Origin of the sequence: Sedimentitalea xiamensis (genome assembly GCF_030164465.1) — a bacterium.
Lineage (GTDB): Bacteria > Pseudomonadota > Alphaproteobacteria > Rhodobacterales > Rhodobacteraceae > Sedimentitalea > Sedimentitalea xiamensis.
Window position 1 is genome coordinate 1 of the sequence record NZ_JASNJE010000032.1, and the last position, 53352, is coordinate 53352.

43 protein-coding genes and 1 tRNA gene are annotated in these 53352 nt (G+C 64.1%); 36 read left to right on the forward strand and 8 right to left on the reverse strand.

The features are described from left to right. Positions 1–118: 118 nt before the first annotated feature. From QO034_RS19095 to QO034_RS19105, 3 genes are all read right to left on the reverse strand, one after another. Positions 119–2122: a capsular polysaccharide biosynthesis protein gene (locus QO034_RS19095; protein WP_284487134.1), complete on the reverse strand. Its 2004-nt coding sequence runs from the start codon at positions 2120–2122 to the stop codon at positions 119–121. 2 nt (positions 2123–2124) lie between these two features. Continuing rightward, the gene (locus QO034_RS19100) at positions 2125–3255 is read right to left on the reverse strand and encodes a polysaccharide biosynthesis/export family protein (RefSeq protein WP_456115097.1); all 1131 of its coding nucleotides are present in this window, start codon (positions 3253–3255) and stop codon (positions 2125–2127) included. Positions 3256–3346: 91 nt separating this feature from the next. Then, positions 3347–4642, reverse strand: coding sequence for a capsule biosynthesis protein (locus QO034_RS19105; RefSeq protein ID WP_284487135.1), 1296 nt, complete (start codon positions 4640–4642; stop codon positions 3347–3349). A gap of 158 nt (positions 4643–4800) precedes the next feature. Here QO034_RS19105 and QO034_RS19110 point away from each other — a divergent pair, with 158 nt between their 5' ends. From QO034_RS19110 to QO034_RS19210, 21 genes are all read left to right on the forward strand, one after another. Then, positions 4801–5388 carry a riboflavin synthase gene (locus QO034_RS19110; protein WP_284487136.1) on the forward strand — a complete coding sequence of 196 codons (588 nt, stop codon included), beginning with the start codon at positions 4801–4803 and terminating at the stop codon, positions 5386–5388. A 202-nt stretch (positions 5389–5590) separates the two neighbouring features. Further along, positions 5591–6712: a 3,4-dihydroxy-2-butanone-4-phosphate synthase gene (ribB, locus tag QO034_RS19115; RefSeq protein WP_284487137.1), complete on the forward strand. Its 1122-nt coding sequence runs from the start codon at positions 5591–5593 to the stop codon at positions 6710–6712. A 4-nt stretch (positions 6713–6716) separates the two neighbouring features. Further along, positions 6717–7268, forward strand: a complete 552-nt coding sequence (locus QO034_RS19120; RefSeq protein ID WP_284487138.1) for a 6,7-dimethyl-8-ribityllumazine synthase — start codon at positions 6717–6719, stop codon at positions 7266–7268. Further along, positions 7265–7747, forward strand: coding sequence for a transcription antitermination factor NusB (gene nusB / locus QO034_RS19125; RefSeq protein ID WP_284487139.1), 483 nt, complete (start codon positions 7265–7267; stop codon positions 7745–7747). The genes QO034_RS19120 and nusB overlap by 4 nt, the downstream gene beginning before the upstream one ends. Positions 7748–7847: 100 nt before the next feature. Continuing rightward, a complete protein-coding gene (locus QO034_RS19130; RefSeq protein WP_284487140.1) occupies positions 7848–8177 on the forward strand; it encodes a hypothetical protein in 330 nt (109 codons plus the stop codon). A gap of 319 nt (positions 8178–8496) precedes the next feature. After that, positions 8497–8949, forward strand: a complete 453-nt coding sequence (locus QO034_RS19135) for an MmcB family DNA repair protein (protein WP_284487141.1) — start codon at positions 8497–8499, stop codon at positions 8947–8949. Positions 8950–9143: 194 nt separating this feature from the next. Then, positions 9144–10919, forward strand: coding sequence for a DUF4153 domain-containing protein (locus QO034_RS19140; RefSeq protein WP_284487142.1), 1776 nt, complete (start codon positions 9144–9146; stop codon positions 10917–10919). Positions 10920–11017: 98 nt separating this feature from the next. After that, complete coding sequence (locus tag QO034_RS19145) at positions 11018–11605, forward strand: heme NO-binding domain-containing protein (protein WP_284487143.1); 588 nt, start codon at positions 11018–11020, stop codon at positions 11603–11605. Beyond that, positions 11602–12678 carry a GGDEF domain-containing protein gene (locus tag QO034_RS19150; RefSeq protein ID WP_284487144.1) on the forward strand — a complete coding sequence of 359 codons (1077 nt, stop codon included), beginning with the start codon at positions 11602–11604 and terminating at the stop codon, positions 12676–12678. The genes QO034_RS19145 and QO034_RS19150 overlap by 4 nt, the downstream gene beginning before the upstream one ends. A gap of 472 nt (positions 12679–13150) precedes the next feature. After that, the gene (locus QO034_RS19155) at positions 13151–13837 is read left to right on the forward strand and encodes a hypothetical protein (RefSeq protein WP_284487145.1); all 687 of its coding nucleotides are present in this window, start codon (positions 13151–13153) and stop codon (positions 13835–13837) included. A gap of 5 nt (positions 13838–13842) precedes the next feature. Continuing rightward, positions 13843–15555, forward strand: a complete 1713-nt coding sequence (locus QO034_RS19160) for a trypsin-like peptidase domain-containing protein (RefSeq protein ID WP_284487146.1) — start codon at positions 13843–13845, stop codon at positions 15553–15555. A 9-nt stretch (positions 15556–15564) separates the two neighbouring features. Continuing rightward, a complete protein-coding gene (locus QO034_RS19165) occupies positions 15565–16851 on the forward strand; it encodes a hypothetical protein (RefSeq protein ID WP_284487147.1) in 1287 nt (428 codons plus the stop codon). A 5-nt stretch (positions 16852–16856) separates the two neighbouring features. After that, entirely contained in the window at positions 16857–19937 is a 3081-nt protein-coding gene (locus QO034_RS19170) for a virulence factor SrfB (protein ID WP_284487148.1), read from the forward strand. A 14-nt stretch (positions 19938–19951) separates the two neighbouring features. Beyond that, positions 19952–22597, forward strand: a complete 2646-nt coding sequence (locus QO034_RS19175; protein ID WP_284487149.1) for a virulence factor SrfC family protein — start codon at positions 19952–19954, stop codon at positions 22595–22597. Beyond that, positions 22594–23601 (forward strand): hypothetical protein, encoded by a 1008-nt coding sequence (locus QO034_RS19180; RefSeq protein ID WP_284487150.1) that lies wholly within the window; start codon positions 22594–22596, stop codon positions 23599–23601. Before QO034_RS19175 ends, QO034_RS19180 begins: the two co-directional genes overlap by 4 nt. Positions 23602–23635: 34 nt before the next feature. Beyond that, positions 23636–25540, forward strand: a complete 1905-nt coding sequence (locus QO034_RS19185) for a vWA domain-containing protein (RefSeq protein WP_284487151.1) — start codon at positions 23636–23638, stop codon at positions 25538–25540. A gap of 6 nt (positions 25541–25546) precedes the next feature. Next, a complete protein-coding gene (locus QO034_RS19190) occupies positions 25547–26272 on the forward strand; it encodes an ABC transporter ATP-binding protein (RefSeq protein WP_284487152.1) in 726 nt (241 codons plus the stop codon). Then, a complete protein-coding gene (locus tag QO034_RS19195) occupies positions 26266–27462 on the forward strand; it encodes an ABC transporter permease family protein (RefSeq protein WP_284487153.1) in 1197 nt (398 codons plus the stop codon). The genes QO034_RS19190 and QO034_RS19195 overlap by 7 nt, the downstream gene beginning before the upstream one ends. Next, the gene (locus QO034_RS19200; protein ID WP_284487154.1) at positions 27459–29039 is read left to right on the forward strand and encodes a formylglycine-generating enzyme family protein; all 1581 of its coding nucleotides are present in this window, start codon (positions 27459–27461) and stop codon (positions 29037–29039) included. The genes QO034_RS19195 and QO034_RS19200 overlap by 4 nt, the downstream gene beginning before the upstream one ends. Before the next feature lie 206 nt (positions 29040–29245). Continuing rightward, positions 29246–30574 (forward strand): peptidoglycan-binding domain-containing protein, encoded by a 1329-nt coding sequence (locus QO034_RS19205; RefSeq protein ID WP_284487155.1) that lies wholly within the window; start codon positions 29246–29248, stop codon positions 30572–30574. A 231-nt stretch (positions 30575–30805) separates the two neighbouring features. Next, entirely contained in the window at positions 30806–31426 is a 621-nt protein-coding gene (locus QO034_RS19210) for a glutathione S-transferase family protein (RefSeq protein ID WP_284487156.1), read from the forward strand. On the opposite strand, the gene QO034_RS19215 is transcribed toward QO034_RS19210, so the two are convergent. From QO034_RS19215 to QO034_RS19235, 5 genes are all read right to left on the reverse strand, one after another. After that, entirely contained in the window at positions 31411–32325 is a 915-nt protein-coding gene (locus QO034_RS19215) for a DMT family transporter (protein ID WP_284487157.1), read from the reverse strand. The two genes, QO034_RS19210 and QO034_RS19215, sit on opposite strands and share 16 nt — an antisense overlap. A gap of 99 nt (positions 32326–32424) precedes the next feature. Continuing rightward, on the reverse strand, positions 32425–32670 hold the full coding sequence (locus QO034_RS19220) for a MoaD/ThiS family protein (RefSeq protein ID WP_284487158.1): 246 nt from the start codon (positions 32668–32670) through the stop codon (positions 32425–32427). Further along, a complete protein-coding gene (locus QO034_RS19225; RefSeq protein ID WP_284487159.1) occupies positions 32663–34912 on the reverse strand; it encodes a xanthine dehydrogenase family protein molybdopterin-binding subunit in 2250 nt (749 codons plus the stop codon). The genes QO034_RS19220 and QO034_RS19225 overlap by 8 nt, the downstream gene beginning before the upstream one ends. Further along, positions 34912–35391, reverse strand: coding sequence for a (2Fe-2S)-binding protein (locus QO034_RS19230; protein ID WP_284487160.1), 480 nt, complete (start codon positions 35389–35391; stop codon positions 34912–34914). Before QO034_RS19230 ends, QO034_RS19225 begins: the two co-directional genes overlap by 1 nt. 5 nt (positions 35392–35396) lie before the next feature. Continuing rightward, entirely contained in the window at positions 35397–36263 is an 867-nt protein-coding gene (locus QO034_RS19235) for an FAD binding domain-containing protein (RefSeq protein WP_284487161.1), read from the reverse strand. 156 nt (positions 36264–36419) lie between these two features. Between QO034_RS19235 and QO034_RS19240 the strand changes: the two genes are divergently transcribed. The 15 genes from QO034_RS19240 to QO034_RS19310 all read left to right on the forward strand — a co-directional run bounded on the left by QO034_RS19240 (position 36420) and on the right by QO034_RS19310 (position 53237). Next, entirely contained in the window at positions 36420–37994 is a 1575-nt protein-coding gene (locus tag QO034_RS19240; protein ID WP_284487162.1) for an acetolactate synthase large subunit, read from the forward strand. Between the two features lie 70 nt (positions 37995–38064). Beyond that, positions 38065–38475 (forward strand): (R)-mandelonitrile lyase, encoded by a 411-nt coding sequence (locus QO034_RS19245; protein ID WP_284487163.1) that lies wholly within the window; start codon positions 38065–38067, stop codon positions 38473–38475. A 327-nt stretch (positions 38476–38802) separates the two neighbouring features. After that, on the forward strand, positions 38803–39762 hold the full coding sequence (locus QO034_RS19250; RefSeq protein WP_284487164.1) for a TAXI family TRAP transporter solute-binding subunit: 960 nt from the start codon (positions 38803–38805) through the stop codon (positions 39760–39762). A gap of 128 nt (positions 39763–39890) precedes the next feature. Beyond that, positions 39891–42647, forward strand: a complete 2757-nt coding sequence (locus QO034_RS19255; protein ID WP_284487165.1) for a TRAP transporter permease — start codon at positions 39891–39893, stop codon at positions 42645–42647. Positions 42648–42660: 13 nt separating this feature from the next. After that, a complete protein-coding gene (locus QO034_RS19260; protein ID WP_284487166.1) occupies positions 42661–43092 on the forward strand; it encodes a universal stress protein in 432 nt (143 codons plus the stop codon). A 68-nt stretch (positions 43093–43160) separates the two neighbouring features. Continuing rightward, positions 43161–44135, forward strand: a complete 975-nt coding sequence (locus QO034_RS19265; RefSeq protein ID WP_284487167.1) for a carbon-nitrogen hydrolase family protein — start codon at positions 43161–43163, stop codon at positions 44133–44135. 61 nt (positions 44136–44196) lie between these two features. Then, entirely contained in the window at positions 44197–46953 is a 2757-nt protein-coding gene (locus QO034_RS19270) for an aminotransferase class I/II-fold pyridoxal phosphate-dependent enzyme (RefSeq protein WP_284487168.1), read from the forward strand. Position 46954: 1 nt separating this feature from the next. Further along, complete coding sequence (locus QO034_RS19275) at positions 46955–48412, forward strand: biotin carboxylase (protein ID WP_284487169.1); 1458 nt, start codon at positions 46955–46957, stop codon at positions 48410–48412. Positions 48413–48421: 9 nt separating this feature from the next. Next, a complete protein-coding gene (locus QO034_RS19280) occupies positions 48422–49393 on the forward strand; it encodes a C45 family autoproteolytic acyltransferase/hydolase (protein ID WP_284487170.1) in 972 nt (323 codons plus the stop codon). A 10-nt stretch (positions 49394–49403) separates the two neighbouring features. After that, a complete protein-coding gene (locus QO034_RS19285) occupies positions 49404–50729 on the forward strand; it encodes an aspartate aminotransferase family protein (RefSeq protein WP_284487171.1) in 1326 nt (441 codons plus the stop codon). Positions 50730–50838: 109 nt separating this feature from the next. Next, positions 50839–50912 (forward strand) — tRNA-Gly (locus tag QO034_RS19290). 94 nt (positions 50913–51006) lie between these two features. Then, positions 51007–51504 (forward strand): hypothetical protein, encoded by a 498-nt coding sequence (locus QO034_RS19295; protein ID WP_284487172.1) that lies wholly within the window; start codon positions 51007–51009, stop codon positions 51502–51504. Next, positions 51449–52174, forward strand: a complete 726-nt coding sequence (locus QO034_RS19300) for a restriction endonuclease subunit S (RefSeq protein WP_284487173.1) — start codon at positions 51449–51451, stop codon at positions 52172–52174. The genes QO034_RS19295 and QO034_RS19300 overlap by 56 nt, the downstream gene beginning before the upstream one ends. Continuing rightward, positions 52171–52578, forward strand: coding sequence for a hypothetical protein (locus QO034_RS19305; protein ID WP_284487174.1), 408 nt, complete (start codon positions 52171–52173; stop codon positions 52576–52578). Before QO034_RS19300 ends, QO034_RS19305 begins: the two co-directional genes overlap by 4 nt. After that, positions 52575–53237: a type I restriction endonuclease gene (locus QO034_RS19310; RefSeq protein ID WP_284487175.1), complete on the forward strand. Its 663-nt coding sequence runs from the start codon at positions 52575–52577 to the stop codon at positions 53235–53237. Before QO034_RS19305 ends, QO034_RS19310 begins: the two co-directional genes overlap by 4 nt. The last annotated feature ends 115 nt before the right edge of the window (positions 53238–53352 follow it).

Sequence of the window (53352 nt, forward strand, 5' to 3'; positions counted from 1 at the left end):
GGGGTTCGATGCGCGCCCATTGCGCGTCTGTCAGGGTTCGTCTGCTCAAGACCGCCTCCGTTTTCGATCTTGAATCAGAAACTTGCCAGCAAGGGAATCCCTTTAATGAAGACGCCGCCTAACGCCAGAGATGCGCCTGTCCGGCGAACAGTCCCTGAAGTTTTGACAAGACGCGGTTGACCGGCCCCCCTTGCGGAAGCCGACCGTCGGCCAACCGCCGGACGATCACCTCGACAGGGCAGATCTGGCCGGTCGTCGGGTCGAAATACCGCGGGTAGTCGATGAGTGCGGCGTGAACCAGTCCGGCGCGTTCCGGGCGGACACCGCTGCGCCGCTCGGGCACCTTGCCGAGGTCGTTGGTCAACCCCCAGCCCGCGTAGAACGGTGTGCCCAGCGTCGTGACAGGCAGGCCCCGCAGCAGGGCTTCGAACCCGAGCAGAGAGGTCAGGGTCCAGACCTCGTCGATGGCGTTCAGAAGCGCGACCGGGTCGGCCTGTATCGCAACCACGTCCGCAAGGTCCGCGTCTATCGCGCCCGGTCTCAGCCCGGCTTCCACGTCCGGGTGCGGCTTGTAGACGATCACCGCGTCCGGATGCGCGGTGCGCGCTGCCCGCAGCAGGGCCAGGTTCGTGCACAGCCTGCCGGCGCCGGACAGGACAGAGGCATCGTCCTCGACCTGTCCGGTCACGAGGATGCGATGGCCCTCCGGAATATCGGGGCAGGCGCCGCCCTGGTTGTATTTGCTCAAACGGGCGGCGATCAGGTCGGCGACAAGGCGTTCGGCGCGATCCCGCTGGTCGTTCCGTAGGGTTTTCCGTTCCGCGATCAGGCGCTCAAGCCGGCTGGGGCGCGACGGGTCGAAATGGATGCCGAGATCGTCCAGAACGAGCGAACAGGGCGGGGTCAGTTCCGCCCCCAGACCACGCGAGCGCAGGAACCCGTCTTCGATCCGCGCGGATGCCCCGGCAGAGTCCGGCCGGCCCGCCCAGGTAATCGTTCGCCGTTTGGATTGGCGGGTTGTTTCCTGCGAAAACAAGACTTTTTCTTGCCGTCCGAACATCTGCTGAATCCTGCGACGTTTCCACAGGCTAATGTCGCGGGCCACCCAGCCGTTGCGGTCCTGCCGGAAGGCGCGGGTCCAGGCTTCGAGATTGTCGAGAACGGTTTCCAACTCGCACAGATGGTCGCGAAACGGGTCATACCATCTGGGATAGAGAAACATTGCGGCGGCGAAGAGCTGGGCGCGGGTCAGGCGGCGTTCCCGCCGTGGCACCGGGGTCTGGTCGTGGCTCAACCGCCAGCCAGCATAGAACGGCTGGCCAAACACCCGTGGCCGGTGGCCGGCCAGTATCGCCTCGAACCCCAGGTGCGATGACACCGTGTAGACCCCGACAGCCCCATCGAGCAGCGTCCAGGGGCTGATGGCGTCCCGCAGCAGACGCACCCGGCCGGTTGCGTCCCGGTCCGAATAGTATCCTTGCCGGAAACCGGCCTCGGTTTCGGGGTGCGTCTTGATCAGAACCCGCGCGCCCGGATGTTCTTCCTGCGCAAAGACGAGCATTTCCCGAAACAGCGCGTCGTTGCCGCCGCTTGCGCGCACCGAGGCATCGTCGCGGGTCTGGTCCACGACCAGAACGTACCCCGGTTCGGGGCCGTCCGCTTCGGGGTCGAAATCGTTGTATTTGCTCAGGTGGGAGTCGCGCAGCCGCGCCATGGCGTCCCGCGCCCGGTTCAGGAGCGCCGTATCGTCCAGCGGCGCTGTCGTCAGGATCCGTTCCAGATCCGACGGGCGGGCGGCGTCATAATGCGCCCCGGACCGGTCAAGAAGCAGTCCGACCGGCGCTTCGCCCGACCGACCCGGACGAATCGACCGCAGAAACGCATCCTCCGCCCGCATCAGTCCGACGGCCCGTTTCCGGGCCAGGGTTTCGCCGCGCCAGGCCGTCGGACTGTTGCCCCAGACACCAACCAGATCGCCGGGTCCGGGCAAGCCGATGCGCAGGTCGTATCCGGAAAGGTCGAGGATGCGGCGCAGGCGCCGGTCGCGCAGGAAACCGCCGTTGCAGACGAACAACCGGGTGCGATCGGGACCGCCTGCGGCGTCGTTGGTCCGTGCGGCCATGCCTATTGCGTCAGCGTGGCGACGTTTGCAAAGGGAGTCAGGCCGCCCGCCACAAGCGATATGGTCTTGGTCCACTGGGAATAGGGCGCTTCGGTCACATAGATGGTGTCGTCGTCCCGGATGACGAAGTCACGCGCCAGGAACAGGCCGTTAGGGTCCTTCAGGTTGAGCATGTAGACCATGCGCTGCGCGCCTTGCAGGTCCGTTCGTCCCAGCACCTGCCCAGCGATTTCTGCGGGTTCGTTGCGGAAGATAAAGACGCCGGTCGGGTCGGACGAGGTCGCAACCAGTCCTCCGACCTGGGCGATGGCTTCCAGCGCGGACAGATCCTGGCTTTCGAACCGCACGCGGGCCTGCTGGCTGGTCGCGCCCAGTGCGGTGAAGGATCGCGAATCCTCTTCCACCAGGATGCGGTCGCCGCCACGCAGCGCGATGTCCAGCTTCGGATTGTCAAAGATATCCTGAAACCAGACCTTGCCGCGCTGGTCGCCCCGGATCACGGTGATCTGGGCGATTTCCGGTTCGATCGTCACGCCCCCGGCATTCGCCAGCATGGCCGACAGTGTCCGGGTCGGCCGTTCGATGGGGTAAACTCCCTGTGCGCCGATCGCGCCGACCAGAGACACCGTGGAACCGTCCCCGGCGACGCGCCGCACCTGAACCTGCGGGTCGGGCGTCTGGTCCTGAAGCTTTTCGGTGATCATCTCGCGCAATTCGTTGGGGGTGCTGCCGGCGGCCCGCAGACGTCCTGCATATGGCACGAAGATGAACCCGGCACTGTCGACCTGAACCTCTTCCAGGATTGTCGAGTTCGCGGTTTCCGCAGCCAGCAGCCCGTCGTCCACGTTTTCCCAGACCGTCAGGCCGAGAACATCGCCCGGACGGATCGTGTCGGAGGTCAGCTGCGGGGCCGTCGCAAAGGAGTCGGCAAACCCGAGCGCGGGAACGACCGCGGTTGCCCGCGTCACCCGGTCGTCCACCGCCACGACGAAGGCGTCCCCGCTTTGCTGGATCGAGCCCGCATGAATCTGGCGTTTGTTCGGCCCGACCTGCGGCAGGGCGCAGGCGGTCAGCAGGCCAAGGCAAACAAAAAGACCGGCGGGCCGCACCCACCGTTTTGAACCGGGTTTCACTGCTCGGTCTCCTCGACCCGACAATTTTTTACACTATTCGGCCAAGGTTAGAAGGCTGCCAAGGAAAATTCCATCGCAGGGCATCGTTCAACTATGGGACGAGTCTTACCTGTTGCCCTGCTGCCGCTGTTTTTTCGGTCAGGGCATCGTAAGGGTCCTGTGCTGCCAGCATGATGTCGACGATACGGCGCAGAAGCTGCCGTCTTCCGCGAACGGAATAATATCCGCCCGGCACCTGGCTCGTCGCAAGCAGGAAACGCCGGTATTTCCTGTAGGCCGCGGCGTCCGGTCGCCTGGGAGACGCGAAGAGTGCGGTCAGGGGCTGATCGGACACGAGTTCCGGTTTGTCATAGACCGAACGCCCGAAGGTCTTGAGCGGCAATCCGCGCCAAAGCGCCTGCTGTCCGGCCGTCGAATTCACGGTGACAACCGAAGTCGCATCGTCCAGCAACCGGGCGAGCTTGCCGCCCCGCACGAAATGCACCCGATCCGGGATGCCGTGGTCGCGGGCGAGGCGGCGAATGTGCCGGCGCAATGGCACGCGTCCGTCCTCCAGCGGATGCGCCTTCAGGACGAGGTGGTGGTGCTGGGGGGCGCCGCGGGCGAAACCGGACACCACCAGAGCCAGGAAATCGGTCATGGTCGAGAACGGCGAATGGTCCTGAAAGCTGCTGTCATGCTCCAGTTGCAGGAGTGCCAGATGATAAGGGAAGCCGCCGCGCCGTATGCGCAGGGTTGCCCGATGCCGGGCCAGGGCATGCATGGGCATGCGCAGGAACCGGTGCAGTTGCAGCCGGAATTCCTGATGGGCGGTGATGCCCCGGTGCGGCTCAAAATGCGGGTAGCGCCGGTTCCGGAACATCACGAACCAATGGTACAACGCCCCGTAGAACATGTGCTCGCGCATGTCGCCCCAATGCCCCGGAGGCAACGTGATCTCAGCATCGGTCGTGGCCAGCGCGGCCCGCATCTGGTCGATGGAGAGGGTCATCAGCCGCGAATTGCCGTTGGAACCGTTTCTTTCGTATGTGATCCAGTAGGGACGAAGATATCCTTCCTCAAAGACATGCACCCGCAGCCCGCGTCGGTTGGCGGCGGCGATTGCCGCCCTGTGACGGGCCCGGCTGTCGCCATAGACGACAAGGTCCGTGATGCCGCGCGTTTCAAGAATGGTGTCTATGGCATCGGGCCAGTCCGTGGCGCTGCCGCGATAGGGAAGATAGCTCTTCCGGTCCCGCCAGAAAGCGCTGTCGCCGGAGTTGAAGCCCACCCGCCAGACCGTCGCCCCGGCAGTGTTCAGCATGCGCCCAAGCAACTGGAAGAATGGCCCGTGCGGTCCTTGCAGGAAAAGGAATACGTGGTCGTCCGCATTGGCCGGTGTCTGCATTCACGTCCCTGGTTGAGAAAGCGGCATTTGCCGGTTCGGGGAAATCCTATTCACGGACTATGATCAACGCGTTCCGGTTTCGCAAGCCGCGAGGTCTTGCAGTCGCGGGTCGTGCTGGTTACGTCATGGATCACAACGCGGAACGGGAAAGGCGCACCATGTTCACCGGAATTGTCACCGATATCGGCGTCGTGCAAAAACTTGAACGGCGTGGCGACCTGAGGGCGCGGATCGCGACGGCCTATGACACGACCGGCATCGATATCGGAGCGTCCATCGCCAGCGACGGCGTCTGCCTTACCGTCGTCGCCCTCGGGGAGGACTGGTACGAGGTCGAGATAAGCGCCGAAACCGTGTCCAGGACCAACCTATCCGGCTGGGAGTCCGGCAAGCGTGTCAACCTCGAACGGGCGTTGCGGGTTGGCGACGAACTGGGAGGGCATATCGTGTCAGGACATGTCGATGGCGTGGCCGAGGTCGTCGGGGTCAGGAACGATGGCGACAGCACCCGGATGACTCTGAAAGCGCCGGCCGGACTGGCGCGGTTCATCGCGCCCAAAGGATCGGTGGCGTTGAACGGCACGTCGCTGACAGTGAACGAAGTCGATGGGCAAACCTTTGGCATCAACGTGATTCCCCATACCAAGGACGTCACGACTTGGGGCGAGGTCGCGGTCGGCGATCGGATCAATCTGGAAATCGATACGCTGGCGCGATATGTCGCGCGTCTTGCCGAAGCCGGCTGACCCCGCGCGGTCCGGGGCGGCTCTGCAGGTGCCCGTCCGGCGCGCCGACCGGGCGCGCAGGCGTTACCGGCTTGCAGAGTTGACTTTTGGCCGCGCGCCCGACGCGGCGTATCGGGCGGACGAGGATGCTGGGGTCTGGCATTCGGATCGGTCCTGCGGTATCTGGCGCGAAGTGCCTGCCAATCTTTGAAAGACCGCCAACATGAGCTTTGCATCCCCCGGACCGGTCGAAACCGACTTGCGCGCCGCGATTTCCCCGGTCGAGGAGATCATCGCCGAGGCAAGGCGCGGACGCATGTTCATTCTGGTCGATCACGAAGACCGCGAGAACGAAGGCGACCTCGTGATCGCGGCGGAATTCGCCGATGCCGCGGCGATCAATTTCATGGCGACGCACGGGCGCGGGCTGATCTGCCTTCCGATGACATCCGAAAGGATCGACAGTCTGGGTCTGCCCATGATGGCGGTCAACAATTCGTCCCGCCACGAAACGCCGTTCACCGTCTCGATCGAAGCGCGGGAAGGCGTATCGACGGGAATTTCGGCGCCGGACCGTGCGCGCACCGTCGCGGTGGCGATCAACGAGCAGAACACCATGGCGCAACTGGCGACACCGGGCCACATATTCCCGCTGCGCGCGCGGGCCGGCGGCGTCCTGGTGCGGGCCGGGCATACCGAGGCCGCTGTGGACATCGCCCGGCTGGCCGGCCTGAAACCCGCAGGGGTGATCTGCGAGATCATGAATCCGGACGGCACGATGGCGCGCCTGCCGGAACTGGTGACTTTCGCCAAGGAACACGGCCTGAAGATCGGAACGATTTCCGACCTCATCGCCTATCGCAGCCTGAACGACAATCTGGTCACGGAGACCGAACGCAAGACGGTCACATCGGAATTCGGCGGCAGATGGGAGATGCGCCTGTTCAAGGACCAGACGCATGAAATCGAACATGTGGTGCTGATCAAGGGCGACATCTCGACTCCCGAACCGGTCCTGACCCGCACCCACGCCCTGCATGAAGCGTCCGACGTCCTCGGCCTCGGGCCGAAACCGACATGGGAACTGCCGCGCGCGATGGAGATCATCGCCGAAGAAGGCCGAGGCGTCGTGTGCCTCTTCCGCGAGGTGCGGCACGCGCTTTATGCCTCCGAAGATGAAGGACCGCGCACGATCAAGCATACGGGTCTTGGCGCGCAGATGCTGTCGAAGCTCGGTTTGCGCGAACTGATCCTGCTGACGGATTCGCCGCAGACGCGCTATCTGGGTCTGGATGCCTACGGCCTGACCATCGCCGGCACACGCCCGATCTTGTCAAAGGACTGACCACATGGCCGGAAACGAAACCCATTACATCCTGCCGCGCCCGGATTTCGACAAGCCGGTGAAGCTGCTGATCGTCGTCGCGCCCTACTACAAGGACATCGCCGACGATCTCGTTGCCGGGGCGAAGGCGGAAATCGAAGCCGTTGGCGGCTCCTGGGACCTGGTGGAAGTTCCCGGCGCGCTGGAAGTTCCGACCGCCATCAGCATCGCCGACCGACAGTCGAATTTCGACGGCTATGTGGCGCTGGGATGCGTGATCCGGGGTGAGACCACGCATTACGAAACGGTCTGCAACGACAGCAGCCGGGCCCTTCAACTCATGGGGCTGCAGGGACTTTGCATCGGCAACGGCATCCTGACTGTCGAAAACCTGGACCAGGCCCTGGTCCGCGCGGACCCGGCCCGGCAGAACAAGGGCGGAGGCGCGGCCGCGGCGGCCTTGCATCTGGTCGCGCTGGCCCGTAAATGGGGCGCCCAGACCAAGGGAGTCGGCTTCAAGCCGCCTTCGGAGTCGATCCTTCTCGCCCGGAAAAATGACGGACCTTCGACCGCATGAGCACGGAAAACGCAGCCCTTTCGGGAAACCAGAAGCGCAAGATGAAATCGGCTGCGCGGCTTTACGCGGTTCAGGCCCTGTTTCAGATGGAACACAGCGGCCAGACCAGCAACCAGGTCGTGACCGAATTCCTGACCCATCGGTTCGGCGAAACCTACGAAGGCGAAGAGATGATCGACGGCGATGTCGCCCTGTTCCGCCAGGTGGTCGAGGATGCGGTGAACCATCAGGCCCGGATCGACCAGACGACCGACCGCGCGCTCGTCGCCAAGTGGCCGATCGCCCGCATCGATCCGACCTTGCGCGGATTGTTCCGGGCCGCGGGCGCGGAACTTGTCAACAGCCCGACGCCGCCGAAGGTCGTGATCGTGGAATACGTCGATATCGCGCGGGCCTTTTTCCCGGACGGGAAGGAACCGAAATTCGTGAATGCGGTTCTCGATCACATGGCGCGCGAGATCAAACCGGAGGCATTCTGAGGCAACGGGGCGCTTTTTTGTGCGATCGGCTTTCTGCCACGCACTTCAAAGTTGGACCGCGCGGCCTCACATGCTAATTTGAGCATATCGGAGGATCGTCATGCCCGAACTGGTCAAACTCTATATCCGCAATGTCGTCGCGGGATTTGTCATCGCTGCCGCATTCGTCGCGGTGCTTCTTTGGTTCAACGTGATGAACCTGTGGTATCTGGTGACGCATTCCGACGCGGGTCTGCTTGCGGTGTTCCTCTTGTGGTTCATGAACGGCATCGTTTTTGCCGGCGTCCAGTTCGCCTGGGTCATCATGTCGATGGCCGAAAAGACTGACGGGGATGACGGCAAGGGCGGCACGCCCGCGGTGCAGGAATTCCTCCCGGTGCCTGTGCGCCCGGACGAACGGAAACGGCGGTTTGGGGTGCGCCGGGGCTGATCTTCAACTGGATGGGATGTGACGGGACCACCAATCAACCGTGTGGTTCTGATTCCCGAGGACCTGTATTTACAGGTGGGCGCCAGGTAAACGGACCAGGATCCATACAGAGCCAGCTCCCTCGGATTTGCTTAAGGCCACCGGAATGCAACCGTTCACAAGCAGGGCAGAACCCGCCACCCTTGCCAGATAAGCCTCTGCGCGACGCCGGGCAAGGGGCAGGCTGGCGATAGCGGGTCAAATTCATCGCTGTCGCGACCCGCTGCCGGCCCGAAATCGGGCATTGCATGATGTTCACGGATTGTTCATGCTTGCGGACATGATCGATCCAGATGTCAGACCGGGACAGATCCTCGCGCGGGGCGTGTGCCGATGCCTGGCGGGGCACGGGTTCGCGCCGGTCGAGGAACTGGTTCCGGCACGGGGGTTGCGCGTCGACGTGATGGGCCTCGGGCCGAAAGGGGAAATCTGGATCGTCGAATGCAAATCGAGCCGGGCGGACTTTCAGTCCGACGGCAAGTGGCAGGGCTACCTGGAATGGTGCGACCGTTACTTCTGGGCGGTTGACCAGGATTTCCCGACAGACATGCTTCCGCCGGACTCGGGGCTCATGATCGCGGATGCCTATGACGCCGAAATCATCCGGATGCCGGCCGAGATCCGTCTGCCCGCAGCCCGCCGAAAGGTCATGGTGCAGAAATTTGCAACCCATGCGGCGCGGCGGCTGCTCGCCCTGCGCGATCCGGGAAGCCTGGCGCTGTTTTCGATCTGACAAGGCGACTTCGCCGATGCGGCGAAAAGCGGACCATTGGCGCAGCCGGACACCGCAACGGTCTGGCGCGCTTGAACCGCGTGAAACCGGATCGATTGAAACGGACCGACGGGATCGGTCGTTCCGCTTCGGCTCTGGCCTGTCGGAATGACGCTCTATAGGGTGATCGCAGTCCGAACCGAGGGGAGATCCGGATGGCACAGGGCACCGATCTTGAGGTCGCGGCGCATCGCGCCGTAATGGTCGTCCTGGGCGGCATGGTCGGCCTCGCGCTCTGGGCGCTGGGTGGACAATCGGACGGTGAGACGCTGTCCCCCGCCATTTACCTGGCCCTTTTCAGCTTCGCGGCCACCTTTGGGTCTATTTCGCTGGCGCTTGCCGGGCCGGTCAGCATCCCGCGCGCCCTGATGGGCGCCCTGTTTCCGGCGATTGGCCTGGCGGCTCTGGTCAGTGTCGCGGGTTTGCGCGAACTGGTGGCGACGGATCTTCTGGACGATCCGGTGATGCTGTCGGTGGCGGCGGTCCTGGTGCTGTTCTTCACGCCGTTCCTGCTGGTCTGGCTGAGCGATCGCACGGCCGGGTTGGCCTATGCGCGCCTGTTCGATGCAGCCTGGACGATGACGGTGCGATATATTCTGGCCTGGGGGTTCGTGGCCGTATTCTGGCTGGTTGCGTTTCTCAGCAACGCCCTGCTGGGCCTTGTGGATGTCACCGTGGTTGACATCCTGCTGCGAACGGACTGGGCCAGGTTCGGGATCAGCGGAGCGGTGCTCGGGCTGGGTCTGGCCGTGATCTACGAACTCCGGGATACGATCTCGCCCTATCCGATGCTGCGATTGCTGCGCCTTCTGGTGCCGGTCATGCTGGTGGTGGTTCTGGTTTTTCTCGTCGCGGTTCCCGTCCGCGGGTTGACACATCTGTTCGGAGAACTGTCCGCCGCCAGCATTCTTTTGGGCGCGGCCGTCGCCGCGATCACCCTGATCAGCACCGCCCTGGACCGCGGCGACGAATCCGCGGTGCGCACCGCCGGCATCCGGGCTGCGACACGCGGGCTGGCGCTCCTGTCGCCGGCGTTGGGCGTTCTGGCGGTCTGGGCGGTCGTTCTGCGAGTGCAGCAATACGGCTGGACGCCGGACAGGATTCTGGCCGTGACGGTCGCGCTGTTCCTTCTGATCTATGGGCTGGGCTACGCCGCCTCTGTCGTGAAGGGGCGTGGATGGATGGCGCGCATCAGGGGCGTCAACGTGGTCATGGCCATCGCGGTCATGGCTGTTTGCGTGGCATGGATGACCCCGATTCTGAACGTCGACCGCCTGTCGGTGAACAGCCAGATTTCACGGTTCGAAACCGGGCGCAGCACTCTGGATCAATTGGCGCTCTGGCAGATGGAACATGGCTGGGGGCGCGCCGGACAGGATGGATTGCAGCGGCTCGAAGCCATGACGCAACGACCCGACCATGACGCGATCGTGGCCCGGATCGTGGCAGTGCGCGGCGAAATCAACCGTTACGGTTTCGAACAGTCGCTGTTGCGGCAGATGGCACCGGAACGGGCGGGCGAATTGTTTTCGATGATGCCGGTGAGACCCGAGGATGCCGGCATTTCGGTCGAAAGACTGCAGTCGGTTCCGATGTATCTGCTGGACTCCTGGCTGAAAGGCTGCACGGAGACGCTGCCGGATGGCCGTGCCGGATGCGTTCTGGTGAAAGGGGCGTTCGTGCCGGCAGTTCCCGTGACCGATCAGGCGATTGTCGTGTTCCTGGATCCGAACGGTTCTGTCCGCGCCAATTATGTGCTTTGGCGAGACGGTGAAGTGATAGTGCGGGGATTGTTCGATCCCGGCTCCGATACGTGGCCTGACCTGACGGCGTCCGACATCGCCGACCTTCTGGATGGCGCATTCGACATCCGGCCAAGCGGAGCGAACGCGCTCTTCCTGAACGGCGCGACCCTTGCGCCGCTGCCGTGACGCGGCCTTGAGCGGCGCAAAACTGTCTCGCATTTGATATGTAGGGCGTTTCTTAAGACCTGGACGCAATCATCGCCCCATCAACCAGGGGGACTGAAATGCACGGTCTGATCAACAAGGCGATCCAGTCGTTTTTCAGCACGACCTACGGAACGGACAGGTGGATTCGCGTAACCGAATCCGCGGGCCTCGGATTTTCCGATTTCGAGGCGATGTTGGTCTATGACGAAGCGGATTCGATCCGGGTTCTGGATGCGATGAGCACGGAATTGGGGCGTCCGCTGGACGAAGTTCTCGAAGACATCGGGACCTTTCTGGTTTCCAATCCGAAAGTCGAATCTCTGCGGCGATTACTGCGGTTCGGGGGGGTGACATATGTGGAGTTTCTCTATTCTCTCGACGACCTGCCGGACCGCGCGCGCCTGGCCGTGTCCGATCTTGATCTGCCGACATTGGAGTTGCGCGAACACACCGCAGGCCAGTTCAGCCTGACCTGCCATCCGGGTCTTCCCGGTTTCGGCAGCGTGATGGTCGGGTTGCTGCGCGCCATGGCCGATGACTACGGCGCGCTCGTGATGTTGAACAAGACGGACCAAGCGGGAGGCCGCGACGTGATCGGCATCACCCTGATCGAAAAGGCGTTCGCGGCGGGACGCAGCTTTGACCTCGGAGCACGCGCTGGATGATCGATCGGAACCAATTGGCCGACGCGCTTCAGGCTCTGTGCCCGATGTTCGTCCTGCTGGATTCCACCGGGCATATCGTCAGGGTGGGTCCGACATTGCAAAAGCTTCGTGCCGGCACGCCCATGGAAGGCCGGCGGTTTCTCCAATTGTTCGAACTCAGCCGTCCTCGCGCGGTCGCGAACATGGCCGGGCTGCTGGCGACCTCGGGCGCCAAACTGCATCTCCAGTTTCGGGACAGACCGCGCACGTCGCTGAAAGGCGTGGTCGTTCCCTTGCCGGACAATGGGGGCGCCATCGTCAACCTGTCCTTCGGGATATCGGTTCTGGACGCGGTCAGGGACTATGCGCTGACCAGCGCGGATTTCTCGGCAACCGATCTCACCATCGAACTCTTGTATCTGGTGGAGGCGAAATCCGCGGCGATGGAAGCATCCCGCAAGCTCAATCTGCGTCTGCAGGGGGCCAAGATCGCCGCCGAGGAACAGGCGTTCACCGACACGCTGACCGGCCTCAAGAACCGGCGGGCCATGGATCACGTGCTGGCCCGCGTGTCCGCCAGCGCCGAACCCTTCGCGATGATGCATCTGGACCTGGATTTCTTCAAGGCCGTCAACGATACGCTCGGGCACGCGGCGGGCGATCACGTATTGCAGCAAGCAGCCCGGATCATGGTCGAGGAAACCAGAGACGACGACATGGTGGCCCGTGTCGGCGGTGATGAATTCGTTCTGATCTTCATGCGCCTGACCGACCGGAAGAAACTCGCCCGCATTGCGCGCCGGCTCATCCGACGCCTGGAAGAGCCGGTTCCTTTCGAAGGCCAGGTCTGCCGGATCTCCGGCAGCATCGGCATCGTTCTGAAGGAAACCGCCACGGTTCACGACCCGGCGGATCTTCTGCAAAAGGCCGATGTCGCGCTCTATGCGTCCAAGCGGGCGGGACGGGCCTGCCACAGGTTCTACAGCCCGGACATGGCCGATTTCATCGAGGACGGACAGGCCACCGCATCCGGGGACGCGTCAGACGATGCGACGAAACCCGTGCCGCCCTTGTCCCGTGGGAACGCGGCTTGACCCGAGGACCTGGGTGCCGCGCTGTTCCATTCCGCAGATCGGAACGGCCTGTCTGAACCGAGCCCTGTCAAGGACGCCGTCTCCCATTTACCGGCGGCGTCCGTCGGGCCAACCGTGCTGCCGGTCTGCGCCGGGCAGGGGGCGGAGCGGTTGAACCGGTGTCGGGCGGCTTGCCCATTCGACCAGGCGCAAACGGGGGTGGTGCCGCCGGCGCCATCATGGAAATCAAGATGCGGCTTCAGCCCGGCCGCCCGGTTGCCGACGGACCGGCGATGCGGCATTCGCGCGGCGCCACCGGCCGCCTGTCGCCGCTGCCGCGAAGTCTTCCCTTGCAGGCCAATCCGGCCGGACTTAGGGTCAAGCTGTTGAAAACGGGGCATTGCTCGATATCTCGCGGCGAAAGGTCCGGGCCGGGCTCGAATACCCCGAGTGTGGCGACACGGGAGACGGGCAACGTGATTGTAAAGGTGCCATGCGCGGATTCGTGATCCTGATGGCCGTGGCGCTGGTTCTCCTGATCGGTGCATCGGCATTTCTGGTCTTGCAGTCCTGCGGCATACGCCTGCCATTTGCCGGGCGGGCTATCAGTTTCTGCGAGCCTGCCGCAGCGATCCGGTTGCGGTCCGACCTTGCGCTGATGGATCAGGCGAATGACGATCTCGCCATTCGGGTCGGCATGCTGGAATCCCGGATAGGCGCTCTGCAATGCGAGGCCGTTCCGCCGGAACCGCCGCCTCCGCCGCCGGCAAAACCGGTCACGCCGAGCGGGCTTGCTCCGGATGCCTTTGACAACGCGGATATTTCCGTGATGGAAGGCTGCTGGGAACTGTCGTCGAACTATTCGGTGCGCGACATCAACACCGGCCGCATCACCCGGTTCCGATACTGGCGCATCTGCTTTGACGCCAACGGAAACGGAACCGAACAGATGCGCTCTACCGACGGCGTGCGCTGCGATGGTACGCTCAAGGGGCGGATGCGCGGCAACGGCACACTGACGATGCGGGAACCCGGAAACCTGCAATGCGACAACGGTTCTTCGATCTTTCGCCGGGATGTGACCTGCAAGCTGGATGCGCGCGGAAACGCGAACTGTGACACTCACCAACCGGAAACCAATGGCCGGGGCGCAGCCACGTTGCGCCGGGCCAGGAGATAGCGGCGATGGCAGACAACTTTCTTGGCAAGATACGTGTGGCGCCCGAAGATTTCGTGGACTCGGGCAGAGGCGCAGTGCTGGAGAGCCATGAGATCCTTCAGGACCTCTTGACCGAAAGGGCCGGACCGGAGGTCGCGGCCCTGTTCGCAGAGCCGTTGATCAGTCGCGGAAACGACGCGGCCCCGCCCACGGTGTCCTGGTATACGGCTCTGCCGGGAGAGCCGCGCCCGTTGTCCGCCGCGTCCAGGGCGGAACGGGAGCGGGCGGAGACCTATCTGGCCGATCATCTGCGCCCGCTTCGGGCGCTGACAGAGCAGGCGGACAGCGCGGCTCTCGCCTTCGGCGCGCTTAGCGTCTATGGGCAGAACGACGTGCTTCTGGTGGGCGACCGTCCGGTCATCGTGAACTGGGGCTTGCTGCCCGGTGGCGGCGGGGCGAGCGTCGCCAGCCGTCCGGCGCATTTCGAAACCACGCTTGGGCGCTACCTGTCGCTGGCGCAGACGGGAAAGCAGGCTCCAGCGGCGGCGGCGCCGCTCGCGGCCGGGCCAGACGCGCCGGCACCGGCCCAACGGGCGGCGCCTGAGCCGCCGATCGCGACCGCGCAGGATCGCCGCGCCGCGGTTTCGCCGCTTGCCTGGGTGCCGCTTCTGGTCCTGCTGTTGCTGGCGGCTGCGGTTCTCGCCTGGTTGCTGACGCCGGGATCGCGTCTGTTACCGCGCGCGGATACGCCTCCGGCGATTTCCGACGCTGCAACCCTCGCCGCCGCCCGCGAACTGAACGACAGCCTGCGCGCCCGTCAGGCGGGCTTGCAAACGGCGCTGCAGGGTGCGGTCTGCCGTCCCGACGGCATTCTGGTCCTGCCCGGCGGCCTGACGCCCGAAGGCCTGACGCCCCCGCCGGTGGGGACCGCCCTACCGAGCGTGGCCAACGCGGCGCCGGACGCGGTTCTGCCCAGCAATCCGGCCCGCGTGCTGGTTCCGGGAGGATCTGAAGGGGCCGGGGAAAGCCTGCTGGACATGATCGAAGCCCGCACGGTTCTTGTGCTTGCGAATCCCGGTGCCGGCAAGGTAACGACCGGATCCGGGCTTGCCATCGGGCCTGGACTTTTTCTGACCAACCAGCACGTGATCGAACCGGCAATGGTCGAAGGCGGGCGAATTCTGGTCGCGGGGGGCAGTTTGACCGCTCCGCAGGTGGCGCGTGTATTGAAGGCGACCGGGCCGTTGCTGGAAACCGGCGCGGATTTCGCGTTGCTGCAGGTCGATGCGGCGGAGGGTCCGGCCTTTCCGGTTCATGTCCCGGCCCAATCGCTCAGGCTCACCAACGTGGTGGCGGCGGGATACCCCGGCGATGTGCTGGCAACCGACGTCAACTACAAGGCGCTGCTATCGGGCGACGGGAGTGCGGTGCCAGGCCTCACGGTCACTGACGGCATCGTCAACACGGAGCAGCAGATGGGTCCGAACACCCGCGCCATCATGCATTCCGCCGCATTGTCCGGCGGCAATTCCGGCGGTCCGCTGGTGGACATGTGCGGGCGTCTGATCGGCGTGAACAGTTTCGTGCGCAAGGGTCGGTTGCAGAACCGTGGCTTTGCCTTGTCGGCGGCCGACATGATGGCCTTTCTCGAAGGGACGCCCGCCGCGCCGACGGTCGAAACCGAAGCCTGCGCGCCGGTGGTGACGCGGGCAGAGGCCGTTCCGGCGGCGCCGGATTAGGGGCGCGGGATGTTCGAAGCCTTCCTCGTCGCGACCTCCACCGAAGGATTGCAACCGCTGGGAACGGCGGCGCAAAGGTCGTTCGAACTGATCACGGGAACGCTTCGCAGCCGGCTTGGCGAGGATCATGCCCGCCTGTTCGCGGAACCCGTCGCGACGGAGCACGGGGACAAGATCGACTGGTATGCGCCGTTTGCCGGACAAGCCATCCGGTTTCCGGATGTGGCGCCGGAACAGCAATCGGTGCTGCGCGACAGGATCGGCGCCATGGTCGCGGCGATCCGGATGGAATCGGACAGGCTCGCCGACAGCGCTGACCCCCAGGACCAGCGCCTGTCCGAAGCCCTGAGCAATGCCGTCGAAATTCCCGACGAGACGATGATCTTCGCGATTCCGGACGATGGCGGCGTGTTGCGGCCGGTGCTGGTGCATTGGGCGTGGCTGCGCGATCGGCGGGATTCCGTTCGCGGAGTCCTGACGGCGATGGTGCCACGACCCGAAAGCCGTGTCTCGCCGGATGTGGCGGCGGGGCCGGCGGCAGAGAGGACCGCCGTGAACTGGACCTGGCTGCTCCTGCCGGGCTGGCTGCTTCTGGCGGCGTTGCTGGCCGCCATCCTGTACCTCTTGATTGCGCCTTGCGACGTCAACCCCGGTCGTTTCGGAACCTGTCCGGGTCCGGATCCGCAGATTTCGGCCGTTCCCGGCGAGATCAAGGTGATAGAGGATGAAATCGCGGCTCTGAAACGGGAAATCGCGCTGCTGGACCGCAACTGCCAGCCGGTCATTCCCATATCGCCCGCGGCGGAAACGCCGCAGCAGGGCGGCGGCCTGCCGATCCTTCCGGAACCGCCGCCGACGCCGGAACCTGCCCCGGACGACAAGACCGAGCGAAGCCCCGAAGACGTGAGCCGCCAGATCGTCGAACGCGGATCCCGGCGCGGCGCGCTGAATTTTGCCCTGTCCTGGGGCACGACGGACGACATCGACCTGTCCGTGACCTGTCCGACAGGGCAGGTCATTTCCTACCTGAACCGCAGCGATTGCGGCGGCGGCTTCGATCTGGACGCCAACGTGGTCCGTGCCCGGGCGATATCGGATCCGGTTGAAAACATCGTGTTCGACGATCCGGTGCCGGGCGTCTACACCGTCCGGGTCAATCTCAAGAGCAACCGAACCACCGGCGAAAAGCCGGTGACGCTGCACGTCCTCAGACAGGATGGGCGCGACCTGACATATTCTGGTAAGGTCGACGACAAGTCCCCCGAGTGGACGTTGAACATAAGCATTTCAAGGTAGGCATCATGCAGAACTCGCAACATCTGGCGCAATTGGTCGACTGGCGGGATGACGTGACGCTGGTCCCGTATTCCGGCACGCAGATTCTCGATTTCGGGTTTCGATTGGACGCGCTGGACCTGAAGAACGCCCGGTTTGTCGAGCGGGTGATCGGCGGCACCGAAAATGCGGACGAATGGGCGCTGGTCCCTCTGACCGGGAATGCCGAACTGGACGCAGCGATCGAAGACGCCGCCCATCCCGACGACGACGAATATTCGGTGCGGCCGGTCGCGGCGCTGGAACCGTTCCTGTCAAAGTGGATGCCGGTGCCGGTTCTGCGCATCAAGACCGACCGCGGCGCCGGGGGCGAGGAGCGGTTCGATCCGGGCCCGTCCAGCTGGGCACGGATACGCACGGTCGAGCTTGAGGAACCGGATCCGGCGACGGGGCACACGCATCGTGTGCAACTCGCGATCGACACCGCGCTGATCGATGCGGACCAAGGGTTCCAATATGTTTCCCCGGACCGCTCCGACGCGGAGAAATCCCGTGATTTCAGGTTCGTTTCCGATCCTGCCCGCATGGATTGGTTCCTGCGCCGGCTGGAACCGGACAGCCATGGCGAAATGCTGGACCTGCAGAAATGGGTGTCCGACTGGCTTGAGGACACGTTCATGGCCTACAAGCGCGCGGAACGTCCGGGGCGGCGGATTTCGAAGGACGACCTGCCGCATCGTTTCGAACATTGGGCGCGCTACCTGGCCTATCTGCGATTGATCGATCACGCCGTGAAAGTGCCGAAACTGCGGTTCGCCAATACGGTCAGTTCCCGTGACAGCGTCGCGCCGGTCGAGGTCGAACTGGTTCTGGACGTGGGGAATTCCCGCACCTGCGGCATACTGATCGAACGGTTTCCAGGCGAGGCCCGGCTGGACCTGGCCAGGTCGTTCCCGCTGGAAGTGCGCGATCTGTCTCGGCCGGAACTGCACTATTCCGGCCTGTTCGAAAGCCGGGTCGAATTTTCGGAACACCGGATGGGCGATGAACGCTACGCCAGCCGGTCCGGACGCCGCAACGCGTTCCTGTGGCCCAGCTTCGTGCGCATCGGACCCGAGGCGTTGCGGCTCGTGGCCTCCGAAGAAGGAACGGAAACCGCGTCCGGCCTGTCGAGCCCGAAACGGTATCTCTGGGACGACAAGCCGGTGCCGCAGGACTGGCGTTTCCACCATCATACCGATCCGAATACGCTTCCCAAGTCGCTGCGCGCGGCCATGCGCCACCTGAACGAAGCCGGGGATGTGATCGAACAGATCGAGGCGGACGAAAAGGCCCGGCTGCGCCCGCGCGGAAAGACATCCAGGTCGCCCGCGATCCGGCCCCGGTTCTCGCGGGCGTCGCTCTTCGGGTTCATGCTGGCGGAAACCATCGCCCACGCCCTGATCCAGGTGAACGCGCCAGCCTCGCGGGCGCGCCGTCCGCAATCGGAACTGCCGCGCCGGCTGGACCGGATCATCCTGACCCTGCCGACGGCGACCACGGCGCAGGAACAGGCGATCATCCGGTCCAAGGCCAAGGGTGCCCTGGCGCTGGTCTGGGCGATGATGGGGTTGAAGGACGGGGAAAGCAGCATTTCGCGGATGCCGGAACTGGTCGTCGAATGGGACGAGGCGAGCGCGACACAACTCGTCTATCTCTATTCCGAACTGACGCAGAAATTCGATGGACGGATCGACCGGTTCCTGACGCTCAAGGGAAAGCCGAGGGCGATGGAGCCGGGCCAACCGCGGACTCCGTCCCTGCGGCTCGCCTGTATCGACATCGGCGGCGGCACCACCGACCTGATGGTGACGACCTATTGGGGCGAAGCGGGGCGGATGCTGCATCCGCGGCAGACCTTCCGCGAAGGGTTCCGGGTGGCGGGCGACGACATGCTGCAACGGATCATCGCGGCGGTGATCCTGCCCGGCCTGCAATCGGCGATCGAAGCGGCGGGCGGGCGGTTCGTCGGTGAAAAGCTGCGCGAACTCTTTGCCGGCGACATTGGCGGCCTGGATCAGCAAAGCGTGCAGAAACGGAGGCAATTCGCGCTGCGAGTCCTGATGCCGCTGTCTGTCGCGATCCTGAAAGCCTGCGAAACCGCCGGCGAGTTCCAGCCGCTCACCCTGCCGGTAAGCGATGTGCTGCCCCTGACGGAAGAACCGGGGGCCGGGACGCCGGTTCCCGATGCTCTGGTCGCCTATATCGAGGACGCGGCCCGCGACCTGGGTGCCGCGGATTTCAGGTTCCGCGACGTGGACCTGACCTTCAGCCGCGAGGATGTGGACGCGATCGCGCGCGAAGTGTTCCAGAAGGCGCTGAGCAACCTTGCGGAGGTGGTTGCGCATCTCGGGGTGGATGTGGTGCTGCTGACCGGCCGCCCGTCGCGGCTGCCCGCGGTGCGCGCCATTCTCGAGGAAATGCTCGTGGTGCCGCCGCATCGGCTGATTTCCATGCACAGCTACAAGACCGGACGCTGGTATCCGTTCCGCGATCCGGTCACGCAGCGCATCGGCGACCCGAAGTCCACCGTCGCCGTCGGCGGGATGCTGATCGCCCTGTCCGAAAGCCGGATCCCCAACTTCAAGGTGCAGACGAGCGCCTTCCGGATGCAGTCCACCGCCCGTTATATCGGCGAGATGGACACATCCGGCCAGATCATGCAGGCCCGCCTGCTGTTCGCGGATGTCGATCTGGACGCGCGCAAGACCGAAAACGACCTGATCGCGGAGATCACGATGTATGCGCCGGTCTACCTAGGCTCGCGCCAGCTTCGGCTGGAGCGCTGGACGACGACGCCGCTCTACCGGCTGGATTTCGCGTCCCAGTCCGCGCAGTCGCGTGCGCCGCTGAAAGTCACTTTCGAGCGGACCGAGTTCGACGGCGACCCGGACCGGGAAACCAGCGAAACCGCGCTGCGCCGCGAAGCCATGCGCGAAGCCTTCGCCGTGACCGAACTCGAAGACCGGGAAGGCACGGCGATGAAACCGGGCGAGGTCGACCTGCGTCTGCATACGCTGGGCTTTCAGGATGAATACTGGATCGATACCGGACTGTTCCGGCTGTGAAGGAGGAGGTCAACATGACGGGTCGGGAACAGGAGAAGTTGACAGAGGACTGCACGGAGTTCGCGGATCTGACACGGCAGGCGCTGGCCTGGATCGAGGATCCGGAGAACGCCGATCTGGTCGGGTCGGAAAGCAAGTCGCTGGTCCAGATGATGCGGCGCGGCGCGCGCCGTGCCCGGCGGCTCGCGCGGGCGGCGCAGTCGCGCATGTCGGTCAGCGTGTTCGGTCCAAGCCAGGCGGGCAAGTCGTTTCTGGTGTCGGTTCTTGCGCGACCGGACTCCGGCCCTCTGATCGCCGGTTTCAACGGACCGGGCGGCACCCTGGACTATATCCGCGAGATCAACCCCGAAGGAGAAGGCGAAAGCACCGGGCTCGTGACCCGGTTCACGATGGAACGGCATCCGACGCCGGACGGCCATCCGGTGCGCCTGACCTTGCTGAGCGAGGCGGATATCATCCGCACGCTGGTCAACAGCTTCTTCATGGATGGCGACCGGTCGGAACCCAGCCCCGAGGCATCCGAGATCGCGGCCCATCTGGACGCGTTCAAATCCCTGTCCGGTCCGGCCAGACCGGGGCTTGATCCCGATGACGTGCACGAGATCGGCGCGTATTTCGAATCCGCCTTCGGACGCGAATCCTATGCGGTCGCCCTGCGTCCTTTCTGGGAGGACGCGGCCGCGATTGCTCCGGGGCTGAGCCTTGCGGACCGTGCCGCGTTCTTCGCGATCCTCTGGGGGCGGCATCCGGCGTTCTGCGATCTCTACGTCCGACTCGCAGAGGCGCTGGACCGGCTGGGCCATCCCGAAGAGGTGTTCGCGGGGCTAGACGCGCTGGTTCCGCGGGGAACCTCGATCATCGACGTAAAGACCCTGAGCGGCGGCGCGGATGGCGCGCCGCTGGCACTGGTCACGGCCGACGGGCGATCGGCGCGGATGGAACGGTCGGTGGTGTGCGCCCTGGCGGCCGAACTGGTTCTGCCCATGAAAGCACTGCCGTCGCCCATGTTCGCGGCGACCGATCTCTTGGATTTCCCCGGCGCGCGAAACAGGTTCGAACAGGATCTTGCCAAATCCCTTGCCGACGGCGGGGACGCGATCCTGCCGGACCTCTTGTTGCGCGGCAAGGTCGCCTATCTGTTCGACCGCTATGTGCAGAACCAGGAAATCACCTCCATGCTGCTTTGCATTCCCGACAGCAACATGGAAACCGTGGACCTGCCAGGTCTGGTACAGAACTGGATCGCGACGACGCACGGCGCGACGCCGGAACAGCGGGCGCGGACCGATTGCGCACTCTTCATGGTCCTGACCAAGTTCGACAAGCATCTGGCGGATTCGGCGGCGCAGGGCGGGGATGAAACCCGGTTCGAACGGCGCATGGCCGCCTCGCTTTTGGAAAAGTTCGGCCGGGGCAGCGACGATTGGGTGAACAACTGGGTGCCGGGGCAGCCGTTCACCAACTGTTTCTGGCTGCGCAACCCGAACTTCTATGTCGAAGGGCTGATGGACTACGGGCCGGACAGGCGCGAAGTTCGAATTCGTCCGGACAAGCAGGCGAGGATGACCGAACTTCGGTTGGGCTGTCTTGCGGCTCCTGCCGTGCAACGGCACTTCGCCGATCCCGGCGCCGCCTGGGACGCCGCGCTTGCGCTGAATGACGGCGGCGTGAGCTACCTGACGTCGGCGCTCGATAAGGTTTGCAAACCCGATAGCAAGCTCAGACAGATCCGGTTGCAACTGGATCAGGCGCGGGCGGAGCTGAAACAGGCGATCAGTCCATTTCACGTTTCCGACGACGTCGAAACCCGCATCGCCGAAAAGCGCGAGGCGGTGACAAGGGTTATCGACGACCTGGAACAGGCGCTGGCGCGGCATCGCTTCGGGGCGGTGCTGTCGTCCCTGATGGTGGATCAGGACGAGATCGAGGGCCGCATTGCCCGCGTGCCCAGTTCAGTCCGGATCACCAGCGCCGTCAGCGCCGCCGGAGGGACAGGCGACGCCTCCGCGCCCGGAGCGCCCGCGTTGCAACGTCCGGGCCGTCCCGCGCGGCCGGACCGCCCTGTCGTGCCTGTCGCTGCGGCGTCGGATATCCGCACCATGACGCTGGAACAGTTCCAGGCGGAAACCGCCATCGAGATCTGGATCGACCGGCTGAAACGGTTCCGTGACGATCCGGCGCGGCGCAGGGCCTATGGCATGGGCGATAGCGCGACCGGGGACCTGGTGACCGAACTGATCCACGCGGCGCGGCGCACGGGGCTGGGGCACAGGACGGCGGCGCAGCTGGAAGAGATCAATTTCGGTCTGAATGTCGAAAAACAGGCCCAGCCCGCGTCGATCGTCGGCGCCGAGGCGATCAACGCGTTCGTATCCACCCTCGGGATGCTCGACATCCCGGCAGGCAAGCGTCCCCATGTGCAGATGCCGGACGGCACGTCGCGCGCGATCTTCGATGCGCCCGCCGCTGCCGATACGGTGGACGATCTGCCCCCGCAACCCCTGGCCATCGCAGAGACGGTCTGGACCGATTGGGTCTTTGCGCTGGACGCGGTGTTCGTCGCCAACGCCAAGGATGGCGAGAACGGCGAAATCAACATCGAACAGAACCTGCGTCTGGGCGACCTGCTGAACGCGCTGTCGGGTCGCGCCGCGGCATGACCCTGACCGTCCATCCCGATCCGCAGGAACGCGCAGGCGGGTATGCGTTTCTTCAACTTCCCGCGGGCAGCCTTCCCGAGGGCGCGACAACGGTGGCGGTCTTTGACGCCTACACCGAACGCTGGTTGGCGTCGTCGGACGCGCCGGGCGCACAGATCGGGATCGGTGACGCCAACTGGCAATCGGAACGGGTGGATTTCGGCCCCTATGACGTGCAACGTGGAAAAGGGGGGGACCGTTTGCGTATCGGCCCGGAAATCGTCAACAAGTTGCAGGAATACGCACCGCTGCGGTTGGTCGTCGGCGACCGGGGATTCGATGTCAGCTGGCCCGACACGGTGCCGCCGCGCGCCGGGGCGGCGGTTCTGGGAGGATTGCAGGCGGTCGCGCGCGAACGGAGACCCGCCGAGAACGAACGGTTTGTCGGCAAGGTCCGGACCGAACCGGTCCCCGACGCGCCGGGTCCTGCGCCGATCCCCGAAGACCTGTCCGGTGACGATACCGGGACCAGGACGGGCAGCCTGATCCTGCCGATCCTGGTCTTGGTGCTGGCGCTTCTCGCCGGTCTTGCCGCTTGGATCTTCTGGCCGGGTGATACGGAGCGGACGGCGGAAAACCCGCCGCAGGAAAACCCTTGCAGCCTGTCTGCGTTGCAGGCGATCGGCGGAGGCTTCGGGAATGCGGAACAGGCGATCCGGTCCTGCGGCGCCGATGTGTCGCCCGACACGGTCTTGCGGCTGGTGGAAGACGCCGCCGCCGGACAGGACGGCGCAGCGCTCCTTCTGTTCGGCAAGCTTTATGACAAAGAGATCCTGCACGATCCCATTGAAACCGGGATCGGCTTGCGGTTTGATGACGATCCGGCACAGGCTGCGGAATACTACTTTCGCGCGGCTCAGGCGGGGTCGGGTGAGGCGCACGAGCGGCTGGCGCAGACTTGCTTGCGGCTGGCCGGGTCGGATGCAACCTTGGACAAGGGAGCCTACAATGACTATTGCCCGTAATTGGGGTTTCCCGCGGTCGGTTGCGTCGCGTGCAATGTCCGTTGGCTACGGACTGCTGATCGCCTGCGTGCTGTCCGCGACCGGCGCGATGGCGGAAGGCATCATTCGGCCGCTGCTCGCGGAAGGCCGGGAGACCGTCTATCAAAGGGTCCTGACGCGCCCCGGCGCCATGCAACACACTGCGCCGGGGGAAAGCGCCAGCCAAAGCTACGCCGCGTTTCAGCCGCTCTATGTCTATGATGCGGAGCCGGGGTGGTATCAGGTCGGGCCTTCGGTGTCCGCGGGCCCGGTGGGGTGGGTGCCGTCCGAAGACGTGGTTCAGTGGAAACAGAACATCATCGGCGCATTCACCAACAGCGCCGGACGAAACCGCCAGTTCCTGTTCGACAGCGAAGACCGGTTGCGCGGGATGATGGAACACGAAGCCCTGCGCGAGTTGCAGACGCAGATGCTGAACGAGGCCGCCAACGATGCGCTGCCCCCGGAGCGGGGCGTGGTCGCCGTCGAGCCGGCGGAATACGTGAACATCGTCGATCAGCTTTACCTGATGCCGATCCTCGATTTCACCCAGGATCTGCACCCCCTGAACTATGAAGAGAACCTTCTGATGAAGGTCGCATCGGTCCCGCTGCGGGAAGAGGGCGCGACCGGGCCGGCCTCGGATACGGAGTTCGACGCCGGGATCGTGTTCGTCTTCGACACCACCAGGTCGATGGATCCCTATATCCAGCGCACGCAGAAGGCGGTCGAAAGGATCGTCGGCGACCTGCGGGGCAGCGAGATCGGCGACAAGGTGCATTTCGGCGTCGTGGCGTTTCGCGACAGCACCGATGCGGCCCCGGCTCTGGAATACCGCACCCGCACGCTTCTGCCGCTTCAGAGGCGTCAGGACCAGACGCCCGTTATCGCCACGATACGCGCCGCCACGCAGGTCGCCGATGCCAATTCGCCGGGATTCAACGAAGACAGCCTCGCCGGTGTCGAGGACGCGGTCGATCTCACCGACTGGACCGGCGTAGGCACGGATCCCTATGACGCCCGGATCGTGATCCTGATCACCGATGCCGGCCCCAAGGATGTGCGCGACCCCAACGCCCGATCCCAGATCGGCGCGAAGGAACTTCAGCGCAACGCCCAGGACAAGGGCATCACGATCATGACGCTGCACCTGCAAACGCCGGCGGGCGGCGAGGCCCAGCACGCCTATGCCGCGAGTCAGTATCGCGACCTGTCGCGGTTTCACAACGACTCGTTCTATTATGAAATCGAGAACGGTACGCCGCAGGCGCTGGAAGACACGGTGACGCGGCTGGTGTCCGCCGTGACCGACGTGATCCGCGTGGCGCGCAACGAAGCCAGGCTCCTGAGCCCCGAGGAAACCGGCCCAGAACTGGTCAACCTCTCGCTGGCGCTGAAACTGGCCTATCTGGGCCAGAAGAAAGGCACCCAGGCGCCGGATGTCATCGAAGGCTGGGTGTCGGAAAAGGCGGTGGAAGACCCCGGAAAACTGGCCATAGAACCGCGGCTTCTCGTGACCAGGAACGAAATGGCCACGATGGCCGACCTGCTGACCGAACTTTCCGACCTGGGAGAACGCAGCCGCGGCGCGGAGGACGCGGCGAATTTCTTCAACCAGGTGCGCGATGTGGTGGCGCGCATGGCGCAGAACCCGGACCGGTTGATCAGCACCGACAGCGATACGCTGGGCGGCGCGCTCGAGTTTCTCGAAGATCTGCCCTATGAAAGCCAGCTCATGCTGACCACCGAAGACCGCTGGGCGCAAAGCGCCATGAACCGGCGGGCGATTCTGGACGGAATGCGGCAGAAACTGGTGCAATATCGCAAGTGGCTGTTGGACCCCGACGTCTGGACGCCGTTGTTCGAAGACTCGCCGGACGGTGAATATGTGTTCGCGATGCCCTTTGACGTGTTGCCCTAGAGGCCCATGACGGACGGTCTGATCCTGCGTGACGGTGACATCAGCCTGCGCGACGGCGACCGGGCGTTTCGGTTGCGGGTGGACGAATTCTCGCTGGCGGCGGGGAAGACCGTGGCCCTTACCGGGGCGAGCGGGTCGGGAAAGACCCTGCTGCTGGAATTGCTGGGCCTGTTGCGGGCGCCAGGCGGCGGGACGCGGTATCGCTGGGAGGGGCAGGGCGGGGTCGATCTGGCCGGCCTCTGGTCCAGGGGCGCGCGCAGCGCCGACCTTGCGCGGACTCGGGGCCGGCTGTTCGGCTTCGTGCCCCAGACCGGCGGGCTCATGCCTTTCCTGACCGTGTCCGAGAACATCGCCCTGCCGCAACGGGTGAACGGACGGACCGACGCGGCAAGGTGCGATGCCCTGATCGACCGTCTCGGGTTGCGGGATGTGGCGGCGATTCGTCCGGGCGCCCTGTCCATCGGCCAGCGCCAGCGCACGGCGATCGCACGCGCGCTGTCCCACAGGCCGGCCTTCGTGATCGCCGACGAACCGACCGCCGCGCTGGACAGCGACAGTGCCGATACGGTGCTTGACCTCCTTTTGGATGTCGCGAAGTCGGAAGGCAGTGGCGTCATCCTGTCCTCCCATGATGTGGAGCGCCTCGCCCGGTTCGACATTCCCAGGCTGCGCCTGTCGGTGCGCACCGTCGGAAATGCCGTCACCAGTTCCCCGGAGGCCGTTCCATGCTGATCGTCCGGCTGGCCTGGCGCGACCTGATCCGCGATCGGTTCTTCCTGTTCTGCAACACGGCGGTGATGGTGGGGATTCTGGTGCCGCTTCTGGTGCTGTTCGGTGTCAAGAACGGGGTCTATTCCGCCCTGATCGGGGAAATGCTCGCCGATCCGGCCAATCGCCAGATCGACACGCAAGGCAATGCGTCGCTGACGGACGCCGATCTCGCGCCGCTGCGCGACTGGTCTGAAATAGCCTTCATGACGCCGAAGGTGCGCGGCCAGTTCGACTATATGAACGTGCGCGTCGTGGACGGTCGGCGGATGCACCCGGCGCTCATTCTGCCATCGGGCGAGGGGGACCCGACCTTGCCGGCGGGGGCGGTTCTGGGCGAAGGCGAGGTCGCGGTCAGCGCCCAGCTCGCCGCGCAACTGAACCTCAAGACCGGGACCGGCCTGCAGCTGATCAGCCAGGCCGAGGGGCGGCCCCGGCAACTGGTTCTGCCGGTGACGGTGGCGATGATCCTGCCGGAAACGGCCGTGTCCGGCCGTTCGGTGCTGGCGCCCTATCCGATGCTCGATCTCATCGAAGCCTTCTACGAATCCTACAGCCTGCCGGATTACGGGATCGAGGGTGCGCGCGATCTGGCGAGCCGGATACCGTCCTATGAAGGCGTGCGCGTCTATGCCGACCGGCTGGAGGACCTTGCTGGCCTTCAGGCGCGGCTGGAACGGCAGCTTGGCATCGCCACCTCCGCCCGGACCCGCGATGTGGAATCGCTCCTTGGGCTCGGGCGCAAGCTCGACCTGGCGCTGGGGCTGACAGCGGCGCTGGCGGCGCTGGGGCTGGGGGCGGCGCTGCTGCTGGGGTTCTGGTCCGATGTCGGCCGCAAGAAGACGGTGCTCGCCGGTATCGCGCTGCTGGGCGTTCCGGCGGCACGGCTGGCGTTGTTCCCGATCGTTCAGGCGCTGCTGACGGCGGTGCTGGGGCTGGCGCTGTCATTTCTTCTCTACCTGGTCGCGGGCCGCGCCGCGTCGACCCTGTTCGGCCAGGGGTTTCCGGAGGGGGCCGCGCTGGCGATCATCACCCTGCCGCAGGGCGTGACGATCTGCGCGGCGGTTCTCGGGCTGGTGGCTTGCGCCGCCGGCGTCGCGGCATGGACCGTGCAGCGTCTTGACCCGGCCAGTGTGCTAAGAGAGGGAACATGACCGGTTTTCGCCCCGGCCTCCTCCTCCTGCTTGCCTTCCTGACCGTTCAGGCGGCACCTGATCCGGCGCGGGCCGAGGAAGAGCCATGGCCGCTGGACCTGACCGACCCGGCCCATGACAGCGCCCCGGCGGACCTTATGCTGCCGATGCCCTGCGGCGCGGCGATGGCGTTTCAGAAGGTGACCGTGCCGGTGGATGCGTCCGATCCGCTGGCGGACCGGCGGGTGCGGCTGGGTCAGTCCCTCGACCGGACCGGCTATTCCGATTATTTCCTGCCCGCGTTCCTGCGCGGACCGTTCAGCGATTCAGATCCGGGAACCACCCACTATTTCATCGCCCGCTATGAACTGACCCGCGGCCAGTTCCGAGCCTTGAACGGCGATTGTGCGCCGCCGGACCGGACGGACCGTCTGGCGCAGGGCGGTCTCGGGTGGTTCGACGCGGTCGGCCTGGCGCAAACCTATACCGAATGGCTCTATCGGACCCATCCGGAGGCGCTGCCCCGCGCGGGCGACGCCGCCGGTTTCCTGCGTTTGCCGACCGAGGCGGAATGGGAATACGCAACCCGCGGCGGCGCCCGGATCGACGAGACGGAGTTCCTCGGCCTGACCTTCTTCGGAACCGGCGACCCGAGGAACTATGCGCTGTTCCAGGCGCCGGGATCGTCGCGCGGTCGCCTCGGGCCGGTGGCCGTTCGCAAACCGAACCCGCTTGGGCTTTACGACGTCTACGGAAACGCCGAAGAACTCATGCTGGAACCGTTTCGCCTGAACGCGATCGGCCGGATGGGCGGGCAGGTGGGCGGGATCGTGACGCGCGGCGGATCGGTGCTGTCATCGGCGGAACAGATGTACAGCGCCCAGCGCACCGAATATCCGCCCTACGATCCCGCGACCGGCGCGCCGCTGCGGTCGGAAACTTTCGGTGTGCGGCTGGTCATCGCCAGCCATATCGCCACCTCGGACGCGCGGCTGCGCGCCATTCGCGATCGCTGGATCGCGCTGGCGGGCGGCGATGGCGACGCGCAGAAGGCGGAGGACCCGGTGGCGCAGATCACCCGCCTGATCGAGGCGGAGGTCGATCCGCGCCGCAAGGCGGCGCTGGACGGGCTGAAACTGGATCTGCGCCGATCCCGCGAACAGGCCCAGACCGCGCTGCAGCAATCGGCCCGGGCGACCCTGCTGGCTGGAGCGGTCTTCGTGGACTCGCTGCGCGAAAACGCCGAAAGGATCGACAGCAAGGCCAGCAATATCCGCATGTTGATCGACCTTCAGCGGGCCGGAAACAACAGCGCCTTCTATGGCCGTCAGGTCGCCGGGCACGTGGCTGAGATCGCCGCGTTGCGCGAGGTGCAGTCGACATTCCTGCTGTCCTTCCGCGCCGCTCTGGAAACCCTGTCGGGCGACCTCGAAGCCGCGGACCGGGAAATTGCCTATACGGTTCTGCGCGAGGAACTTTCGCTGTCGGCCCGCGGCACCACCCTGGAGATGCTTGACCGGTTCTGGCTGGATCTGGCGGCCTACCAGGCGCGTCCGGATATCAATTCGGCGGACCTGCTGAAGATCGCACTGGAATGAGCAGGGCCAATACGCATTCCCACACGTGCCGGAGCCTTCACATTTCCGCCATGCCGGCCACTTGGGCGGGGTGGAACGGGCCTGCGGGCTTGACTTGTATACTGTGGGCTGTTGGGCTGCTATAATGAAGGCTGGTCGTTCTGTGACACAAGGTTGCGGGGCCGCATTCCGGTCCGGCAACGTGTTTCTTCTGTGAGGTATTGAACATGTTTACACGAAAATTCTGCACGACACTGGTCGCCGCGAGCCTGATCGCGGTGCCTGTCCAGCGGGCCCAGGCTAACGATGGCGCGGCGCTCCTGGGCGGATTGCTGCTCGGCGGCATCATTGTCAACGAAGTGAACAAGAACAAGCAGCGTCAGCGCACCACGACGCAACGCACCACCACGACGCGATCCAGTTCGGTGTCTTCGGCCCAGCGGGCGGAAAACCGCCAGGTGCAGACCGCGCTCAACTATTTCGGTTACAACGTCGGCACCGTCGACGGATCGCTCGGTCGCAAGAGCCGGGCCGGAATCTCGCGCTATCAGTCGGAAATGGGGTTCCAGCCCGATGGCTACCTCGATCCGCATGAGAGCGAATTCCTGCTGGGCAGCTATCAGCGGGCGCTGGCGAGTTCCTCGGTGCCGCCCTACAATCAGGTGGTCGCGACGCAGGGCTACAACGGTCTGCTGAGAACCTACCGGAACGAACAGCTGGGAATCGCCACGCCGAGCTACCAGACCGCCGCGGTCCAGGCGCCTGTTCCGGCCCCGGTGCCCGCGCCGCGACCGGTGCCCGTGACGGTGCCCGCGCCCGCCGCCGTCCAGCCGGAACCGGTCACGGCCCGCGCCGAAACGGCCGTCCTGCCGGAATTCACCTTCGGAAAGGTCGCGAAATCCGTGAACGAACATTGCAATGAAATCAGCGTCCTGACAGCGGCCAACGGCGGACTCAGCAAGGCAGGCGGCATGTCGGACCCCGAATTTGCCCTGAACGAGCAATTCTGCCTTGCGCGGACCCATGCAATGGCGGAAAGCACCTCCATCGTGTCGACGATCCCGAACCTGACCGATGCCCAGATCACCCAGCAATGCGAAGGTCTTGCCCAGGCCGTTGCCCCCTATGTCGCGACGCTGGACAGCGCCAGCCCGGCACAGGTGGTGAGCGAGGCGTCAGGGTTCCTGGACTCCTCCGGGCGTTCGATGGATCAACTGGTTTCCGGCGGCAAGGTATGCCTCGGGGTCGGCTATCGCACGGATAACGCGGAAATGGCCCTGGCCTCCGCGGTTCTGCTGGCCGGCGCGGGGCAGGAAGGCTACGGCGAAATGATCAGCCACCACATGCGCGAAGGGTTCGGAACGCCCAAGGCGACCGCCCAGCAGGCAGGCGCCTGGATGACCTTGGCGCTGGATTCGCTGGCCAATGGCGGTGCTCCGGCGGTCGGGCAATCGTCCGACCGGGTGGCGGTGCTGAAGGCGGCGATGCAGGGTGGAACGGCGCCGGGCAATGCGGCCGCGGCGCTGCCGGTCTTCACCGCGCCATCCGGCGATTGACTCAGCTTGGACGGAACGCCGTTCGCGGCTGCCCCGTCCGTATTTCGAAACCGGATTGAAGCCCCTTCGGCGCAATGCCATGCGCCAGAGGGGCTTCCCGTTCCGGAAGTCCGTCCTCGCCGCCCGGATCGGGGCGGGACAAGGGAAAACGAGCGCCCGACTCCACATTGACGATGGCCATTGCAGGATGATGGCGTCAGTCCCCGCAATCGTCGGCAAAGGAGAGTGGCCATGATCACCGTGCATCACCTGAACAATTCCCGGTCCCAGCGGGTTCTCTGGCTTCTTGAGGAACTGGGGCTGGACTATGTGATCCGGCGGTACGCGCGTGACAGCGTGACCTATCTCGCCCCGCCCGAACTGACGCAGGTTCATCCGCTGGGAAAATCCCCGATGATCGAGGACAAGGGCCGCCTGATCGTGGAGAGCGGCGCCATCGTCGAATATCTCTGCACCCTTTACGCGCCGGGGATGATCCCCGAAGCCGGCACGGACGACTGGATCACCCATCTCGAATTGATGCATTTCGCCGAAGGCTCGGCGATGGCGCCGATCCTGCTGGCGCTCTACGTGGGACGTCTCGGAGAGGCGGGCGCACCGCTTGCGCCGCGGATCGAACAGCAACTTGGCAGCCATTTCGAGCATATGGAAAAGACGTTGCGCCCATCGGGCCATTTCGTGCTGGATCACCTGTCCGCCGTGGACATCATGATGAGCTTTCCCGCCGAAGTCGCGATGCGGCAGGGCAGGGGCGAGGCGTATCCGAAACTGGCGGAATTCGTCCGGACGATACACGCGCGTTCCGGCTACGTCCGCGCGCTGGAAAAGGGCGGCGCCTACGCTTTCGCCTGAGCCGCGGCGCGCCGTTCGCGGCGCGCGATGTAAAGGCCGGATCCGAAAATCACCCCGGCCCCGATCCAGGTGTGGATGTCGGGGATCTCGCCGAACAGCCACGCCGCGAGCAGCGCGGTCCAGATCAGTTTGAGAAAGTCGAAGGGCAGCACCGCCGTCGGGTCGGTCTCCTTCAGCGCCTGGCTCAGGGAAACCTGGGCCACCGACCCGGTGAAACCGATGAACGCCAACCAGAGCCATGCGGTGGGGGACGGCGTCTGCCAGACCATGAGCGCCGGGCCTATGGAGAACAGGCACAGGGACACGCCCATCCAGGCCACGATGGCGACGCTGCTTTCGGTGCGCGACAGGATCTTGATGATGATCATCGCCACGGCCCAGAGTACGGCGGAGCCGAGCACCAGAAACGCGCCCGGTTCGATGATCGCCAGACCTGGCCGCAGAATGATCAGCATGCCGAGAAATCCGAACAGGATCGCGGTCCAGCGGTGCAGCCGGAAAGTTTCGCCGAGAACCAGCACCGACAAGGCGGCGGCGAAGACTGGCGCGGTAAAGCTCAGCGCCGTGACCTTGGCAAGCGGCGTCGTCGCGACGGCGGTGAAGAACATCAGCATGGCGCCGATGTTCACCAATCCGCGAAGCGCGTGCAGGCCAAGCCGTTGCGTGCGCATCTGCGCCCAGCCCTGTCCGACCAGCAGCGGCACGAGGAAGGCGAGGCCGAACAGGTTGCGGAAGAAGGCGATCTGAAACGGCGGCAGTTCGGCCGAGACCGCCCGCACCGAGACTTGCATGACTGCAAAGGCAAGCGTCGATACGCACATGAAGATGCTGCAGCGCAGAACCGGGGTCTGCGCCATCCAGTCGGCAAGCAATCGTTTGGAAAAAGTCCGGAAGCGCACGCCGGGAAGCCTTCTTGGATCGAGAAGCGGTTTCCCGGCAGGTTAGGTCACATGTTAAGCGATTGCGACACCCGAAACGCCGGGCGTGCCCGTCACGGATCAGCCGCCTTTCAGGCGCTGCATCAGGAAAACTTCGCTGTCCGGTCGTATCGGTTCGGTCAGGCTGCTGGCGATGACCCGCCCGTCGACCGCCACCGACACACCGGCGTCGATGGCGTCCTTGAGGCCGGGATGTGCCTTGACGAGTCCATCCAGGACCTCGCCCACCGTTGTTGCCTCGACTTCGACCTTGTCCTTGCCGTCGGCCAGGGCGCGCAGGCCGGACCAGAGGTTGACCTCAACCATCGCGTTGTTTTTCCAGCGCCGTGAGAATCCGGGGCGGGGACATCGGCAATTCGTGCAGACGCACCCCGGCGGCGGCGGAGACCGCGTTGGCGATGGCGGCGAGCGGCGGGCAGATCGAGGTTTCGCCGACCCCGCGCACGCCATAGGGGTGGCCGGGATTGGGCACTTCGACGATCACCGTGTCGATCATCGGCAGATCGCTGGCGACCGGGATCCGGTAGTCGAGGAACACGGCGTTCTGAAGGCGGCCATCTTCGCCGTAGATATATTCCTCGTTCAGCGCCCAGCCGATGCCCTGCGCCGCGCCGCCCTGGAACTGGCCTTCCACATAGGTCGGGTGGATCGCCTTGCCCGCATCCTGCACCACCGTGTATCGCACGACGCTGGTCTTGCCGGTTTCGGGATCGACCTCGGCATCGACGATATGGGTGGCGAAGCTGACGCCTGCGCCTTCGGGGGTCGCTTCGAAATGGCCGACGATCGGGCCGCCGGTGGCGCCCATGCGTTTGGTGATCTGGTCGATCGGCAAAGGGTCGAAATCGCCCGCGTTGGGTCCTGAAGGCACGGCGCAGCCGTTCTCCCATTTCACCGCATCCTCGGGGATGCCCCATTTCGCCGCCGCCCGTGCGCACAGCTTTTTCACCGCGTCCCGCGCCGCCTCGATGGTGGCAAGACCGCTGGCATAGGTGACGCGGCTGCCGTGGCTGACCTCGTTATAGCCCAGCGTCGCCGTGTCGGCGATGGTGACACGGATGTTTTCATAAGGAATGCCCAGTTCCTCGGCGGCCATCAGCGCCATGGACGCACGGCTGCCGCCGATATCGGGCGTACCAACTGCGAGCTGTGCGGTACCATCTTCGGAAAGCGCAAGGGAAACAGCGGTTTCGCCGCCGTGATTAAACCAGAATCCACAGGAAATACCGCGCCCCTGGCCGGGTTTGAGCGGGGCGGAATAATGCGGATGCGCCTTGGCTGCTTCCAGCGTTTCCACCAGCCCGATCTGGTCGAAGGTCGGGCCGAAGCTGGCCTTAGTGCCCCTCTTTGACGCGTTCTTCAGACGGGTTTCGATCGGGTCAAGCCCCAGTTGCCCGCACAGTTCGTCGATCACCGATTCCACCGCGAAGGCAGCCATGGGCGACCCCGGCGCGCGGTAGGCCGCCTGTTTCGGACGGTTGGCAATCACGTCATAGCCGACCTGGTGCACGTTCTTCAGCGCATAGGGGGCAAAGGCGCACATGGCGGTGAATTCGCAGGGCGCACCGGGAAATGCGCCACCTTGCAGGCGGAACACGCCCTGCGCAGCAGTGATCGTGCCGTCCTTCTTCATGCCGATCTTGACGTCCATGGACGTGGACGACGTCGGCCCAGTGGCCCGGAACACCTCGGAGCGGGACATCACCAGCTTGACCGGCTTGTTGGTCTTGCGCGACAGGGCCAGCGCGACGGGTTCGATGAAGACGGTCGTCTTGCCGCCGAAACCGCCGCCGATTTCCGATGCCGTAACCCGCAACTGGCTGGTCTCCAGCCCCAGGAGCGCGGAACAGATCTTCTGCACGTTCCAATGCCCCTGCGTGCAGCACCAGAGTTCACCCTTGCCGTCTCCGCCCAGCGTGGCAAGGCAGGCGTGCGGTTCGATATATCCCTGATGGGTGGCTTCGGTCCTGAAATGGTCTTCGATCACCAGATCGGCCTCGGCAAAGCCCTTGTCCACGTCGCCGTGCCCGCTTTCGTGATAGCGCACGACGTTCGGGTGCAGCCCCGGCGGCACCGACTTGTCGGCGGCGCCTTCACGGATCACCGGCGCGCCTTCGGCCATTGCCTCGTCGACATCGGTGACATGGGGCAGGATCTCGTATTCGACCTCGATCAGCTTGGCCGCATCGCGGGCGATGAGCGGGCTTGTCGCGGCGACCGCGGCGACCGCGTGGCCGTCATAGAGCGCGGTATCGCCCGCCATGACGTTTTCCAGGATATTCCAGTTCTCGCCTTTCAGGCCGGTTGCGAAATCGGCGCGGGTGACGACGCCCTTGACGCCGGTCAGCGCCTCGGCCTTGCTGGTGTCGATCCGCGTGATCCGCGCATGGGCGTGGGGGCTGCGGACAATCGCGGCGTGGAGCATGCCGGGCGCGGTCGCATCTGCCCCGAATTTGGCGCGCCCCGTCACCTTGTCGAACCCGTCCGGGCGGTCGGGCCGGGTGCCAACCTGTTTGAAACCTTCGGATTTCAAAGAGTCCAGTGCCATCACGATGCCTCCCGCATGTCCGCGGCCGTCTCCAGAACGGCGCGGATGATCTTGTCATAGCCGGTACACCGGCAGAGGTTTCCGGCCAGCCAATACCGGACTTCCGTTTCGCTGGGGTCCGGGTTCTTCTTCAGGAGCGCCTCGGTGGCGACCAGAATGCCGGGTGTGCAGATGCCGCATTGCAGCGCGGCATGTTCGATGAATTTCTTCTGAAGCGGATGCAGGTCTTCGCCCTTGGCCATGCCTTCGATGGTGCCGATCCGCTTGCCTTCGGCTTCGGCGCCCAGCACGAGACAGGAGCAGACAAGGCGCCCGTCCAGCGTTACGGAACAGGCGCCGCAGTCGCCGGTGCCGCAGCCTTCCTTCGCGCCGGTCAACCCCAGGCGATCGCGCAGGACGTCCAGCAGGGTTTCGCGCGGATCGCAGAGGAATTCCACGTCATCGCCGTTGACGGTGGTGGTGATATGCATCTTGCTCATGGTCTTCACGTCCTCGTGCTGCGGGCGCGGTCATAGGCGATCTTCGCGGCCCGCCGGGCCAGAACGCCCGCCACATGGGTGCGAAACTTGACCGTGCCGCGCTTGTCGTCGATCGGTTTGCAGGCGGCGGATGCGGCCTCGGCCAATGCGTCCAGCGCCTTGTCGTCCAGCGTCGTTCCGACGAGCGCGTCCGCGGCGTCGGCGACCAGCAGGACCGTCGGTGCCACCGCGCCGAGCGCGACGCGCGCCTCGGCCACGGTATCGCCGTCAAGGCGCAGGTTCACGGCGCAGCCGACCACCGCGATGTCCATTTCTGTGCGCGGAATGAAGCGCAGGTAGGCGTCGCCGCCCGCAGCGCCGCGCGGCGGGATATGCAGGGCCGAGATCATTTCGCCCTTGGCAAGGCTTGTCCTGCCCGGACCGGCGGGAATCTCTTCGACGGGAACGCGCCGGGTGCCGTCAGGTCCGGTCACGGAGACGGACATTCCCACCGCGACCATGGCGGGCACGGCATCCGCGGCCGGCGACCCGTTGCAGAGGTTCCCGGTCATCGTGGCGCGGCCCTGGATCTGGGTGGACCCGATCAGGTCGGTCGCTTCGACGACGCCGGGCCAGTCCCGCCCGAGATCGGGATGTTCGGTCATTTCCGCGCCGGAAACCGCGATCCCGATGCGCCAGCCGCCATCGGATTCGCGGGTGATGTCCTTCACCCCGCCGATGCCTTTCACATCCACCAGCGTATCCGGAACGGCGATATCCGCGCGCAGCTGCACGAGCACATCCGTGCCCCCCGCGAGAAACCGCGTCAGCCCCTGCGCCTGCGCGGCGATGGCCACGGCGTCTTCGAAATTTTCCGGTTTGTGATACTGCATCTGGCTGTCTCCCGCATACCTGACCGGCAGAGTGTTTCAGATAGAAAGGGAAACGGCAACCACCCCCGTGGCCCCGGCGCGGAACATCCGCAATCCCGATTGCATCCCGCCGAACCAGCGGCATAGGTTGGCCGGAATCACAGGGAGGATGCAGCCATGACGGATCAGGATACGCGCGCAGGGACCATGAACGGGGCGGAAAGCCTGGTCAGGACGCTGCTCGCCAGCGGTGTCGACACCTGTTTCTCGAATCCGGGAACTTCGGAAATGCACTTCGTTGCCGCCCTCGACCATGTGCCGGGCATGCGGTCGGTCCTGGCCCTGTTCGAAGGCGTGGCGACCGGAGCGGCGGACGGGTATTTCCGGATGGCCCGCAAACCGGCCTGCACCCTGCTGCATCTTGGCCCGGGTCTCGCGAACGGGCTGGCCAACCTGCACAACGCGAAAAAGGCCGGATCCGGGATCGTCAACATTGTCGGTGAGCATGCCGCCAGCCATATCGAACTCGACGCGCCGCTGACGGCGGATATCGCAGGGATCGCCGCGCCGATGTCGCATTGGGTTCACACATCGGAAAGCGCGGCGGACGTGGGGGGTGACGGCGCGCGTGCGGTGCAGGCGGCGATGACGCCGCCGGGCCGGATCGCGACGCTGATCCTGCCCAGCGACACGGCCTGGAACGAAGACGGAGTCGTGGCCGCGCCGGTGCCAGCGCCGGGGCGCGCGCCCTTCGACCAGAAGGCCGTTGGCAAGGCGGTCGCGGCGCTGGATGGCGCCGACAGCCTGCTGCTGCTTGGGGGCGCGGCGCTGACCGAAGAGAACCTTCAGACCGCCGGGCGGATCGCCGCCGCCACGGGATGCGGCCTGCTGTCGGAATGGTCCAACGCCCGTCTGGAACGCGGGGCAGGGCGGGTTTTCATCGGCAAGGTTCCCTATCCCATCGATCAGGCGGTCGCGGCTCTGGAGGGATTCAGGCGGATCGTTCTCGTCGGCGCGCGCGCGCCGATCGGGTTCTTCGCCTATCCGGGCAAGCCTGCGGTCCTGACCCGTGACAGGGCCGAGATCATCGCATTGGCCGGGGCGGGCGACGATCTGACCGGCGCGCTGGACGCGCTGGCCGACGGAACCGGCGCGCGATCGGTGGCGCCGTCCGGACTTGCCGCCCCGCAGGACACGGCGCGGCCGAATGGGGCGATCACGCCGGAAACGATCGCGGCGGTTCTGGCGCGCAGCATCCCCGAAAACGCCATCGTGGTGGATGAATCCGTGACCACCGGCCGGACGTTCCTGCCGGCCACGGCCGGGGCGGCGCCGCACAGCTGGCTGAACAATTGCGGCGGTTCCATCGGTTTCGGCCTGCCCGTGGCGGTGGGCGCCGCGACCGCCTGTCCGGATCGGAAGGTGCTGGCGCTGATCGGCGACGGCAGCGCCATGTATACGCTGCAAGCGATCTGGACCATGGCGCGCGAACAACAGGATGTGACGATGGTGATCTTCGCCAACCGCAGCTACGCGATCCTGCGCGGCGAGCTGACCAATGTCGGCGTGCAGAATCCGGGCCCGCGGGCCGTCGACATGCTGTCGCTGAACCGGCCCGATCTCGGCTGGATCGAGATGGCCCGCGGCATGGGCGTCGAGGGGCAGCGGGTCGAGGATGCCGCTGCGCTGGAGGAGGCGATTCTCGCCGGTCTGGACGTCGATGGACCCTACCTGATCGAGGCGATGATGTAGCGCCTTCCGGTTGACAAGGGCGTCGTGTCGCGCCCTGTTTCGTCCAGGTATGTCAATGGGAGACGACAGAATGGACATTTTCGCCGCCGGCAGCCGCCCGACCCTGCGGGCCAGATCGGAGTGGTTCACCGGGACCGTCTGGCAGGATCCGGTGATCGAGGCGCCCGCCCCGGCGCGGGTGCGCGTCCTGCGGGTGAGTTTCGAACCGGGCGCCCGCACCGCCTGGCACCGGCATCCGCTCGGGCAGACGCTTCACGTGACCGAAGGCTGCGGTCTGATCGGTCTGCGCGACCAGCCGCCCCGCGTCATCCGTCCCGGCGATACGGTGTGGATTCCGCCTGAAGAACAGCACTGGCATGGCGCGGGACCGGAAACCGGGATGGTGCACATCGCGATCCAGGAAGCCGGCGAAGACGGCGCAACGGCGACGTGGCTGGATCATGTGACCGATGCGGAATATGGCGCGGATCCGACAGGCTGATCGGCGGAGATTGAACAATTTCTTATCGTAAATCAACTCGTTGACCGCCGAGTTGTTTCCCGTTTCCTGTGCGGTTTCCGGCTGGCCGGGCCTGTTTTCAGCAACCGCCTTGAACAATCGAAAAAACAAATCTAGCGTGAAAACATGGAATGACGCGCGATCCGACAGAACGATGACGATCACGATGCCAAGAAGCTGAGCGCACGCCGCGCCGGGAATGGCGTTTCCCTCGGGAGGTCGCATTCGATCTGGACGGAGATGCGCTGTCACAGAACGACAGACCTTTCGGCAAGAAAGGCGGACGCAACCTGGAAATGGGAGAAAAACATGAAATTCGTAAAATGCCTCGCCTTCGCGGGGGCCATGGCAGCCGGCACGGCGAGCTTTGCGCAGGAAAAGTTCATTACCATCGGAACCGGTGGCCAGACAGGTGTCTACTTCGTCGTCGGCCAGTCGATCTGCCGCCTGGTCAATCGCGGCACGGCGGAACACAATCTCAAGTGCACCGCCCCGTCGACCGGCGGGTCCATCGCCAATATCAACGCCATCAAGGCGGGCGACATGGACATGGGTGTCGCGCAGTCCGACTGGCAGTTTCACGCCTTTAACGGCACCTCCAAGTTCGAGGAAGACGGCAAATTCGACAAGCTGCGCGCCGTGTTCTCGGTTCATGGCGAACCTTTCACCGTGATCGCGCGCAAGGATGCCGGCATCGGCAGCTTTGACGACCTCAAGGGCAAGCGCGTCAACGTCGGCAATCCGGGGTCCGGTCAGTTGGCGACGATGGAAGTCGTTCTCGCAGCAAAAGGCTGGACGATGGCCGATTTCTCGCTGGCGTCCGAACTCAAGCCGGCCGAACAGGCGGCGGCGCTCGGGGACAACAAGGTCGATGCGATCATCTACACGGTCGGCCACCCCAACGGTTCCATCCAGGAAGCGGTGTCGACGGTCGACGCGGTGCTGGTTCCGGTGGAAGGCGAAGCGATCGACGGGCTGATCGCGGAAAACCCGTTCTATGCCGCGGCGACCATTCCCGGCGGCATGTATGAAGGCACGCCAGACGACACCAATACCTTCGGCGTGAAGGCGACCTTCGTGACATCCGCGGATGTGGATGACGAGGTGGTCTATCAGGTGGTGAAGGCGGTCTTTGACAATTTCGACCGGTTCAAGCGCCTGCACCCGGCTTTTGAAAACCTGACCGAAGAGGAAATGATCAGCGGCGGCCTGTCCGCGCCGCTGCATCCGGGGGCCGAAAAATACTACAAGGAACGCGGCTGGATGTAGGTCCGCTCCGAACGATCAGGATATCCCGTGTGGCGGGCGTACGCCCGGCATACGGGGCACAAGACAAAGGAAAAAACTGAAAGCGATCTGAACAGAGGCCTGATCGAACAGGCCGCAGGGGGACTGACATGTCGGACAATTCAAATCAGCAGCAGGCCGCTGCTGGAGGCCGCGGCGCACTTTCCCAGGCGGAACTCGACGAACTGGTCGCCTCGTCCGACACGGGCGGGCGCGGCACGACCGGGGGCGTCGGACTGTTCCTGACCTGTGTCGCCCTGTCCTGGTCGCTGTTTCAGCTCTGGATCGCCTCGCCCATTCCCTTCATGGTCGGATGGGGCGTTTTCAACGATACGGAAAGCCGGTCGATCCATCTGGCCTTTGCCATCTTTCTCGCCTACGCCGCCTTTCCGGCGGAGCGCAGCAAGTTCCAGATCGGCCTCGGCGTGGCCGTGCCGGTCGTCCTGGCCTATCTGTTCATGACCGGGGCCAAGGATGACACGACGACATGGTGGATTCCCATCATCGCGCTCGCCGTGATCGCCGCCGTGCTGCTCGGTTCGCCCAAGGACCGGGTCCCGCCCTGGGAATGGGCCCTGGCCATCGTCGGCGCGGCCGCGGCGCTCTATCTTTATGTGTTCTACCGCGACATTTCGGGCCGGGTTGGCGCGCCGATCCTGCAGGATTTCGTGGTTTCCGTCATCGGGCTGATCCTGCTGCTCGAAGCGACCCGCCGCGCGCTTGGCCCGGCGCTGATGATCGTCGCCTCGGTCTTTCTCGTCTACACGGTGCTCGGCCCCTACATGCCCAGCATCATCGCCCACAAGGGCAACAGCCTGTCCGAGATCGTGAACCACCAGTGGATCACCACCGAAGGCGTCTTTGGCATCGCATTGGGCGTGTCCACGTCCTTTGTCTTTCTCTTCGTACTGTTCGGGTCGCTTCTGGACCGCGCCGGGGCGGGCAACTATTTCATTCAGGTCGCCTTCAGCCTCATGGGCCACATGAAGGGCGGTCCGGCCAAGGCCGCGGTCGTGTCCTCGGCGATGACCGGGCTCATTTCCGGATCGTCCATCGCCAACGTGGTGACGACCGGCACCTTCACCATTCCGCTGATGAAGAAAGTCGGCTTTTCTTCGGAAAAGGCAGGCGCGGTCGAAGTGGCGTCTTCCGTCAACGGGCAGATCATGCCGCCGGTGATGGGGGCCGCGGCCTTCCTGATGGTGGAATACGTGGGCATCCCGTATTTCGACGTGGTGAAGCACGCCTTTCTGCCGGCGGTGATTTCCTATATCGCGCTGGTCTATATCGTGCATCTGGAAGCGCTCAAGGCCGGGATGGAAGGCCTGCCGCGCGCCTATACGCCCAAGCCCATCGTCCGGCGGCTGATCGGGATTGCCTTCACCATAGCCGCGATCTGTGCGATCTCCTTCGCCGTCTACTACGGCATGGGATGGATCCGTCCGGCATTCCCGCAGACCGCCGGCTACATCATCTTCGCTTTCCTGACCATCGTCTACCTGGGGCTGCTGTTCATCGCCTCCAGGGAAGAACCGCTGGAACTGGACGATCCGAACGCTCCGGTCACGTCGCTGCCGATGCCGGGACCGACGATCCGGTCCGGCCTGCATTTCGTGCTGCCGGTCGTGGTGCTTGTCTGGGCGCTGATGGTCGACCGCCTGTCGCCGGGCCTGTCCGCCTTCTGGGCCACCGCCTACATGGTCTTCATCCTGGTGACGCAGCGGCCGCTGACGGCCCTGATGCGCGGGGAAAGCGCGATGGGTCAGGCCGTGTTGCTCGGCATCCGGGACCTGATCGACGGGCTTGAAACCGGCGCGCGCAACATGATCGGGATCGGTATCGCGACCGCCACGGCGGGCATCATCGTCGGCGCGGTCAGCCAGACGGGCGTCGGGTCGGCCCTTGCCGATGTCGTCGAAGTCCTGTCCGGCGGCAATATCATGGCGATCCTGCTGCTGACGGCGGTCCTGTCCCTGATCCTTGGCATGGGGCTGCCGACGACGGCCAACTACATCGTCGTGTCGGCGCTGCTGGCGCCGGTGATCGTGACCCTGGGTCAGCAGAACGGGCTGATCGTGCCGCTGATCGCGGTGCATCTTTTCGTGTTCTACTTCGGGATCATGGCGGATGTGACGCCGCCGGTCGGTCTTGCCAGTTTCGCGGCGGCCGCCGTGTCGGGTGGCGATCCGATCAAGACCGGCGTGGTCGCGTTCTTCTACAGCCTGCGCACCGCGGCGCTGCCGTTCCTGTTCATCTTCAATACGGAGCTTCTGCTGATCGACGTGACCTGGGCGCAGGGCGTTTTCGTCTTCATTGTCGCGACGATCGCGATGTTGCTGTTCGCGGCGGCAACGCAGGGCTGGTTCATGGCCCGCAACCGGATCTACGAAACGGTGGCGCTGTTGCTGATCGCCTTCACCCTGTTCCGGCCGGGGTTCTGGATGGACATGGTGTTTCCGCCCTACAGCGAAGAGAACCCGACCGAGATCGCGGCGGCGGCGATGGCCACGCCTGTCGGAGAGGATCTGCGGCTGCGGGTGTCCGGCCTGAACGACCTGGGGGATCCCGTCGAATTCGTCGCGCTTCTGAAGATCGAGGAGGGGGAGACAGGCGAAGAACGGCTTGAGAATGCGGGGCTCATGTTCCGCGAGGACGGCGGCGACCTGATCGTGGACGATGTCGCCTTTGGCAGCGCCGCGGCGGACGCCGGGCTGGATTGGGATCAGAAGGTCCTGCGCGTCCTGCGTCCGGTCGGACAGCCGACGAAATACCTCATGTTCATTCCTGCCTTGCTGCTGCTGGCGCTGGTCGTGTTCCTGCAACGCGGGCGCGCGGGGCGGACCGTGGCGAAACGCGAGGCTGCATAGAAAAGGGCATCCGATGTTCAAAGCCATTTTGCTCACGGTCGATCTGACCCATCCGGAAAGCTGGCAAAGGGCCTTGCCGCAGGCCGTCGAACTGGTGCGGGTCTCGGGCGGGGCGCTTCATATCATGTCGGTCGTTCCGGACATGGGGACGCCGCTGGTCGAAGGCTTCTTTCCGGAGGATTTCGAGAAGAAGGCGATTGCCGCAGCCAGCGCCGCGCTGGACGATCTGGTCGCCAGGGAAGTTCCGGAGGAGATCGAGGTGCACCAGCATCTGGCCTTCGGCAAGATCCACAAGAAGATCCTGAAAGCCATCGAAACGACGGGCTGCGACCTTGTCATGATGGCATCGCACAAGCCGGACAGGGTGCGTGAATTCCTCGTCGGCTCGAACGCCGACAGGGTTGTGCGCAGATCACCTGTTTCCGTTCTGGTCGTCAGGGCGTAGAGGATGCGTGACGCGGAAAGACAGGCGATCCGACCGGATCCAATCCGCATGCACGGAGATACGGATAGATGACCCCTTTTGCCATTGCGGGCGTTCAAATGCACGTCAACGCCCTGCACTCCAACGTGGACGGAATGTTGCACCGGCTGGACCTGCTGATGGTGCGGTTCCCCTGGACCCAGATGGTCCTGTTCAGCGAACTCGCGCCGTTCGGACCGCTTGAAAAGTTCAAGTTGCCGCAAGAGAACGCCGTCATCGACCAGTTCCGCGAGGCGGCGCAAAGATACAGGATCTGGCTGATACCCGGATCCATGTTCCTGACCCATCCGGAGGACGGCCGGGTTTACAACACCTCGCTGGTGATCAACCCGGATGGCGAGGTGGTTCGCCGCTATGCGAAGATGTTTCCCTTCCTGCCCTATGAAACGGGCGTGTCGGCGGGAACGGAATTCTGCGTTTTCGATGTGCCCGACGTGGGCCGGTTCGGCCTTTCGATCTGTTATGACATGTGGTTTCCGGAAACCACGCGGCAACTGACGAGCCAGGGCGTCGAAGTGCTGTTGCACCCGGTTCTGACCGGGACCACGGACCGGGATGCGGAACTTGCGATCGCCCGCGCGACCGCGGCGCAGTTCCAGTGCTACGTTATCGACGTGAACGGGCTCGGCGCCGGCGGGGTCGGCAAGTCGCTTGTCGTGGACCCCACATCGCTGGTGCTGCACCAATCGGCGGGACAGGAAGACATGTTCCCCATCGAAGTGGACCTGTCGATGGTGCGCCGCCAGCGCGAAACCGGGATGAAGGGGCTCGGCCAGGTCCTGAAGAGTTTCCGCGACCGCGGAGTCGATTTCTCGGTCTACGACCGGACCAGCGGGACAGACGCCTATCTGAAGACTCTCGGGCCGCTTGAGATACCGCAACAGGGGTCGAAGGCCGGCTTGCATGGCGACATGCGGGCCGATGCCGAGATCGGCGCGTTCGAACACGGGCACAGATCCGGGTTTGCAACCCGGGCGGCCAACGGAAAGACTGTGACGGGCTGAACCAAAGCGGGAACCTGATGTGTCCTGATCGCGGCTCGGCCAGAAATAGGGAGAGCGAACGATGGATTCCGTCAGCGACTACTATTCGGCGACGCAACTCCGTTCCGACAGGTGGAGCGCGTTGCGCGAGGCAACGACATCCCTGTGCCGTGAACACAATGCGCGCAAGGCGGAGACCCTGAAACGGCGGATTTCCGATCTCTTCCAGTCGCTGTCGCTGATCGAACCCTACTGGGCTTTTCCGGGCATGGCCGCGTTCGATCACATGCGCCGCCAGTTCGAGCACGGCAACTATGACGACCTGTCGTTCACCACCAACCGGATCAAGCGGGCACTGACCACCGGCGCCTACCGGCGGCGGAGCATCCCGCTGGAGCGCGACAGCAGCGACGACGAGGAACACAACGACGAAGCGATGCTGTCGCCCGAAGCGCGGGCCATGACGCGGCCGTATTTCGAGGTGCTGCTCGTCGACAACGTGAACGATCAGCAGGAACGCTGGCTCAAAAGCAATGTCAGCCGGATGCGGCGCGCCGAAGACCCGTTTCACTACGAGGCGGTGGTGGTTCCCAGCCTTGAGGATGCGTTGATCGCGGTGCTGTTCAACCACAACATTCAGGCGATCGTGGTGCGGCCGGGCCTTATCCTGAAGTCGAAGAACCCGAACGAGATCCTCAACAAATACGTCAGCAATGCAAGCGGGTCGGCGGAAATCGACGCCATGCTGCCCGAAGACTACGGTCCCGAACTGTGCCGCCTGATCGCCCGCGTGCGCCCGGAACTGGATGCCTATCTGGTGACGGAACGGTCCGTCGAGGACATTGCCGGGCTCGACCTCGGCATCTGCCGGCGCGTCTTCTACAATCAGGAAGACTTCATGGAGTTGCACCTGAACATCCTGCGCGGGGTGGCGGCGCGCAACAAGACGCCATTCTTCACCGCGCTGGTCGAGTATTCCAAGCAGCCGACAGGCGTGTTTCACGCCATGCCGATCAGCCGCGGCAAGTCGATCACGCGGTCCCACTGGATACAGGACATGGGCGCGTTCTATGGCCCGAACATTTTTCTGGCGGAAACCTCCGCCACGTCGGGCGGGCTGGACAGCCTCCTGGAACCGCAGGGACCGATCAAGGAAGCGCAGGAACTGGCCAGCCGGGCCTTCGGGTCCAAACAGACGTTTTTCGCGACCAACGGCACGTCGACCTGCAACAAGATCGTGGTGCAGGCGCTGGTGCGTCCGGGCGACATCGTGCTGATCGACCGGGACTGCCACAAGTCGCACCACTATGGCATGGTTCTTGCCGGGGCCGAGGTGGTCTATCTCGACAGTTATCCGCTCAACGAATACTCGATGTATGGCGCGGTGCCGCTGAAAGAAATCAAGCACCAGCTTCTGGCGCTCAAGGCGGCCGGGAAACTCGATCGGGTGCGGATGCTGCTGCTGACCAACTGCACCTTCGACGGTCTGGTCTACAACGTGGAACGGGTGATGGAGGAATGCCTCGCCATCAAGCCTGACCTGATCTTTCTCTGGGACGAGGCGTGGTTCGCCTTTGCGCGGTTCAGCCCGACCTACCGGCAGCGCACGGCGATGCGCACCGCCAACGATCTTCGCAAGCGTCTGCGCACGGAGGCGCATCACGAAGCCTATGCCAAACAGCAAGAGGCGCTGAAGGATGCTTCCGAAAAAGACATGATCGGGGCCCGGCTGATTGCCCCGCCCGAGGCGCGGGTGCGTGTCTACGCGACGCAATCCACCCACAAGACGCTGACTTCGCTGCGGCAGGGGTCGATGATCCATGTGAACGACCAGGACTTCAAGGGAGAGGTCGAGCAGTCCTTTCACGAAGCCTACATGACCCATACGTCGACCTCGCCCAACTACCAGATCATCGCCTCGCTGGATGTGGGACGGCGTCAGGTCGAACTGGAAGGGTTCGAATTCGTGCACCGCCAGATCGAGGCGGCGATGGCAATGCGGCGGGCGATCAGCAGCCATCCGCAGTTGCAGAAGTATTTCAAGGTCCTGACCGTTGCCGACATGATACCCGAGCAGTATCGCCAAAGCGGCGTCACCAGCTATTTCGACGGCGAGCAGGGCTGGACCGACATGTGGGATTGCTGGGACAACGACGATTTCGTTCTGGACCCCACGCGCATCACCCTGGCCGTCGGCGGCACCGGATGGGACGGCGACACGTTCAAGAACAGCGTGCTGATGGACAAATACGGCATCCAGATCAACAAGACGTCGCGCAACACCGTCCTGTTCATGAGCAACATAGGCACCACGCGGTCTTCGGTGGCCTATCTGATCGAGGTTCTGGTGGAGATCGCCAACGAGCTCGACGACCTGCTGGACGACGCGTCCAAGATGGAACGGCTGTCCTTTGACCGCCGCGTGAAGAACCTGACGGAGAACTATCCGCCGCTGCCGGACTTCAGCCGGTTCCACGACGCCTTCCGGCCCGGCGATCTGACGCCGGAAGGCGACATACGCACGGCCTATTATCTCAGCTATGACGAACGCAACTGCGACTACCTGGAACTGGACGGATCGCTTCAGGATGCGCTGGACGCCGGCCAGGAGGTGGTTTCGGCCAGTTTCATCATTCCCTATCCGCCCGGTTTTCCGATTCTCGTGCCGGGGCAGGTGATCAGCCAGGAGATCCTCGCCTTCATGCGGGCCTTGGACGTCAACGAGATACATGGATACCGCGCCGACCTTGGCTTGCGCGTGTTCACGCCGGAGTCGCTTGCCGCCTTGCCGGGCGGCACATCCCCGAAACCCAACGCCGAAAAGAGAAAAGGAAAATAGTATGCCGACCGTACTTCGAAACATCTCGGAAATACGACGTTACTTTCACCGCAACGAGGACCCTGTCTATTTCATTTCGGCGACGAACTTCAATCTTCTCGGCCTGGATGAATGGGTGAAGAATTTCAAGTACATCTGCTACATCGACTGCTACGGCGGCAAGCACCCGAACGTGTTCTGCCCATCCGAACAGCCCCATGCGGAATTCCAGTCCATCGAGGACATCAACAATTACCTGCTCCAGCACAAGGAGGTCATCGATTACATCAAGCGGCGCGGCGGCAAGCCCAAATTCGTGTTCCTGATGTTCGACGAAGAAACCGAACGGCTGTCCAAGGAACTGGGCGCGGATGTCTGGTTTCCCAAGGCGAAGCTGCGCACAAAGATGGACAACAAGATCGAAACGGTCCGGATAGGGAACAAGGCGGGCGTGCCGTCGGTGCCAAACGTGCTTGCCGAGGTAAAATCCTATGCCGATCTGAAAAAGACCTGCGAAAAGGCGGGAATCGGCCATGATCTGGTGCTGCAATCCGCTTTTGGCGACAGCGGGCACACCACGTTCTTCATCAAGTCGGAAGCCGATTTCCGCCGCCACGAACACGAGATCGTCGGCGAGGGCGAGATCAAGATCATGAAGCGGATCGATTGCCGCGGCTCGGCGATCGAAGCCTGCGCGACCAAGGAGGGCACCATCGTCGGTCCGCTGATGACCGAACTGGTGGGGTTCAAGGAACTGACTCCCTATCGCGGCGGCTGGTGCGGCAACGAGATCCTGTCGACCGCGTTCCCGCCCAAGGTGCGCGAAAAGGCCCGCGACCTGACCTTCAAGTTCGGCGAACAACTGCGCAAGGAAGGATACCGGGGCTATTTCGAACTGGATTTCCTGATCGACAAGAAAACCGGCGACCTCTGGCTGGGGGAACTCAATCCCCGGATCACCGGCGCCTCGTCGATGACCAACCACGCCGCCTTTGCCCATGCGGACGCGCCGCTGTTCCTGTTCCATCTGCTGGAATTCTCGAAAAGGAAGTTCGACCTTGACGTGGATGAACTGAATGCCCGCTGGGCGGACCCGGACATGATCGACAGCTGGTCGCAGATGGTCATCAAGCATACAGAGGACACGGTGGATATCTGCACCGCCGCCCCGGAGACGGGGATCTACAAGATGCTCGAAGACGGGAGGGTCGTCTATGACCGTTTCGATTATCACCGCCGCGCCGTGGAAAGCGAGAACGAAGCCTTCTTCCTGCGCATCCTTCAGCCCGGCGATTACCGCTATGAGGGGGCCGATATCGGTATCCTGGTGACGCGCGGCCGGTCGATGACCAAAGGCTTCCAACTGAACGAGCGCGCCAAGAAATGGATCCACGGAATCAAGAAATCCGTGGATGGCAAACCGCTGCCGGTGGCCAATGCCGGCCCGGCCCTGGCCGACCCCGCGTTCAAGATACTCTAGGGAGACCCGATGCTCTGGCGTGCTCTCAGCGAAGACGCGCCCGGCCCGAAATGGGCCGGGCTTTTCGCCGAATACTGGCCGGACTATCACCGCTGGTGGCTGAAGGAAGGCGACGCCGCCCGTCCCAGCTACCTGGAAAGCCGCCGGGCGTTGCAGGAACACATGCCGGAGATCATGCCGCTCTATGAGGCATTGTGCGATCTGGCGGGGGGCGGGGACCAGGCGGCGCGTTTTCTCAGTTTCTACTGTCCGCCACCGTATCTTTCAGGCTGTTCACAGGCGATATGGCCCGGCGAAGAACCGGTGATGGTGCGCAACTACGACTATGATCCGAACGCTTTCGACGGCCTTATCCTGCACACCGGGTGGCAAGGGCGCCGGGTGATGGGCACGTCAGACGGGCTTTGGGGGATGGTGGACGGGGTGAACGACGCCGGGCTGGCGATTTCGCTGACTTTCGGCGGCAGGCGGGTCATTGGCGACGGGTTCGGCGTTCCGCTGATCCTGCGTTACGTTCTGCAAACCTGCGGCACGGCGGAAGAGGCGGGCGCCGCGCTGGCGCGGGTGCCCACGCACATGAGCTACAACGTCACGGTGCTCGACGCCAAGCGCCGGTATCTCACGGCCATGATGTCGCCCGACAGGAAGGCCCTGATCACCCATGCGGCCGTCGCCACCAACCATCAGGAAAACGTGGAATGGGTGAGTCATGCCCGGTTCACCGCGACCGTGGAACGGGAAAGGTTTCTGCTGCAAAGGCTGACCCTGCACCACGACCCGGAGGACAAGTTCATCGCCGCGTTCCTGCGTCCGCCGCTCTATTCCACGGCGTTCGACGCCGGTTTCGGCACGCTTTACACGGCGGTCTACCGTCCACGTCTGCGGCAGATGGACGTGCGCTGGCCGGGAACGGTCTGGAGCTTCGGGCTGGACGATTTTCAGGAAAGTGCCCGCCGGGTTCAGATTCCCGGCGCGGCCTGAAGGAGGGTTCATGTCACATATCTTTCCGCGTCACTGCAAACAGTTGCCGCCGGTCGCCGTTCGCGGCGAGGGTTGCTATCTTTTCGATGGCAGCGGCAAACGGTATCTGGACGCGTCCGGCGGAGCGGCGGTGTCCTGCCTGGGACATGGGGATCCGGAGATCATCGACGCGGTCAAGGCGCAGCTCGACAGCCTGGCCTATGCCCATACCGGGTTCTTCACCTCGGCCCCGGCCGAGGCGCTTGCCGATCTGCTCATCGCCCATGCGCCGGGGGATCTGGACCGTGTCTACCTCGTGTCCGGCGGATCCGAGGCGATGGAGGCGGCGCTGAAGCTCGCCCGGCAGTATTTCGTCGAGAAGGGAGAGCCGAACCGGGGCCGCCTGATCGCGCGCAGGCAAAGCTATCACGGCAACACGATGGGGGCGCTGTCCGCCGGCGGCAACGAATGGCGGCGGGCCCAGTTCGGACCTCTTCTGATCGACATGAGCCATATCGATCCCTGCTACGAATACCGGCTCAGGCGGGACGACGAGTCGCCCGAGGAATACGGCCTGCGGGCCGCCAACCTGCTGGAGGCCGAACTGTTGCGGGTCGGTCCCGAAAACGTCATGGCTTTTGCCGCCGAACCCGTGGTCGGGGCGACGGCGGGAGCACTGACGGCGGCGCCGGGCTATTTCCGGCGCATCCGTGAAATCTGCGATCAATACGGCATCCTGCTGATCCTTGACGAGGTGATGTGCGGCATGGGACGCACGGGCAGCCTGTTCGCCTGCGAACAGGAGGGCGTGTCCCCGGATATCCTGTGCATCGCCAAGGGACTCGGGGCCGGCTATCAGCCGATCGGGGCCATGCTGTGCAGTCGCGAAATCTATGAAACCATCGAAAACGGGTCCGGGTTCTTTCAGCACGGCCACACCTACCTTGGTCATCCGACGGCGGCGGCGGCGGGCCTGGCTGTGGTCAACGCTCTACTGGACCGCAATCTGGTTCCGCAGGTGCGAAAGCAGGGTGCAGGACTGGCGGATGCCCTGAAGGCGCAATTCGCGCAGCATCCGCATGTCGGCGACATTCGGGGCCGGGGGCTGTTCCAGGCGATCGAGTTGGTGGCGGATCGGGACAGCAGGGCCGCGTTCGATCCGGCCCGTAAGGTCGCCGCGCGGATCAAGGCGGCAGCCTTCGAGGCCGGTCTGATCTGCTATCCGATGAGCGGCACGATCGACGGAAAGAGTGGCGATCACGTCTTGCTGGCACCGCCGTTCATCATCGACGACGCGCAGATCGGTGAACTGGTGCAAAAGCTGGCCGGTGCCGTGGAGGCGGCTCTGCACGCATAGCGTGGCCGCATCTTGCGGCGGATGACCGCATCGCGGCCAGCCGCGTGTCCCTGCCGCGCTGTATTCGACGCTTGCGCCGTCCGCGGCACGACAGTAGACAGGCAATTGTGCGGGTATGGTGTAGTGGTAGCGCGCCGGCTTCCCAAGCCTGAAGTGCGGGTTCGATTCCCGCTACCCGCTCCACCGACAACGGTTGATCACTCATAAAACGTTATCTATCAGGGGTTTGCGCCTGTGTTCCGAGACACATTCTGGGACACAAACAGGACAAATCGAAATGGCAGTGGTGGTCAAATTGAAGCACATCGACGAACTTTCAGGGGGTCGCAAGCGATTCCGTAGACGCTGGCCCAAGGACGTTGGCAAGGCTTTGGGCGAGGCGTTCATGCAGCGCCCCATGGTGGCCCGTGAGGGTGCCGCCTTGGTTGCCGAGAGGGAAGCCCTGCTGAGCGAGTTCGACGCCACTGTGGCGAAGCACAGACGCTCTCAGGAGGAACGCGACAGGATGACCCCGAGGCAGCTTTGGGGGGAGATGCAGGGGGAAGCCGAGAGGCTGACCCGTGGTATTGTCGGGGATGTAGAAGGAGCCTTGGACGCCTTGGCCGAGGAAGCCCAGCGCAATGAAGACCCGTTGCTCTATCAAGCGATCATGTCCCCGAAGGCAGAGAAGCCCGCGCCTACATTGGCCGATGCGTTTGACCGCTATGCAGAGTACCGCCTTGACGACAGCCAACGCCGCGATTTGCGCAACGCCTACGCGTTTCGAACTGGATAAGTCAGGATGGCAGCACCAAAAGCTCAAGTTTCTCAGTCCACAAGTGACTGTTGGCATCGTTGCGACTCCCGCCGCCTACTACACAGATGACGGCGTGCCAGCGATCCGGGGAACGAATACCCGTGCTATGGAACTTCGCCTAGACGACATGGTGTCGATCACGGACGAGGGTCATCGCATCAACAGAAAATCCGCCGTCGCCGAAGGTGACGTGGTCGTTGTCCGAACCGGGCAACCCGGCACTGCAGCAGTTGTGCCAAAGGCACTGAATGGCGCGAACTGCATCGACGTAATCCTGATCAAGAAATCGAAGAACTATGACCCCTATCTGCTGGCCCATTTCCTGAACTCGTCGGCAGCGAAGGCGCAATACTCGTCCGGTTCAAGCGGCGCCATTCAGCAGCACTTCAACATCTCAATTGCTTCCAACCTAGTTGTCCCGGTGCCGCCTGTGCCCGAACAGGACCGGGTTCTTGCAATACTCAGGCAAGAGGGGCAGCGGGTCAGAAACCTAACTTCTACGCTGCAAACATCCATCGACCGACTCAAAGAATACCGCTCCGCCCTGATCACCGCCGCTGTCACGGGTCAGATCGACGTATCGACCTACGCCAAATCCGGCACACCCGACCGCCGCCTCGACGCCATTCAAGAGGAGATGGGAGCGTGACCGACACCATCGCCGACCTCAAATCCTTCCTCCGCGCCCAACTCAGCGCCAACTGCGATCAAGTGCCGCCAAAGACCGCGACCAGTCAGCAAAAGCACCTCACTGTCTGGACGACGCGCAACAAGCGCCGCCCCATCGGTCTCGAATCCGGTCACGATGAACTCGTGAACCTCTGGATCGTCAGCATGAATGCGCCACCGACGCTTCCTGACACGGTCAAGGTCACGAAGAAGGTGTGGAAGGGTTCTGGGTGGCAAGACAAGGACCCGTCACCCGGCGAGAAGTCGAAAGGCGCGAACAGCAATCTCAAACCCTTTGAAGTCTTCAACACCCGCCCGATCACCCGTCTCGGCATTCAATCCATCGACGACGCTCGGGCGATCTTGGAGCATCTGTTCGCATGACCGACACGACCTCTGGCACCCACACGACCGCCGACATTCATCAAGAGAAGGTCTTTGAGGCGCATATCGTCGCCTGCCTGACCGCCGATCATGGATACATCGAACGCGACTGCCCGTCCCACTATGACGTTGCCCATGCCCTCGACACCGAGTTGCTGTTCCGCTTTCTGAAGGACACCCAACCCGATGCGTGGCAGACGCTGGAAGAACACTACAGCGTGCAGGCAGAGGCAGAGGTTCTGAAACGTCTTGAACAGGCGTTGAAGCAGAACCCGACCCATGCCGTGCTGCGCGAAGGTATCAAGCTGGTGCCGAACATCCGCTTCGCGCTGTGCTTCTTCAAACCCGCGTCGAACCTGAACCCCGACCTGACACGCCTGTATGAGGCGAACATCCTGTCGGTTATGCGGCAGGTGACCTATTCGGCGAAGAACCGCAACGCCATCGACCTTGTGAGTTTCGTCAACGGCATCCCCGTCGCGACGCTGGAGGTGAAGAACCTGCTGACCGGACAGAACGTCAAACACGCCGAAAAGCAGTATCGGCAGGACCGTTCCCCTGCTGGCGAACCGCTGCTGACCTTCAAGCGCGGGGCAATTGTCCATTTCGCGCTGGACCAGGACAACGTGTCGATGACTACCCGTCTGATGAACTGTTGATTTCCGCTGAGAAGTGACCCGGTAGCCCCATAATTTTCCACTGAGAATTGACCCATGTGAACACGCTGCCCCGACGGAATCGGTCGGGGAGAGAAGGAGTGATCGACATGGGATT

Bases quoted from the DNA above. Each gene is read 5' to 3' on its own strand.
- QO034_RS19095 (WP_284487134.1), bottom strand. From the start codon at position 2,122: ATGGCCGCACGGACCAACGACGCCGCAGGCGGTCCCGATCGCACCCGG.
- QO034_RS19105 (WP_284487135.1), bottom strand. From the start codon at position 4,642: ATGCAGACACCGGCCAATGCGGACGACCACGTATTCCTTTTCCTGCAA.
- QO034_RS19110 (WP_284487136.1), top strand. From the start codon at position 4,801: ATGTTCACCGGAATTGTCACCGATATCGGCGTCGTGCAAAAACTTGAA.
- ribB (WP_284487137.1), top strand. From the start codon at position 5,591: ATGAGCTTTGCATCCCCCGGACCGGTCGAAACCGACTTGCGCGCCGCG.
- QO034_RS19120 (WP_284487138.1), top strand. From the start codon at position 6,717: ATGGCCGGAAACGAAACCCATTACATCCTGCCGCGCCCGGATTTCGAC.
- nusB (WP_284487139.1), top strand. From the start codon at position 7,265: ATGAGCACGGAAAACGCAGCCCTTTCGGGAAACCAGAAGCGCAAGATG.
- QO034_RS19130 (WP_284487140.1), top strand. From the start codon at position 7,848: ATGCCCGAACTGGTCAAACTCTATATCCGCAATGTCGTCGCGGGATTT.
- QO034_RS19135 (WP_284487141.1), top strand. From the start codon at position 8,497: ATGATCGATCCAGATGTCAGACCGGGACAGATCCTCGCGCGGGGCGTG.
- QO034_RS19140 (WP_284487142.1), top strand. From the start codon at position 9,144: ATGGCACAGGGCACCGATCTTGAGGTCGCGGCGCATCGCGCCGTAATG.
- QO034_RS19145 (WP_284487143.1), top strand. From the start codon at position 11,018: ATGCACGGTCTGATCAACAAGGCGATCCAGTCGTTTTTCAGCACGACC.
- QO034_RS19150 (WP_284487144.1), top strand. From the start codon at position 11,602: ATGATCGATCGGAACCAATTGGCCGACGCGCTTCAGGCTCTGTGCCCG.
- QO034_RS19155 (WP_284487145.1), top strand. From the start codon at position 13,151: ATGCGCGGATTCGTGATCCTGATGGCCGTGGCGCTGGTTCTCCTGATC.
- QO034_RS19160 (WP_284487146.1), top strand. From the start codon at position 13,843: ATGGCAGACAACTTTCTTGGCAAGATACGTGTGGCGCCCGAAGATTTC.
- QO034_RS19165 (WP_284487147.1), top strand. From the start codon at position 15,565: ATGTTCGAAGCCTTCCTCGTCGCGACCTCCACCGAAGGATTGCAACCG.
- QO034_RS19170 (WP_284487148.1), top strand. From the start codon at position 16,857: ATGCAGAACTCGCAACATCTGGCGCAATTGGTCGACTGGCGGGATGAC.
- QO034_RS19175 (WP_284487149.1), top strand. From the start codon at position 19,952: ATGACGGGTCGGGAACAGGAGAAGTTGACAGAGGACTGCACGGAGTTC.
- QO034_RS19180 (WP_284487150.1), top strand. From the start codon at position 22,594: ATGACCCTGACCGTCCATCCCGATCCGCAGGAACGCGCAGGCGGGTAT.
- QO034_RS19185 (WP_284487151.1), top strand. From the start codon at position 23,636: ATGTCCGTTGGCTACGGACTGCTGATCGCCTGCGTGCTGTCCGCGACC.
- QO034_RS19190 (WP_284487152.1), top strand. From the start codon at position 25,547: ATGACGGACGGTCTGATCCTGCGTGACGGTGACATCAGCCTGCGCGAC.
- QO034_RS19195 (WP_284487153.1), top strand. From the start codon at position 26,266: ATGCTGATCGTCCGGCTGGCCTGGCGCGACCTGATCCGCGATCGGTTC.
- QO034_RS19200 (WP_284487154.1), top strand. From the start codon at position 27,459: ATGACCGGTTTTCGCCCCGGCCTCCTCCTCCTGCTTGCCTTCCTGACC.
- QO034_RS19205 (WP_284487155.1), top strand. From the start codon at position 29,246: ATGTTTACACGAAAATTCTGCACGACACTGGTCGCCGCGAGCCTGATC.
- QO034_RS19210 (WP_284487156.1), top strand. From the start codon at position 30,806: ATGATCACCGTGCATCACCTGAACAATTCCCGGTCCCAGCGGGTTCTC.
- QO034_RS19220 (WP_284487158.1), bottom strand. From the start codon at position 32,670: ATGGTTGAGGTCAACCTCTGGTCCGGCCTGCGCGCCCTGGCCGACGGC.
- QO034_RS19225 (WP_284487159.1), bottom strand. From the start codon at position 34,912: ATGGCACTGGACTCTTTGAAATCCGAAGGTTTCAAACAGGTTGGCACC.
- QO034_RS19230 (WP_284487160.1), bottom strand. From the start codon at position 35,391: ATGAGCAAGATGCATATCACCACCACCGTCAACGGCGATGACGTGGAA.
- QO034_RS19235 (WP_284487161.1), bottom strand. From the start codon at position 36,263: ATGCAGTATCACAAACCGGAAAATTTCGAAGACGCCGTGGCCATCGCC.
- QO034_RS19240 (WP_284487162.1), top strand. From the start codon at position 36,420: ATGACGGATCAGGATACGCGCGCAGGGACCATGAACGGGGCGGAAAGC.
- QO034_RS19245 (WP_284487163.1), top strand. From the start codon at position 38,065: ATGGACATTTTCGCCGCCGGCAGCCGCCCGACCCTGCGGGCCAGATCG.
- QO034_RS19250 (WP_284487164.1), top strand. From the start codon at position 38,803: ATGAAATTCGTAAAATGCCTCGCCTTCGCGGGGGCCATGGCAGCCGGC.
- QO034_RS19255 (WP_284487165.1), top strand. From the start codon at position 39,891: ATGTCGGACAATTCAAATCAGCAGCAGGCCGCTGCTGGAGGCCGCGGC.
- QO034_RS19260 (WP_284487166.1), top strand. From the start codon at position 42,661: ATGTTCAAAGCCATTTTGCTCACGGTCGATCTGACCCATCCGGAAAGC.
- QO034_RS19265 (WP_284487167.1), top strand. From the start codon at position 43,161: ATGACCCCTTTTGCCATTGCGGGCGTTCAAATGCACGTCAACGCCCTG.
- QO034_RS19270 (WP_284487168.1), top strand. From the start codon at position 44,197: ATGGATTCCGTCAGCGACTACTATTCGGCGACGCAACTCCGTTCCGAC.
- QO034_RS19275 (WP_284487169.1), top strand. From the start codon at position 46,955: ATGCCGACCGTACTTCGAAACATCTCGGAAATACGACGTTACTTTCAC.
- QO034_RS19280 (WP_284487170.1), top strand. From the start codon at position 48,422: ATGCTCTGGCGTGCTCTCAGCGAAGACGCGCCCGGCCCGAAATGGGCC.
- QO034_RS19285 (WP_284487171.1), top strand. From the start codon at position 49,404: ATGTCACATATCTTTCCGCGTCACTGCAAACAGTTGCCGCCGGTCGCC.
- QO034_RS19295 (WP_284487172.1), top strand. From the start codon at position 51,007: ATGGCAGTGGTGGTCAAATTGAAGCACATCGACGAACTTTCAGGGGGT.
- QO034_RS19310 (WP_284487175.1), top strand. From the start codon at position 52,575: ATGACCGACACGACCTCTGGCACCCACACGACCGCCGACATTCATCAA.